Source organism: Pseudomonas sp. NFACC02 (assembly GCF_900110765.1).
GTDB lineage: Bacteria > Pseudomonadota > Gammaproteobacteria > Pseudomonadales > Pseudomonadaceae > Aquipseudomonas.
In genome coordinates, this window is the sequence record NZ_FOEO01000023.1 from 1 (window position 1) to 57,671 (window position 57,671).

A 57,671-nucleotide genomic window follows, 5' to 3' on the forward strand; every position below is an offset into this window, starting at 1 on the left:
GTGAATCGGCGCCACCCGAGAGAATGGATCTGCTCACAATCCCAACGCCATACCCAACAAACCCAACAAACCCAAAGAACCCAACAAGCCCACCCACCGCGAACGTCAAAAACCAAAAAGCGGGCACGATCAACAACAAGCGCCGCGAGCACCAAAATCAGGCACTTACCGACTCTCTCGACAAATCCGACCGGAAACCTTTAGTTAATCTCCCATTTGCCGACAGATTTATAGCACTAAGCCATCGCGCTCACTTGTCAGCCCGTTCGCCATGATGCAACCTTGCGACACGCGATTTAACGATGGGCTCCTTGCCCATGCGCGACCGTACTCTTTAAGCGAGTTCCTTCATGAAAAGCCAACCTGATGCTGCCGCCCGATCGGCAGCCGAGGTCGTGACGCAATTGCCGGTGCCCTCGCGGCTCGGCATGCTGCGTTTCGAACGGCTGAATGAACCCAGCTGGGCGATGCTGTACCTGGACCCCAACTGCGAAAAGCAGTTTGACATGCCGGCCATGGAACTGTGCGCCCTCGTCGGTGCACCCTATGCCAGCCTGATGGAACCGGAGGCCCGCTATCACCTGCACGATGCCGTGCAGATGCAACTGGCCAGTAACTCGCATTACATCATCCGCTACACCCTTCACACCGCTCGCGGCCCGCTGGGCCTGCTAGAGATCGGGGAAGGCTACAAACAGCGCAACCGCCACCTCCTGCGCGGCTACCTGATGGTGGTCGACGAGGTGTTCGACGCCAGCGAACTGGCGTTCAGCCCGGATCTGGAAGTCCAGAACTCACGCCTGCAGATCGCTTTGGAACTGAACCAGCGCGCTCAACACGAACAATTGCAGCACCTTGAGCGGGTTCGCGCGCAGCAGAGCCTGATTTTGCGCCTGGCGCGCCATCGCTACAGCTCCAGCAACTCCCTGCAGGAAGCCGCCGAGCTGATCACCAAGAGCGCTTGCGAGATCTACAACATTGATCGCGCAGCCATCTGGAACCTCAACGGTCAGACCCTTGAGCCGATTGCCGAGTATCGGCGAGACCTCGACGGTTACTTCAAACCCGACCCGATCGACATCAGTCGTTACCCCAGCTACCTGGAAGCGCTGCACACCAGTCGTGCCATCGACGCCAACGACGTGCAGCTCGACCCGCGCACCCGTGAACTGGCTGAAAGCCTCGGGCCGCGTGACATCAACGCGATTCTCGACGCCAGCATACGCATCGATGGCAACGTCGTCGGCGTGCTGTGCCTCGAGCAGACCGGCACTGCGCGCGACTGGCAGTCAGACGAAATTGCCTTCGCCGGTGAGTTGGCCGATCAGTTCGCACAAGCCATCAATAACCACAACCGTCGCACCGCCACCAACGCCCTGCACTTGTTCCAGCGGGCCGTGGAACAGAGCGCCAATGCGTTTCTGCTGGTCAACTGCGACGGCGTGGTCGAGTACGTCAACCCAAGCTTCACCGAGATCACCCAGTACACTGCGGATGAGGTCCACGGCCATCGCCTGTCGGAACTGCCCGCGCTGGAGAATCTCAACTCGCTGTTGCTCGACGCCAATTCCAGCCTGGTGAGCGGCAACAGCTGGCAAGGCGAATTCAAGAGCCGTCGCAAGAACCTTGAACCGTACTGGGGCCAGTTGTCGATTTCCAAGGTCTTTGGCGACAACCGCGAACTGACCCATTACATCGGCATCTACGAAGACATCACCCAGGCGAAGCTCTCCCAGCAGCGAATCGAGCGCCTGGCGTATACCGACAACCTGACCAATCTGGGCAACCGTCCGGCGTTCATTCGCACCCTCGACGAGCACTTCGCCCGGGACATCGAAACGCCCATCAGCCTGCTGCTGGTGGACATCGACAACTTCAAGCGGATCAACGACAGCCTCGGTCACCAGACCGGCGACAAGTTGCTGATCAGCCTCGCGCGGCGACTGCGCAACAGCCTTAGCCCGACCGGGATTCTCGCGCGCTTTGCCAGTAACGAATTCGCCGTGCTGCTGGACGATACCGGTCCAGAAGACGGTCAACGCATCGCCAGCCAGGTACTGACAACGCTGGACAAGCCGATGTTCGTCGATAACCAGTTGATCAGCGTGACCGGCTCCGTCGGCCTGGCCTGCGCGCCGCTGCACGGCCGCGACCCACAGACACTCATGAAGAACGCCGGTCTGGCGCTGCACAAGGCCAAGGCCAACGGCAAGCATCAGGTCCAGGTGTTCACCGAGGCGCTCAACGCCGAGGCCAGCTACAAGCTGTTCGTGGAGAACAACCTGCGCCGCGCCCTGACGCAAAACGAGCTGGAAGTCTTCTATCAGCCCAAGCTGTGCCTGCGCACCGGGCGCCTGTTGGGCATGGAAGCGCTGTTGCGCTGGAACCATCCGGAAAAGGGCATGATCCGGCCGGACCAGTTCATCAGCGTCGCCGAGGAAACCGGCCTGATCATCCCGATCGGCAAATGGGTCGCGCGGCAGTCCTGCCGCATGAGCAAACAACTCACCGCCGCGGGCTACGGCAAGCTGCACGTGGCGATCAACGTCTCGCCCAAACAATTCTCCGACCCGGAGCTGGTGACCTCCCTCGCCAACATTCTGCGCGAAGAACAGCTCGACCCGTCGCTGCTGGAGCTGGAGCTCACTGAAGGCCTGCTGCTGGAAGCGACCGAAGATACACGCCTGCAGCTCGAATCGCTGAAGACCCTTGGCCTGACGCTGGCGATGGACGACTTCGGCACTGGTTACTCGTCCTTCAGTTACTTGAAGAAATTCCCTATCGACGTCATCAAGATCGACCGCAGCTTCATCCGGGACATTCCGGACGATCAGGACGACATGGAAATCACCTCGGCGGTCATCGCCATGGCGCATAACCTCAAACTGACCGTGGTTGCCGAAGGCATCGAGACGGCCGAGCAACTGGCATTCCTGCGTCGTCACCGCTGCGACGTAGGCCAGGGTTATCTGTTCGATAAGCCTATCCCGGGCGAGGACCTGATCAACGCGTTGCGGCGTTATCCACGCGGACCTCAGCCCTGACATCCGGATGTTGCTCCCCTTCCCCGCTCAAGCCGTGTACGGCACACTGGTCGCCTTTCATTTGTAACAACACAATCTGACCCCATATACGTCCTTCACTGACAAACCCCGTCGGTTGTCATGTCCTTGAGAGGTCTACCTCATGGCCCTGCGCTCGGAAATCCTTGTGAACAAAAACGAACTCCCCACTGCCCAGCAAGCGCTGCCGGGCCGCGAAACCCCGATGGCTCTGCCGGAGACGCATTTCGTCAATGCCAACCCGCTGCTGGGCCCGTTCTTTCAAGACGTCGAATTCGCCATTTTCGGCCTGGGTTGCTTCTGGGGCGCCGAGCGTCGTTTCTGGCAACGTGATGGCGTTGTCAGCACAGTCGTTGGCTATGCGGGCGGCTTCACGCCGAACCCGACCTACGAAGAAGTCTGCTCCGGGCTGACCGGCCACGCTGAAGTCGTTCTGGTGGTGTATGAACCGGCGAAGGTCAGCTATCAAGAGCTGCTGGCGATGTTCTGGGAACTGCACAATCCGACGCAGGGCATGCGCCAGGGCAACGACCTCGGCACCCAGTACCGCTCGGTGATTTACGCCACCACGCCAGAGCAACTGCAAGCGGCAAAGGCCAGCGCCGAGGTGTACCAGGCCGAACTGACCAAGGCGGGCCTCGGGGAAATCACCACTGAAATTGACCAGGCGCCGACCGTGTATTTTGCCGAGGCTTATCACCAACAGTACCTGGCGAAGAATCCGCAAGGCTATTGCGGGATCGGCGGCACCGGTGTCTGCATGCCGCCGAGCCTGAATAAGGCTTAAGCCGCAAACCGACTGAACGATCAACACCGATACTCTGTAGGAGCCGGCTTACTGGCGAATGCGTCAGGTCAGACAAAATATTGTCTACTGATTCACCGGTTCGCCAGCAAGCCGGCTCCTACAAGGGTTCGCCGCACGGCACCTCAGACAATCAGCTCTCTGCAATCAGCCAATCCATCTTCCAGTCACCCTGAGTCTGGCCCAGTTTCTCGGCCAGCCACGGCAGCAGTTCACGCAGTTCTTCTTCCAGGCCCCACGGCGGGTTGGCGATGGCCATGCCCGAGCCGTTCAGGCTGTTCGGGGTGTCCAGCGGATGCACCAGCAGCTCCACACGCAACAGCTTCGGGGCGCCCGTCTCGGCCAGTTCCTGATAAAAGCGCTTGAGCGCGCGCTGGTCCTTGACCGGATACCAGATGGCGGCGACGGTCTGACGCATGCGACCGATGGCTTCCTTGAGTGCCACCGAGCAGCGCTTCATCTCGTCGAGTTGCTCGAACGGCGGGTCGATCAGCATCACCGCGCGCTTTTCCTGCACGGGCAGCAAGGCGCGCGGCACATGCCAGCCCTCACCCAGGTGCACCGCCACGCGGCGGTCGTACTTCATGTTGTCTTTGAGCATTGCGCCATCTTCAGGGTGCTTCTCGTTAAGCAGCACGCGGTCCTGCTCGCGGGTCAGACGGCGCGCCAGCTCAGGCGAACCGGGGTAATAGCGCAATTCGCCGGTCTTGCGGTTCATCTGGCGAATCACGTCCAGATAACCGGCAGCCATGGGCGGCACATCTTCGGCATCCCACAAACGGCCAATGCCTTCGATCCACTCTCCGGTGCGCGTAGCCTGATCGCCTTGCAGGTCGTACAGACCAAGGCCCGCATGGGTGTCGAGATAGGCGAGAGGCTGCTCCTTGCGCGACATCAGCGCGATCAAGCGAGTCAGGACGATGTGTTTGAAGACGTCGGCGTGATTGCCGGCGTGGAAGGCGTGACGGTAGTTCATGGCGGCTCCTGGAAGGCTGCGGAGTTTACCAAAACAGCCGCCCTTGCGCAGACCGCTCGTGCCTCGACGCAAGCTGCAAGCCGAATCACAGGCAAAAAAAAGCCCCGGTTAAGCCGTTACAAAACCGGGGTTGAGGGACATGCGCGGACGCGAAGGTGACCAAACCCATCGTCCGCGCACTTTTGAATGACGCCATTATGCCGAATGAACTAAACGGTTACATAGCCAAAACCGACACGCTGTTGTGCATCGCAGACATTGCCGAAGACAGGTATTGCCGAGCGTGCGTGGGGCTACCAGAATCGGCTCAATCCCACTAAAAGGAGCGAGCGTCATGATGCATGCGGACCTGATCGACCAGGACGATCTGCTGGGTCAACTCAGATCGATCGGCTTTGAAATGCCTTCCAGCGCCACCGCCGAACAAGCCTGCGCTCAGGTGGTGTGTGGCCTGAACGACGATCGTGCCCGGGCGTTGCGCCAGTTGGTGGAGAAGATGCTCACCAGCAGCGCGACCATCCTGCCAGCCGTGCGCCAGGCGATCGACCAACAGCTGCTGCCGGCGCTGGCGACGTATAACAAAGCCCGTACACAGGCCTGATTCTTGTAGGAGCGCGCTTGCCCGCGATTGAGGTTTGCCTGCAACCGATACGTTGACTGGCACACCCACGATCGCGGGCAAGCGCGCTCCTACAGATGCGTTAACCCGTTACAACCTCACACTCGCAAACGTCGATTCGTTACGCGCCTGGCTCAGGGCCGACAACGGGCCGGAGAGCGGTGCCAGGACCATGGCCTGAGGAATCGGCATCATCGCCACTTGCTGTGCGGTGTTGGACCCGACACGCTCATCGCGGGGCGGAATGCCGAAGTATTCGCGGTAGCACTTGGAAAAATGCGGTGTGGACACAAAGCCGCAGACGGACGCCACTTCGATGATCGACATCGGCGTTTGCTTGAGCAACTGACGCGCACGAATCAGGCGCAGCTTCAAGTAGTAGCGCGATGGCGAGCAATGCAGGTACTTCTGAAAGAGCCTTTCAAGCTGGCGGCGCGAGACGGAGACGTAGACCGCCAGTTCGTCGAGGTCGATAGGCTCCTCCAGGTTGGCCTCCATCAGCGCGACGATTTCCTGCAGCTTCGGCTGGTTGGTGCCGAGCATGTGCTTGAGCGGCACGCGCTGGTGATCCTGCTCGTTACGAATACGCTCATAGACGAACATCTCCGAGATCGCGGCGGACAGTTCACGGCCATGATCGCGGCTGATGAGGTGCAGCATCATGTCCAGCGGCGCGGTGCCGCCGGAGCTGGTGAAACGGTTACGGTCGAGCGTGAACAGACGCGTGCTCATCGCCACGCGAGGGAAAGCCTCCTGCATCGCGGCCAGACATTCCCAGTGCACGCTGCAATCGAAGCCGTCCAGAAGACCTGCGCAGGCCAGCGCCCAGCTGCCGGTGCACACCGCGCCGAGGCGTCGGGACTGGCGCGCCTGGCTCTGCAGCCAGCTCACGTGTTCGCGGGTAACGGTGCGTTGAATGCCGACGCCGCCGCAGACGATCACGGTGTCCAGCACCGGCGCCTTGTGCATCGAAGCGTCGGGAGTGATTTGCAAGCCGTCACTGGCCCATACCTGGCCGCCGTCGACGGTCAATGTGGTCCAGCGATACAGCTCACGACCGGACAACTGGTTCGCCATGCGTAACGGTTCAACCGCCGACGCGAGAGAGATGAGTGTGAAATTGTCCAGCAGCAGAAAGCCGATGGATTGGGGCGCACGGTTCTGGGGTTGAGCCCCGGCGTTGAACGAAGTCATCACAGTATCTCCTCTCACGTAAAGCAATTGATGGCCCCAGCTAGAGGCTCTTGTTGTATGGCCCTCATCAGTGGAGGACTCTGCTATTGCAACGCAAATGCCATGCCTAAACTTGAATAGACATTCAATAAACCCTGTTTGCGACGTCGCGATGCGTCTATTCGGGAGCGACATGGCTGTTCCGTTAGCGACCTATCGATCCCTGAGCCGCGAAAACAAAGGAACGAATGAGCAATTCGGTAGCACTTGTGGGAAAAGAGGAAATGCCTGACAGACAGGAGTGTCACTCCTTGCACAGGTGACCGGCGGTAGGCCGTTAAACGCCTGTGAGACATGGCTTTGCGCCATGTCTATCCGGGTCACGCGCCAAAAGGCAGCGGCGGGTTTGAAACGTGATTCAAAAGCGAGCAGAAGGTAATCGCATTACCCCTTGGTCTTGATCGGGGTGTCAGCCACGACGACGTCTTCAGACAGATCGCAATCGCGAGCAAGCTCACTCCTACCGGTATTCGGTTATCCGCACATGAGTCGTCTGACGCAAAACCTTTGTGGGAGTGAGCTTGCTCGCGAAAACATCGGAACAAGCGCTGCACAGTCCTGGATCAACACTCCACCGCACTGACCGCCAACCCGCCGCGCGATGTCTCTTTATATTTGTCATGCATGTCGGCACCGGTGTCGCGCATGGTGCGAATCACCCGATCAAGCGAAATGAAGTGAGTGCCGTCACCGCGCAGCGCCATCTGTGCCGCATTGATTGCCTTCACGGCGGCAATCGCATTGCGCTCGATGCAGGGCACTTGAACCAGGCCCCCAACCGGGTCGCAGGTCAGCCCCAGGTTGTGTTCGAGTCCGATTTCAGCCGCGTTGCACAATTGCGCAGGCGTTGCGCCAAGAATGTCCGCCAGTCCGGCCGCGGCCATGGCACAGGCCGAACCCACTTCGCCCTGACAACCCACTTCGGCACCAGAGATCGAGGCATTCTTTTTACACAGGATGCCGATTGACGCGGCAGCCAGGAAATAATCCACCACGTTGGCTTCGCTGACTTCATCGCTGAATTTGACGAAATAATGCAGCACCGCCGGAATGATGCCCGCTGCGCCGTTCGTAGGCGCGGTGACCATGCGCCCACCTGCGGCGTTCTCTTCATTGACCGCGAGCGCAAACAGGTTGACCCACTCCATCGCATTCAAGGTCGAGCCGATCACGTTCGGCTTGCCCAGCTCCTGAAGGCTGCGATGCAGCCGTGCTGCGCGGCGACGCACATTCAGGCCGCCAGGCAGGATGCCTTCGTGTTTCAGGCCGTGCTCCACACAATCCTGCATCGCACGCCACAAACGCATCAGCCCGGCCCGTATTTCCTCTTCGCTGCGCCAGACCTTCTCGTTTGCCATCATCAGTTCCGAGACACGCAGACCATGCTTCTCACACAGCATCAGCAGCTCATCGGCACTGGAGAAGTCATAGGGCAGCACGGTGTTGTCCATGTCCAGCACACCGCTGGCCGCCTGCGCCTCATCAACGACAAACCCGCCGCCCACCGAATAGTAGGTGTCGCGGTGCAGCTCGCCGCTCGCATCGAAGGCGATCAAGGTCATGGCGTTGGGATGAAAGGGCAGGTTTTCGTCGATCAGTTGCATGTCGCGCTGCCAGACGAACGTGATCGGGTGATCGCCGTTGAGCTTCAAGGTGTCGGTTTCACGCAGCTCTGCAATGTGCTGACCGATCAAGGTCGGGTCGATTGCATCAGGCCATTCGCCCATCAAACCCATGATCACGGCGTTGTCGCTGCCGTGCCCGACCCCGGTCGCTGACAGCGATCCGTACAGACGCACTTCGATGCGCAAAACCGACGCCAACTGGTCGCGTTCACGCAAGCCTTGAACGAACAATGCCGCTGCGCGCATCGGTCCCACGGTGTGGGAACTGGAAGGACCGATACCAATCTTGAACAGGTCGAACACGCTGATAGCCATTAACCGCAAACCTCCGTAGAACAGGGTTCCCGGCGCGCCAGGCGGCCGGCGACGGAACTGCTACGCTCAAGCTGCTATCCGTCGAGATGGCGGCATCATCAGCCTTTTATCTTCAACGACGGCGTCTCACACCGACCCACTCTTGTCCACGAACGTCGCGGCTACGCAGAAGCCTCCAGGAGCACACCCTCTAGAAGAAGACCCAGTGTTTTCGACACTTTTTGCCGCTTTGACACTCGAAAACCGTTCGGCGAGCGGGGAAAAAATCTGTAAGCGACGTCACCGACACTGGATACGACCCCCTCTGTACTGGTTACGACGCGCCCTGTAGGCGTTTGTTTTTCCCTGTTACATGATCGTTATCGACTCAATCGCCAGACGCAGTGATAGAGCTGTTTTCCCACTTGACTCGCCGACACCCAAAAACGCGTCAGCCCTGACTGATGACGAGAAGAAAACACCTAAGGAGTCCAACCATGAAAGGTTCACACAAGCTATTGCTGGGCGTTGCGCTGAGTCTGCCCATGCTGGCCCAGGCCGCAGAGCCCGAGGCTTGCAAGACAGTCAATTTTTCCGATGTAGGCTGGACCGATATCACCGCGACTACTGCGACCACCAGCGTTGTCCTTCAGTCACTGGGCTACAAAACCAAGACCACCATGATTTCCGTACCGGTGACCTACAAGTCGCTGGCCGATGGCAAGAATATGGACGTGTTCCTCGGCAACTGGATGCCGACCATGGAAAACGACATCAAGCCATACCGCGACGCCGGCACTGTCGAAGTCGTGCGCACCAACCTCACAGGCGCCAAATACACACTGGCCGTACCGCAAGCGCTGTACGACAAAGGCCTGCATGATTTCGCCGACATCGCCAAATTCAAGAAAGAACTCGATGGCAAGATCTACGGCATCGAGCCCGGCAACGACGGCAACCGCCTGATCCAGAGCATGATCGACAAAGACGCATTCGGCCTGAAGACCGCCGGGTTCAAAGTCGTCGAATCGAGCGAAGCCGGCATGCTCTCCCAAGTGGATCGCGCCTCCAAGCGCGACACCGCCGTGGTGTTCCTGGGCTGGGCACCGCACCCGATGAACAAGCGCTTCAAGATTCAGTACCTGACCGGTGGCGACGACTTCTTCGGCCCCGACTTTGGCGCCGCGACCGTCGCGACCAACACGCGCAAGGGTTACACCCAGGAGTGCAGCAACGTCGGTCAGTTGCTGAAGAATCTGCAGTTCACCGTCGACATGGAAAGCGAGCTGATGGGCAACATCCTGGACGACAAGATGAAGCCTGAAGCCGCCGCGAAGGCGTGGTTGAAGAAGAATCCTCAAGTACTCGACACCTGGCTGGCGGGTGTCACCACAGTGGACGGTAAACCTGGCCTGGAAGCCGCTAAAGCCGAGCTGACGAAGTAACTCGACACGCAGGCGGGTTCGCCCGCCTGTTGTCCTCTTTTCATCCCGCACGCGGACAATCGATATCATGCTGACTGATCATAAAATCCCCCTAGGCCAGTACATCGCAGGCTTTGTCGACTGGCTGACCCAACACGGCGCCAGCACCTTCGACGCCATCGCCTCGTCACTGGAAACCATGATCCACGGACTGACTTCCGGTCTGACGTGGTTCAATCCGTTTGTCCTGATCGGCCTGATTGCTCTGCTCGCACACTTCATCCAGCGCAAGTGGGGCCTGACCGCCTTCGTCATCCTTTCGTTTTTGCTGATCCTGAACCTGGGGTATTGGCAGGAAACCATGGAAACCCTGGCCCAGGTGCTGTTTGCCACCCTGGTCTGTGTGGTGATCGGCGTGCCGCTGGGCATCGTTGCCGCGCACAAGCCGATGTTTTACACCTGCATGCGCCCCGTCCTCGACCTGATGCAGACGGTGCCGACGTTCGTTTACCTGATTCCAACCCTGACCCTGTTCGGGCTGGGCGTGGTACCGGGTCTGATTTCCACGGTGGTGTTCGCGATTGCCGCCCCCATCCGGTTGACCTATCTGGGCATCTGCGATGTCCCGCAAGAACTCCTCGACGCCGGCAAGGCCTTCGGCTGCTCCCGTCGCCAACTGCTTTCCCGAATCGAACTGCCCCACGCCATGCCTAGCATCGCGGCCGGCATCACCCAGTGCATCATGCTGTCGTTGTCGATGGTGGTGATCGCAGCACTGGTGGGTGCGGACGGCTTGGGCAAACCTGTGGTCAACGCACTGAACACTGCTGATATCGCACTGGGCTTCGAAGCAGGCCTTGCGATCGTATTGCTGGCGATCATGCTCGACCGTATCTGCAAACAACCCGACGCAAAAGTGAGGGCCGACGCATGAGCATCATCAAATTCGACCAGGTAGACGTCGTCTTCTCCAAAGACCCGCGCGAGGCTCTCAAGCTGCTGGATCAGGGCCTGGCGCGGCCGGAAATCCTGAAAAAAACCGGTCAGATCGTTGGCGTTGAAAAAGCCAGTCTGGAAATCAACAAAGGCGAAATCTGTGTGCTGATGGGCTTGTCCGGTTCGGGCAAATCCAGCCTGCTGCGCTGCATCAACGGCCTGAACACGGTCAGCCGCGGTTCGCTGTTCGTGGAGCACGAAGGGAAGCAGATCAACATCGCCAACTGCACCCCGGCCGAGCTGAAAATGATGCGCACCAAGCGCATCGCGATGGTGTTCCAGAAGTTCGCCCTGATGCCATGGCTGACCGTTCGCGAGAACATCAGCTTTGGCCTGGAAATGCAGGGGCGCCCCGAAAAAGAACGTCGCCAACTGGTCGACGAAAAACTTGAGCTGGTGGGCTTGGCCCAGTGGCGTAACAAGAAGCCTGACGAACTGTCCGGCGGCATGCAGCAGCGCGTGGGCCTGGCCCGTGCATTGGCGATGGACGCCGACATTCTGCTGATGGACGAACCGTTCTCCGCTCTCGACCCGCTGATCCGCCAGGGTCTGCAGGATGAACTGTTGGCCCTGCAGAAGAAATTGAGCAAAACCATCGTGTTCGTGAGCCATGACCTGGACGAAGCCCTGAAGCTGGGCACCCGCATCGCGATCATGAAAGACGGCCGGATCATCCAGTACAGCGTGCCGGAAGAGATCGTGCTCAACCCTGCGGACGAATACGTGCGGACCTTCGTCGCGCACACCAACCCGCTCAACGTCCTGTGTGGCCGCAGCCTGATGCGCCCGATCACCGATTGCACGCGCATCAACGGCTCCCAGGTGTGCCTGGACCCGGGCGACGATTCATGGATCGATCTGGCAGACGGCAACACGATCAAAGGCCTGCGCCAGCACGGCGCGGCGGTGGACCTGCAGAGCTGGGAACCCGGCCAGGCGGTCGAAAACCTGGGCCGCAGACCGACTGTCGTGCACTCCGACATCGGCATGCGTGAAGCGCTGCAGATTCGTTACCACACCGGCAACAAGCTGGTGCTTCAAGAGAACAACCAACTGGTCGGCATTCTGGGCGACAGCGAGCTGTACCACGCGTTGCTTGGTAAGAATCACGGCTAAACGCACCACCAGACTGTGATCGTTCCCACGCAGAGCGTGGGAACGATCACACAAACGGGTAAGCGCGACACCCGAAACTGTAGGAGCGAGGCTTGTCCCGCGATCTGCCGGGAACCGGCAGCAAATTCAGCGAATGCGGTGTGCCTGACACCCCCAATGCGGATGGATTTGCTGCCGCTGCGCAGCAGATCGCGGGACGAGCCACGCTCCTACAAATGATCGTTTCAAGGCTCTAAAACGCACGAGATCAACAGCTTTCCGCACGCCCATGGTTTTTTGTTGATTGAACGTTCAATTAAAAAGCAATATACTGGAGGCCGTTTTTCAGCCCTTCTCGATCACCCGGCAAGCCACGGAGACGCTCAGATGCCCAAGGTCGGTATGCAACCCATTCGTCGTCAGCAACTGATTCAGGCCACGCTTTCGGCCGTCGATCAGGTCGGGATGGGCGATGCCAGCATCGCGTTGATCGCCAGACTGGCCGGCGTCTCCAACGGTATCATCAGTCACTACTTTCAGGACAAGAACGGCCTGATCGCAGCGACCATGCGCCACCTGATGAACGCACTGATCATCAACGTCGCCGAACGCCGGCAGGCACTGACCGACAGCAGCCCCAGGGCGCATCTGAAAGTCATCATCGAGGGCAACTTCGACGCCAGTCAGGTCAACGGCCCGGCCATGAAAACCTGGCTCGCGTTCTGGGCCACCAGCATGCATTCGCCATCGCTGCACCGATTACAGCGCATCAACGATCACCGCCTGTATTCGAACCTGTGCTGCCAGTTCCGCCGCGTGCTGCCACTGGACGACGCACGCACCGCAGCTCGCGGCCTGGCGGCGCTGATCGATGGACTGTGGTTGCGCGGCGCGCTTTCCGGCGATGCCTTCGATACCCAACAGGCGCAACAGCTCGCCTACGAATACATGGATTTCCAACTGGCAAAAGCGGCGCGCTGCTCCTGATACATACGGCAGGCCGCCCGACAACGACCGGCACAGCACTCAACGCACCCGGTCATCGCCATTCACAGACAACTGCGAGGACTTTATGGCCCGTTTCGAACTGCAAAAACTCTACATTGACGGTGGTTACGTCGACGCCAGCAGCGACGCGACCTTCGAAGCCATCAACCCGGCCAACGGCGAGGTGCTCGCCAAGGTTCAGCGGGCCAGCCAGGCCGACGTCGAACGCGCTGTCGTCAGTGCGGAAAAGGGTCAGAAGATCTGGGCTGCGATGACCGCCATGGAGCGCTCGCGCATCCTGCGTCGGGCCGTCGATATCCTGCGCGAGCGCAACGATGAGCTGGCTGCACTGGAAACCCTGGACACCGGCAAAGCGATCTCCGAAACCAAATACGTCGACATCGTCACCGGCGCCGATGTGCTGGAGTACTACGCAGGCCTGGTTCCGGCTATCGAAGGCGAGCAGATCCCGCTGCGCACCTCTTCTTTCGTTTACACCCGCCGCGAGCCGCTGGGTGTCACGGTCGGCATTGGTGCGTGGAACTACCCGATCCAGATCGCCCTGTGGAAATCCGCGCCGGCCTTGGCTGCGGGCAACGCGATGATCTTCAAGCCGAGCGAAGTCACCTCGCTGACCACCCTGAAACTAGCCGAGATCTACACCGAAGCCGGCCTGCCCGACGGCGTGTTCAACGTCCTGACCGGCAGCGGTCGCGAAGTCGGCACCTGGCTGACCGAGCACCCGCGCATCGAGAAGGTTTCGTTCACCGGCGGCACCGACACCGGCAAGAAAGTCATGGCCAGCGCCTCCAGTTCGTCGCTCAAGGAAGTGACCATGGAGCTGGGCGGCAAGTCGCCGCTGATCATTTTCGACGATGCCGATCTGGATCGTGCCGCCGACATCGCCATGATGGCCAACTTCTACAGTTCCGGTCAGGTCTGCACCAACGGCACCCGCGTGTTCGTGCCAGCCTCGCTGAAGTCGGCGTTCGAAGCGAAGATTCTGGAACGCGTGAACCGTATCCGCGTCGGTAACCCGGAAGATGACAACACCAACTTCGGCCCGCTGGTGAGCTTCGCGCACATGGAAAGCGTGTTGGGCTACATCGCCAAGGGCAAGGAAGAAGGCGCGCGCCTGCTGGTCGGCGGTAACCGTTTGACCGATGGCGAATTCGCCAAAGGCGCATTCGTTGCGCCGACCGTGTTCACCGACTGCAGCGACGACATGACCATCGTCAAAGAAGAGATCTTCGGCCCGGTCATGAGCATCCTCAGTTACGAGTCCGAGGACGAAGTGATCCGCCGCGCCAACGACACCGAAATGGGCCTGGCGGCGGGCATCGTGACCAAAGACCTGAACCGCGCCCACCGCGTGATTCACCAGCTCGAAGCCGGCATCTGCTGGATCAACGCCTGGGGCGAATCCGACGCGAAGATGCCGGTCGGCGGCTACAAGCAATCGGGTGTTGGCCGCGAGAACGGGATCAGCTCGCTGGCGCAGTACACGCGCCTCAAATCGGTACAGGTCGAGCTGGGCGATTACGCGTCGGTGTTCTAAACCCGGCCTTACGCCATGACCCGATCTCTGTAGGAGCAGTTGTAACCTCCGACTGCTCCTACAGGAGATTGAGTCAACAGCCATACCCCTGATCACCTTATGAAGAGGGAGCATTTTAATGTCCCAAGAATACGACTACATCATCATCGGGGCCGGCTCTGCCGGTAACACCCTGGCAGCCCGTCTCACCGAAGACGCGGGCGTCACCGTTCTGTTGCTCGAAGCCGGCGGCCCGGATTACCGCGCCGACTTCCGCACCCAAATGCCGGCCGCGCTGGCGTTCCCGCTTCAGGGTCGTCGCTACAACTGGGCTTACGAAACCGAGCCCGAGCCTTACATGAACAACCGCCGGATGGAGTGCGGTCGTGGCAAAGGCCTGGGCGGTTCGTCGCTGATCAACGGCATGTGCTACATCCGTGGCAACGCGATGGACTATGACGGCTGGGCGAAATTGCCAGGGCTGGAAGACTGGACCTACCTCGACTGCCTGCCGTATTTCCGCAAGGCGGAAACCCGCGATATCGGTCCGAACGACTACCATGGCGGCGAAGGCCCGGTCAGCGTGACCACGCCCAAAGCGGGTAACAATCCGCTGTTCGCCGCGATGGTGGAAGCCGGTGTTCAGGCGGGTTACCCACGCACCGAAGACCTTAACGGCTATCAACAGGAAGGCTTCGGCCCGATGGACCGCACCGTCACACCGTTCGGTCGTCGCGCCAGCACCGCCCGTGGTTATCTGGACGAAGCGAAGAAGCGCTCGACGCTGACCATCGTCACCCATGCACTGACCGATCGCATCCTGTTCGAGGGCAAACGTGCCGTGGGCGTGGCCTACCTGGTCGGCAACAGCGACACGCGCATCGAAGCCCGCGCACGCAAGGAAGTCCTGTTGTGCAGCGGCGCGATTGCCTCGCCTCAGGTCCTGCAGCGTTCCGGCGTCGGCCCTGCCGCGCTGCTGAAGAAGCTCGACATTCCGGTGGTGCACGATCTGCCCGGCGTGGGGGAGAACCTTCAGGACCACCTGGAGATGTACCTGCAGTATGCCTGCAAGGAACCGGTCTCGCTGTACCCCTCCTTGCTCTGGTGGAACCAGCCGGCCATTGGTGCCGAGTGGATGTTTCTGGGCAAGGGCATCGGTGCCAGCAATCAGTTCGAGGCCGGCGGTTTCATTCGCTCACGCGAGGAATTCGAGTGGCCGAACATTCAGTACCACTTCCTGCCGGTGGCGATTAACTACAACGGCAGCAAGGGTGTGAAGGAGCACGGGTTCCAGGCCCACGTGGGCTCGATGCGCTCGCCGAGCCGCGGCCGTGTGCAGCTGAAGTCCAGGAATCCGCGCGACTACCCGAGCATCCTGTTCAATTACATGTCCACCGAACAGGACTGGCAGGAGTTCCGCGACGGCATCCGCCTGACCCGGGAAATCATGCAACAGCCTGCGCTGGACAAGTACCGCGGTCGCGAGATCAGTCCGGGCATCGAAGTGCAGACCGACGAGCAGCTTGACCAGTTCGTCCGCGAGCACGCCGAAACGGCCTATCACCCGTCGTGCTCGTGCAAGATGGGCACCGATGAAATGGCCGTGGTCGACGGTGAAGGTCGTGTGCACGGGATGCAGAACCTGCGCGTGGTCGACGCTTCGATCATGCCGATCATCACCACCGGCAACCTGAATGCGCCGACGATCATGATCGCCGAGAAAATCGCCGACAAGATCCGCGGTCGCGCTCCGCTGCCACGCAGCACCGCACGGTATTACGTGGCTGGCGATGCGCCGGTGCGTGGCAAGCCGATGCGTGAGGTTGGCTCGAGGGCGCAGTAGTCGAGCCGGTTGCCATCGTCCGTGCCGGTGACTGCAAGCCCTGTAGGAGCGCGCTTGCCGGCGAATGCGTCAGCACTTCAGCATTGAGGGTGGCTGGCACGACGCATTCGCCACCGTCGTAACCTCCGGCAGCTCCCACAGGAGGACGCTCAGCAGACAGGCCATCGCAGCTGAGCGAGTCTGGTGTCAGAGAAGATCCAGCGTGTCACGCACTCTGTGTGGGAGCTGCCGGAGGTTACGACGGTGGCGAAGCGGTCGGTAGAGCCGATGCAACCCTTCTTGGCTTCCCGCCCAAAGGCTCAAGCGCGCTATGATTCGAACCGTGCCTGTCCGAATCGCCAAGGAGCCTTCCTGCATGTTCGACTTCTCCGCTCAACTCAAGCAGCGGTTCGCCGCCTTGCAGAGCAGCGCCCGATTTTTCTCCCTGCGCTACGTCAAACAAACCAGTCAGCACCTGACCGTGCGCAAGAACGTCGCCGAACCGCCGCAGCTGAGCACTGACGAAGGTGCGATGCTGACCGTACGCATTGACGGGGTCGAAGCGTACGCGGCCACCAACGACCTCTCGCAACAGGGTTTACAGGCCGCGCTCGAACGGGCCGAAGCTCAGGCCCGCATGCTCGCCCCGCACGCATTGCTCGACCTGCGCGAGCAGGCTGTGGCGACGAGCCGTGCTGACTATCTCTCACCGAACCTGACCAGCGCCTTCCCATCGCTCAGCGATTGTTATGCCCTGCTCGGCAGCGAATCCGCCTCCGTGCCCAAGGACGATCGACTGGTCAATTGGCAAGTCAGTCTGGGGCTGGAAAACGTCGAGCAGATTTACCTGAACAGCGCGGGGGCCGAAATCCGTCAGGCGCAGCGCTTTGTCTTCCCCGGCCTCAGCGTCACCGCCTATGACGGCAAAGACAGCCAGACCCGCAGCCTGGGTCGCGACAACTTCGGCCAGCAAGGCGGCGCGGAAGTCATTACCGCCTGCGGCATCATCGGTGCGGCGGCCCACGTCGCCGATCAGGCGCTGCAACTGATCCTGGCGCCCAACACCCCAAGCGGCCCCCGCGACCTGTTGCTGACGCCCGATCAAATGATCCTGCAAATCCACGAGTCCATCGGCCACCCGCTGGAGCTGGACCGCATTCTCGGTGACGAGCGCAACTACGCCGGCACCAGCTTCGTCAAGGCCAGCGACTTCGGCACCCTGCGCTATGGCTCGGACCTGCTCAACGTGACCTTTGACCCGGACATCCCCGAGCAACTGGCAAGTTACGGCTACGACGACGATGGCACGCCCGCCACCAAGCAATTCCTGATCAAGGAAGGGATTCTGCAGCGGCCGCTGGGTGGCGCGCTGTCGCAATACCGCTCCGGTATGGAAGGCGTCGCCAACAGCCGCGCCTGCAGCTGGAACCGGGCGCCCATCGACCGCATGGCCAACCTCAACATCGAGCCGGGCGACCAGTCGATGGCACAACTGATTGGCGGTATCGAGCACGGCATTTTGATGAGCACCAACCGCTCGTGGTCGATCGACGATGCGCGCAACAAATTTCAGTTCGGCTGCGAGTGGGGTCAGTTGATCGAGAACGGCGAGCTCAAGGGTGTCGTGAAAAACCCGAACTACCGCGCCATTTCCGCGCAATTCTGGCGCAACCTCAGCGCCGTCGGTGACGCAAGCACCTTCAAGGTCCTTGGCACGCCGAACTGCGGCAAGGGCGAGCCCAACCAAGTGGTGCGCGTTGGCCATGCCTCGCCCGCCTGTGTGTTCACCAACGTCGATGTTTTCGGAGGTGATGCCTGATGTCCCATCAAGCTCAATTCAATGCCCTGGTCGATTGGCTGCGCGGCGCTGTCACAGGTCAGGAACGCTTCACGCTGAGCTATAACGCCGAGGCGTCGGACTTCATTCGCTTCAACCACGCCAAGGTGCGCCAGGCCGGTCATGTGCAGCAGGCGAGCGTGTCGTTCAAGCTGATCGAAGACGGCCGCCACGCCGACCTGAACCTGACGCTGTCAGGCGATGAGGCGATGGACCGTCAGCGTTTGAGTGAAGCCCTTGGCCAACTGCGCGAGACACTGACACTGTTGCCGGTCGATCCGTACCTGCTGCTCAACGAAGCCCCCTGGCACAGCAGCAACATCCAGGACGTACCGCTGCCGGATAGCGCTCATGTCGTCGAGCAGATCGCGCAGTCGGGCGAAGGTCTGGACCTGGTCGGCATCTACGCCGCCGGACCGATCTACCGAGGGTTCGCCAGCTCAAGCGGCGCGCTGGGTTGGCATCAGGCCAACAGCTTCAATTTTGACTGGAGCCTGTTCCACGAAAACGGTCAGGCCGTGAAAGCCAATTACGCGGGTCACACGTGGGACGATGAAGCATTCTCCCAGCGTTTCGCCCTCGCCCGCGAGCAGCTTGAGTTCCTGGGGCATCCGGCCCACCCATTGCCGCCGGGCCAATACCGGGCGTACCTGGCGCCGGCGGCATTGGAAGAGGTTATAGGCATGCTGTGCTGGGGCGGCTTCTCGGCGCAGTCGCTGGCGGACAAGACCAGTCCGCTGCAGCGTCTTTATGACGGTCACGCAACGCTGAATCCGCTGGTGGGTCTGGATGAGCAGGTCACGGGCTCATTGTCGCCAGCGTTCTCGGGTGAAGGTTATCCACGCGCCGACCTGTCGCTGGTGGTGGGGGGCATTGCGAAGGATCGCCTGATCGATTCACGCAGCGCGGCCGAGTACGGCCTGATCGCCAACGGCGCCGGGTGGGGTGAATCGCCCAGTGCGCTGAGCATGAACGGCGGCTCGCTGGCGCTGGACGATGTGCTCAAGGAACTGGGCACCGGCCTGTACATCAGCAACCTGTGGTATCTGAATTTCTCCGACCGCACCGCCGGGCGGATCACGGGAATGACGCGCTTTGCGACGTTCTGGGTCGAAGATGGCCAGATCAAGGCGCCGGTGAACACCATGCGCTTCGACGACAGTATTTTCAGCCTGCTCGGCAGCGCGCTCGAACAATTGACTGCGCAAAGGGAACTCATTCTGTCGACAAGTACCTACAGTCAACGTCAGACAGCCTCTAACCTGCTGCCGGGGGCGTTGGTGAGCAAGCTGACGTTGACCCTTTGACAAACGCAGCACACTTGTAGGAGCGCGCGTGGTCTGGGCCGCAATCGCGGGCAAGCGCGCTCCTACAGCAACTGCGAGACCTCCCCAAGTTATACACAACCAGCAAGGACCACGAACTTCACATGCCGACCACCACCCCGCAGCTCGACGCCCGAACCCTGCGCTGGATGCCCTGGGTTATCGCCATTGCCTTTTTCATGCAAAGCCTGGACGGAACGATCCTCAACACCGCATTGCCGTCCATGGCCCGCTCGCTGTCCGAAGACCCGTTGCGCATGCAGTCGGTGATCATTGCCTACATGCTGACGATTGCCTTGCTGATCCCCGCGTCGGGCTGGATTTCCGACCGGTTCGGGATCAAGCGCATTTTCTTTAGTGCCATTCTGCTGTTCAGCTTCGGCTCGCTGCTGTGTGCGGTCGCCAACTCACTCGGCATGCTGGTCGCCGCGCGTGTGGTTCAAGGCCTGGGGGGCGCGCTGATGATGCCGGTGGGCCGGTTGATCGTGCTGCGCGCTTACCCGCGAACGGAGCTGGTGCGCACCCTCAGTTTCATTACCATGCCCGCCCTGCTCGGCCCGCTGATGGGCCCGACGGTGGGCGGCTGGCTGGTGGAATACCTGAGCTGGCACTGGATCTTTCTGATCAATATCCCGGTCGGCATCCTCGGTTGTTTTGCCGTGCGCAAGTTCATCCCGGATCTGCAGGGTGGCGGTCGCACACGTTTCGATCTGGTGGGCTTTGCGTTGTTCGGCGCGTCGATGGTGCTGATCACCATCGCCCTGGAAGGCCTGGGCGAACTGCATCTGCCGCACTTGCGCGTGGTGATGCTGCTGTTCGGCGGAATGGCCTGTCTGGCCGCGTACTGGCTGCGGGCGGGGCACGTAGAGTCGCCGCTGTTTTCGGCATCGCTGTTTCGCACCCGAAGTTTTGCCGTCGGCATCATGGGCAACCTGTTTGCGCGACTGGGCAGCGGTGCGTTGCCCTTTCTCGTGCCGCTGATGCTGCAAGTGGCATTGGGTTACTCGCCCTCGCACGCCGGGATGAGCATGATCCCGCTGGCGCTGGCGGCGATGTTCGCCAAGCCCTTGGCCACGCGAGCCATCGAGCGTCTGGGGTATCGCATTGTGCTGACCGGCAACACGTTGCTGCTCGGGATGCTGCTGGCGAGCATGTCACTGGTCGATGCCGACACGCCGTACTGGTTTCTGTTGATTCATCTGGCCCTGCTCGGGGGCGTGAACTCGCTGCAGTTCTCGGCGATGAATGCCGTCACCCTGATCGATCTGGATGACGCCAGCGCAGCCAGCGGCAACAGCCTGCTGTCGGTGGTGGCTCAGTTGTCGCTGAGCCTGGGTGTCGCCTGCGCGGCCGCATTGCTGGGCGGGTTTACGGACGATGTGTCGACCGGCGAGGTCAGCAGTGTGCTGGGTGCCTTCCAGTTGACGTTCCTGTGCGTGGGCGTGCTGGCGATGCTGGCCGCGTCGATTTTCCTGCAACTGTCGCCGCGTATGCCGCCGGAGAATCCACCGCGCAAGCCGCAGACGGAGCCTGAAATCGAGGCGTGATGCACGTCCGGGGGTGACAATGATCACCTGTGGGGGCGAGCTTGCTCGCGAAGAGGCCGGTACATCCGCCGGAGCTTCGGCGGCTGAGACTTAGCATTCGCGAGCAAGCTCGCTCCCGCAGGTACAGGGTGGCGTGATCGATTATTCGCGCCTGGATTCCACCACCATTTATCGCCCACGCCCCCAAGGCGGGGCCCGCGACCTGATACACTGCGCGACATTTTGTTTTGCAGGCCTCCCTTGTGACTAACACCGCGTTCAATTCACTGCCCCTTTCCGCCGCCATGCTGGCTAACCTGGAGTCCCTTGGTTATGCCGAGATGACGCCGATTCAGGCGCAGAGCCTGCCGGTGATGCTCAAGGGCATGGACCTGATTGCCCAGGCCAAGACCGGCTCCGGCAAGACCGCGGCCTTCGGTATCGGCCTGCTGAACCCGATCAATCCGCGATACTTCGGCTGCCAGGCACTGATCCTGTGCCCGACTCGCGAGTTGGCGGACCAGGTCGCCAAGGAAATCCGTCGTCTGGCCCGCGCCGAAGACAACATCAAGGTCCTGACCCTGTGCGGCGGCGTGTCCTTCGGCCCGCAGATCGGCTCGCTGGAGCACGGCGCGCATATCATCGTGGGCACGCCGGGTCGTATCCAGCAGCACTTGCGCAAAGGTTCGCTGGTGCTGGATGGCCTGAACACACTGGTCCTCGACGAAGCCGACCGCATGCTCGACATGGGTTTCTACGACGCGATCGCGGACATCATCGAGCAGACCCCGGAGCGCCGTCAGACGCTGCTGTTCTCCGCCACTTACCCGGTCGGCATCAAGCAACTGGCCTCGAAGTTCATGCGCGATCCGCAGACCGTGAAGGTCGAAGCGCTGCACGCCGACAGCCAGATCGAGCAGATCTTCTACGAAATTTCACCCGAGCAACGTCTGGAAGCGGTGGTGAAGGTCCTCGACCATTTCCGTCCGCAGTCCTGCGTGGCGTTCTGCTTCACCAAACAACAGGTTCAGGACGTGGTCGATCACCTGACGGCCAAGGGCATGTCGGCCGTGGGCCTGCACGGCGATCTGGAGCAGCGTGATCGCGACCAGGTGCTGGCCATGTTCGCCAACCGCAGCACCTCGGTGCTGGTGGCGACCGACGTCGCCGCCCGTGGCCTGGACATCGATGCGCTGGACATGGTGATCAACGTCGAGCTGGCCCGCGACTCGGAAATTCACATTCACCGCGTGGGCCGTACCGGTCGCGCGGGCGAAACCGGCATTGCGGTCAGCCTTGTTGCGCCGGGCGAAAGCCAACGCGCTCGCGCCGTCGAAGAACTGCAGAAAGCGCCGCTGAACTGGCAGCAGTACGACCAGTTGACGCGCAAGGAAGGCGGCAAGCTGCTGCCACCGATGACAACCCTGTGCATTGGTTCGGGCCGCAAGGACAAACTCCGTCCGGGCGACATCCTTGGCGCGTTGACCGGCGAAGCGGGCGTGCCTGGTACTCAGGTTGGCAAGATCGCGATCTTCGATTACCAGGCGTATGTTGCGGTGGAACGCAGCATTGCCAAACAGGCGCTGGAGCGGCTGAACAACGGCAAGATCAAAGGCAAGTCATTGCGGGTGCGGATTCTTTAATCCATCCAGTACCGCGTCATTGATCGTTCCCACGCTCTGCGTGGGAATGCCGTACCGGACGCTCCGCGTCCCGGCGACGCGGAGCGTCGCACAATGCGTTCCCACGCAGAGCGTGGGCACGATCAAGCCTTCTGACACACCACCGATTCTCCTGAGGACTCCGCTTTGCCCGTTACTGACGTTGTGATCATCGGCGCTGGCGCCGCAGGTTTGATGTGTGCCTTCACCGCGGCCAATCGAGGCCGCAAGGTGATGCTGATCGATCACGCCAACAAGCCGGGCAAGAAAATCCTCATGTCGGGCGGTGGCCGCTGCAACTTCACCAACCTGTACACCGAACCCGCTAATTTCCTTTCGCAGAACCCGCACTTCTGCAAATCGGCGCTGGCCCGCTACACCCAGTGGGATTTCATTGCGCTGGTCGGTAAACACGGCGTGCCGTACCACGAGAAGAAGCTCGGCCAGCTGTTCTGCGACAACAAGTCCAGCGACATCCTCAGCCTGTTGCTCCGCGAGTGCGACGATGCAGGCGTCAGCCTGCACATGGACACGTCCGTCCAGACCATCGAGAAAACCGAGACCGGCTACCTGCTGGACACTACGTTGGGCAACATCAGCTGCGAGTCGCTGGTGATCGCCACGGGCGGCCTGTCGATTCCGACACTGGGTGCCACGGGTTTCGGCTATCAGGTCGGCAAGCAGTTCGGCCACACCCTGCTGCCTACACGCGCAGGCCTTGTGCCGTTCACCATCACCGACCAGCTCAAGGAATTGTGTACCGAACTGACCGGCACCTCGGTGGATTGCCTCGTCAGCTGCAACGACGTCAGCTTCCGCGAGAATATCCTGTTCACCCATCGCGGCCTCAGCGGTCCGGCGATCCTGCAGATTTCTTCGTTCTGGCATCCGGGCGATGCCGTGGACATCAACCTGATGCCCGATCACGACGCCCACGGCTGGCTGACCGAGCAACAAACCGAACGCCCCAACAGCGAACTGAAGACCCTGCTCGGCGAGGTCTTCACCAAGAAGATGGCCAACCTCATCGCAGAACAGTGGTTCGTGTCCAAGCCGATGAAGCAGTACACCCACGCCGAACTGGCCGACATCGCCAATAAACTGTCGAGCTGGCAAGTGGTTCCCGCCGGCACCGAAGGTTACCGCACGGCCGAAGTGACGCTGGGCGGGATCGACACGCGGGAGGTGTCCTCCAAAACCATGGAGTCGCTGAAATCGCCAAAGCTGTACTTCATCGGTGAAGTGCTGGACGTCAGCGGGCATCTGGGCGGCTTCAACTTCCAGTGGGCCTGGGCCTCGGCGTATGCGGCGGCGCAGTACGTCTGAGCCAACGTCGCCATGTGATGCAATGACAAGCCCCTGCAGGAGCAATCCGAGGTTACGAGGGTCGCGAAGAGGCCGGGACATTCAACGCACCTCTGGCGGCCGCAAGACCGCCTTCGCCACGGTCGTAACCTCCGGCAGCTTGTACAGGGTGGGTGACGATGGCGCATTCGGAATAAATTTTGCTAAGCGGATGTACAGCACGCACCGGGCGCTGTACATATCATCCAGCAGAAACCATCGCGAACAAGGCCGTCAGCGTTCATGGCATCGAAATCGTTGCGCAATACCCTCCGCCGCCTCTGGGCGCTGGACAAGTTTTCCTACAGTGTGCGGGTTTTCATTGCCCTGACCGGCAGCATGGCTTTGTGCTGGTACCAGAATGAGATGTCGCTGGTCATCCCGTTGTTCCTCGGGATTATCGCCAGCGCCCTGTCCGAGACGGACGACAGTTGGCAAGGCCGCCTCAACGCATTGGCCGTAACGTTGGTGTGCTTCAGCATCGCGGCATTATCCGTGGAGTTGCTGTTCCCCTACCCCGTTCTGTTCATCTGCGCCTTCGCGCTGGCCGCGTTCTGCCTGACGATGCTTGGCGCGCTGGGCGAGCGTTACGGTGCCATTGCCTATGCGACGCTGATTCTCTCGGTCTACACCATGATCGGCGTGGACCAGCGCGGCGGTGAGGTCACTGACTTCTGGCATGAGCCCATGCTGCTGGTGGCGGGAGCAGCGTGGTACGGCCTGCTGTCCGTGCTGTGGCAGATGCTGTTTTCCAACCAGCCCGTGCAGCAGGCACTGGCGCGGCTGTTCCGCGAACTGGGCTTGTACCTGAAGCTGAAATCGGAACTGTTCGAGCCGATCCGCACCCTGGACGTGGAAGCCCGGCGCCTTGAGCTGGCCAAACAGAATGGCAAGGTCGTGGCCGCGCTTAACGTGACCAAGGAAATCATCCTCAATCGGGTCGGCAGCGGGCGTCCTGGTTCCAAGGTCAGTCGCTACCTGAAACTGTACTTCCTCGCCCAGGACATCCACGAGCGCGCCAGTTCCTCGCATTACCCCTACAACTCGCTGGCCGAGGCGTTCTTCCACAGCGACGTACTGTTCCGCTGTCAGCGTCTGCTGCGCCAACAGGGCAAAGCCTGCCGCGACCTGTCGGTGTCGATCCAGTTGCGCCAGCCGTTCATCTATGACGACAGCTTCGCCCATGCGCTGGATGACTTACGCGCCTCGCTCGAACACCTGAGGATTCAGAGCAACCCCGCCTGGCGCGGTTTGCTGCGTTCACTGCGTGCACTGGCCAATAACCTGGCAACGCTGGACCGGCTGCTCAGCGATGCCAGTAACCCGGACGCGCTCGCCGATGCCACCGACAGCAGCTTGCTGGACCGTTCTCCGCGCAACCTCAAAGACGTCGTCACCCGTATCCGCCTGCAGCTGACCCCCACTTCACTGTTATTCAGGCACGCCCTGCGTCTGCCGCTGGCGCTGGTGGTCGGCTACATCATGCTTCACCTGATTCACGCGTCTCAGGGTTACTGGATCATCCTGACCACGGTCTTTGTCTGTCAGCCGAGCTACGGCGCCACCCGACGCAAACTCGGCCAAAGGATCATCGGCACGGCCATCGGCCTGACCGCTGGCTGGATTCTGTTCGACCTGATCACCACGCCCGTCCTGCAATCGATGTGCGCGGTGCTGGCCGGCGTGGTGTTCTTCGTCAACCGCACCACGCGCTACACCCTGTCGACGGCTGCGATCACCGTGATGATCCTGTTCTGCTTCAATCAGGTCGGAAACGGATACGGCCTGTTCCTGCCACGCCTGATGGATACCTTACTGGGCAGCCTGATTGCCGGCCTGGCCGTGCTGTTGTTCCTGCCCGACTGGCAAGGGCGTCGCCTGAACAAAGTGCTGGCCAACACGTTGTCCTGCAACAGCATTTACCTGCGCCAGATCATGCAGCAATACGCACAAGGCAAAAGCGACGACCTGGCCTATCGGCTTGCCCGGCGCAATGCCCACAACGCCGATGCCGCATTGTCGACCACACTGGCGAACATGCTGATGGAGCCAGGACACTTCAGGAAGGAAGCGGATGTGGGCTTCCGCTTTCTGGTGCTGTCGCACACGCTGCTCAGCTACCTGTCAGGCCTTGGCGCGCATCGGGAAACCCAGTTACCGAGCGATGCGCGCGAGCATTTGATTGAAGGCGCCGGTGCGCATCTGGCGTCGAGCATCGATGAGATCGCCCAGAGCCTGGCAACGCGGCAACCCGTAGCCGTGCACAGCGATGAGGAGGAAGCCCTGGCTGCGGACCTGGAGCAGATGCCCGAAGAGATCGACGAGGCACAGCGACTGGTACAGACCCAGTTGGCCTTGATCTGTCGCCAGCTCGGGCCATTGCGCACGCTGGCCGCGCACCTGATCAAGGCGCCGGAGAAAACCTCAGACATTACAGACCGTGCAGCTTGAACAACCTGTCATAGCTGCCGTCGGCTTTCATGGCAGCGATAGCGCTATTGAAGTCCGCGACGATTTTTTCGTGATCGGGATTCTTCAGGCTGACCAGAATATGCAGCCCGTTTTCACTCAGTGATCCGGGCAGGAATTCGACGTTGTCGCGCACCTCATCAGGCTCTCGTGCCAGCGCGAAACGTGCCGCGTACTCGTCTTCAACGGTCAATTGCACGCGCCCCGCCGCCAACATGCGCACGGCGGTCGAGAAGCTTGCGACCGGGACCTTTTTCAAATCGGCATCGCCGTCGAACGCTGGCGAGTACGCGTAACTGCGCACCACGGCGATTGAATACGGATGTAGCTGGGCCAGGTCCTGAAACCCGATGCTTGAGCTTTTGCGCTTGAGAAAGCGCAGACGGTTGACCAGGTAATCGCCGGAAAACTGACCGATGCGCGTACGCTCTTCGCTGTACCAGGCATTGATCAGGATGTCGTAGCGCCCCTCGCTGACGCCATGAACAGCCCGCGCCCACGGCACTTGCTCGTATTCGGTGGTGTAACCGGCACGGCCGAATGCCGTGCGTACCAAGTCCGTAGAGAGCCCGCCGTTAAGTAACGAAACATCCGAATAAGGCGCCCACGCGTCCCCCGCCATACGCAGCTTCTGCGCCAGAGCATCCTGCGCGACCAGCAGCAACCCCAATAGAACCATGGCTCGAAGCAAATGCGACATGCTCAAGATCCTTAGGCAGACAGCCAGTCTGCAATTGTTTCAGCGGTCAAAAAACGACGCTGTGACGTCCCTGATGCGAGCGACGGGCAACGTGCATGGCCCGGATAAGGCGATGAAGGGCGATAGCAAGTGGCCTTCATTGAAGCCGTGTTCTGCGTTTTCCACAACTCTTAAGAAGGCGAAGTTTGTGCGGTCGTTCAAAAAAGTTGCACAAGACTGCAACGGTTTCTGCAACCACGAACGAATGGCCACCACACGGTGACGTTGGGCTGACAGCAATATGCGTTTAGTATCCGGCATGGACTTCTTTTCGTGAGCTGGCGACATGTCAATCAACTGGATTTGCAAACACCATACCGCCCTGAGCAAAGAGCAGCTGTACGCGATCTTGAAGCTGCGCGCGCAGGTGTTCGTGGTGGAACAGAAATGCTGGTATCAGGACGTCGACGGCCAGGATTTACTGGGCGACACCCGGCATTTGATGGCGTGGCTAAACGAAGAACTGGTGGCGTATCTGCGCCTGCTGGACCCGATCCAGCAGAACGGTGACGTGACCATCGGCCGCGTGGTGACTGCTCCGTCAATGCGCAACAAGGGCATGGGCCATGAATTGATGGTACAGGCGCTGGAGCATGCCGAGCGCAACTGGCCGGATCAACCGATTTATCTGTCAGCGCAGGCGCATCTCCAGGGTTACTACAGCCGTTATGGTTTTAATCCGGTGGGCGAGGTGTATGTCGAAGACGGCATCCCGCACATCGGCATGCGCCGGGATCTGGATTGAGTCCCGGACATCTGAAGTCCTCGTAGGAGACGTCGGAGGTCACGAAGGCAGCGAATGCGGTGTGTGATTCACCGTAGCGGTGTCAGACGTATTGCCGTCCTCGAAACGTCGCCCGCAGCACGCCAGCGCCTACAGATGCCAGATCCCCGTCGTACTGGCTCAGGGATATCCCAGCACCGACTTGACCTGCTCAAGGTTGCGCACAATCCATTGCCTGTCGATCGCGCCCCAATCGCGAATCCGGTAGCTGCCTGCGTGGTTACGCCCGCCGTCCAGTTGCTCGAACTCACAGACGATATCCAGATCGGCCAACGCCACGAGGGTGTCCTGTGCAGTGCGACGCGGCATGCCGGTAACGTCGGTCAACGCGGGTACGCTGCTGGCGATTCCACTGTCGATCAGGTACGCCACGTACAGGCGACGGTAAAAGCTGCTTTTGGTCTTGCTGACGTCCATCGTCAGGTCCTTGTCGAAGAAAAGGTGGTGGCTAGCCCTGTTGCATGTCCCGCCACGTCAGGTAGATGCGCAGGTCGAATTCCAACTGGTGGTAACCCGGCTGCATGTGTTCGCACAGCTTGTAGAACGCCTTGTTGTGCTCGGTCTCCTTGAAGTGCGCGAGCTCATGAACCACGATCATTTTGAGGAACTCGGGGGCTGCCTCCTTGAACAATGACGCGACGCGGATTTCCTTCTTCGCCTTGAGCTTGCCACCCTGCACACGCGACACCGTGGTGTGCAGGCCCAATGCGCGATGCGTCAGGTCCAGGCGGTTGTCGAAGAGCACCTTGTCGATCCCCGGCGCGTTGCGCAGGTATTCCTGCTTGAGCGAGAGCGCATACGCGTACAGCGCCTTGTCGCTCTGCACGTCATGACGCCCCGGGTAGCGTTGCTCCAGATAGGCGCCGAGTTTGTCCTGAGCAATCAGTTGCCGGACCTGATCCTGCAATGAGGCCGGATAGGCCTGCAGGTATTTGAGCGGCGTTGTCGCAGTAACGGTCATGTTCAGATCGAAGGAGTGAAAGGGCGCCAGTCTACCGCGTCAGTGCTTTTCAAGCAGCGGGTGCGTCGTTGGCAGAATGATCGGCTCGACAAAGCGCACGGCCTCGTCCGGCGTCATCGGATGCGCCAGCAGGAAACCCTGAATGATCTCGCAGCCATTGACCACCAGCCATTGATACTGCTCAAGGGTTTCCACGCCCTCGGCGATGACGTCGATGTTCAGCGTTCGGCACAGGTCCATGATCGTGCGCGCCACGGCAAGGTCACGCGGAGAGCTCATCATGCCGCTGATGAAGTGGCGGTCGATCTTCAGCGTATCCAGGTCGAGGTTTCGCAGATGGGCCAGCGAGCTGTCACCGGCGCCGAAGTCATCCAGCGAAACGCGTACGCCGATTTCGTGCAGACTTTGCAGTTGCTTGCGACTGTGCACCAGATTGTGGACCAGCGAAGGCTCAGTGATTTCAACCTCCAGCTGGCGCGGTTGCAAGCCGTGAATGCTCATGGCGCGCTGCAGTTCGGCGGCCAGATTGGGCATGCTGAATTGTGCCGGGCTGACACTCACACTCATCACCAGATCGGCCGGAAAGATCCCCTCCCACCGTTGCAGTTGCGCAGCGCCTTGCTCAAAGATCCAGCCGCCGAGCTTGTTGATCAGCCGGGTTTCCTCCAGCAGCGGAATGAACAGGCTGGAAGGCACATCGCCTGCGTCCGGATGATTCCATCGCAACAGCGCTTCGAAGCCGCGGGTTCGCCCCGTGACCACGTTGATCTGGGGCTGGTAAACGATGGAGAAGTCTTTGCCTTCGATCGCCGTGCGCACGCTCTCTTCGAGCATCAACCGGGAACGGGCCCGGCCATTCATGTACTGGTCATAGAAACGGTATTGATGACGGCCAGCGCGCTTGGCTTCATACATGGCGATGTCCGCCGCACGCAACAAGCCGTCCAGGTTAGTGCCGCAGTCCGGGTACACCGCGATCCCGACACTGGCCCCCAATGTCGCCTCGATACCATCGACATGGCGCCGTGCAGACACGCGATCAATCAGTTTTTCCGCGACTTTGGCGGCGTGCTCGGGAAAGTCGAGCCCGTCGATCACGACCACGAACTCGTCGCCGCCCATGCGCGCCAGCACGTCATAAGGACGCAGGGATTCCTTCAATTGCTCGGCCACCCAGACCAGCACCTGATCACCGGCATCATGGCCCAGCGAGTCGTTCACGTGCTTGAAGCCGTCCAGATCGAGGTACAAGACCACCAGGTACTTACCGACATGCTCGTTGCGCACCAACATGCCTTCTACGGTCTGGTAGAAGCCGCGACGATTGAGCAGACCGGTCAGCGAATCGGTCACGGCCTGTTGTTCGAGCTGACTGTAGAGATCGCGCACCACCGACATGTCGAGCACGCTCAACACCATCGCTTTCTGTTCTTCCGGCAAAGGGGCACAGGACAATGCCACCGGCAACTGGCGCCCCTCGGGTGTGCGCATGACCGCATCGTGGACCCGGTAAGTGTCGGCGCGTCGGTAGTGATGATAGAACCCCGAGTCGGTCCATTCGGTCACGACCGGCTCCTGCAGATAGCAGCCCAGCCCGGTGCCTCGCAGCTCGCCATCGGTCATGCCCAGCAATCGGCAGATCGCCGGATTGGCAAAGCTGATGATGCCGTCCTCGTTGACCACCAGAATGCCTTCCGCAACATTGGCCAGGACCGAGGCGTTGAACGCTCGCGCGGACTCCAGCTCGCGGCTGAGCTTCTGCAAGGCACGCCGGTTGTGCTGATGCTCCAGCAGGGCCTGGACCTTGGGCTTGAGGATGTTGGGATCGAACGGTTTGAACAGGTAGTCCACCGCGCCGCTGGCATAGCCTTTATGCACAGCGTCACGTGATTGTTCGTTGGCGGTCAGAAAGATGATCGGCGTCAGGCGGGTTCGCTGACTGCCACGCATCAGGCGAGCGACTTCAAAGCCGTCCATGTCGGGCATCTGCACATCGAGCAGAACGAGGTCGACGTCAACATCAAGAAGCAGACCCAACGCCTCCATGCCGGAACTGGCCGTGACGATTTCCCAGTCCTGCCGCTGCAGGACGGCACGCATCGTAACCAGATTTTCTGGGTAGTCGTCGACGACCAACAAGACTGACTTGCCATTGGATGGCTGGGACTGCGCGCATTCCATGCTGCTACTCATTCACTTCTACTGCCTTGTGAAGGGCTCCGCCCATGATCCGATTGGGGTTTACTCTAGACCTGAATGAAAAAAAAAGAAGCTGGGCCACCGTTTTGCCATCCTAAATCAGGATCCAACCCGACTAACGGTCGCCGCCCCTGAGCCGTGCTCCCCCTCTGACGCGCAGCAAAAATCGCGGCACATTGCCCTCATCCGCTCGACGGATTCCCGTTAACAAACCGGGGCGTGAAACGTATAAGGAGTACCCCTCAAACCCTTGCGCCAGACACGTTTACTGGCAATGAGACATATCGGACGAAAGACATAATGATTGATTTGGGAACCTGGAATCTGAGCATTCCCGTGGGCTCGCCACCCGCCACCATCGAAACGAAACAACTGGTTCAGGGTTACGACGACAAATACTTCACCTCTGGCTCATCGAACATCACCTTCTGGGCGCCAGTGACCGGCGCGAAGACCGCCAACGCGATCTACCCCCGCACCGAGTTGCGCGAAACCTGGTCCAACGGCACGCTCCATAACTGGACCTATACCGATGCCGACAACTTTCTGAACGCCAAACTCAAGGTCATTCAGGTGCCGTCCTCCGGGCGGGTGGTGATCGGTCAGATCCATGTGTACGAAAGCACTCAGCCGCTGTTGAAACTCGAATATCAGTACCAGGATGCTACCAAGGACGGGGTCATCGTCGCCAAGGTGCGATTCCATCCCGACGACAAGAAGCCGCGCATCTTCACCATCGCTGAAGGCATCTCTCTCAACGAAACCTTCAATTACGTCATCCATCTCAACAAGGCCGGACTGCTCACCGTGAAGGCGCGCGACAGGATCTGGGGCGACCGCATCAGTGCCACCTGGAGCAAGCAGCAGCTGTACTTCAAGGCCGGGGTCTATACCCAGGACCACACCGGGTACACCAGCGAAGGCGGCAAGGTGATGTTCTTCAATCTGGATATCGACCACAACAAATCCTGACCCGACGCCTTCCCACACGCAAAAAGCCCGCGCTTCCAGAAACGCGGGCTTTTTTAAGGCCGACGATTTACGCCGCGCGGTACTCTTTCTCCGCTGCGTCGAATCGCGCCTGCATGCCGGCCGTAGGGCCTTTCCCCAGCAGGCTGAACAGGACGATGGCAATGCTGGCGAAAATGAAGCCCGGAATGATTTCGTACAGCCCCAGCAGTTCGAAATGCTTCCAGAGCACGACCGTGAGGGCGCCGACGACAATGCCGGCCAATGCGCCGTTGCGGGTCATGCCTTTCCAGATCACCGAGATGAGCACCACGGGACCGAACGCAGCACCAAAGCCTGCCCATGCGTAGCTGACCAGCCCCAGCACGCGGTTCTCAGGGTTGGCAGCGAGGGCGATGGCGATCAATGCCACCAGCAACACCATCGCACGACCGACCCACACCAGTTCGCGCTGCGAAGCATGCTTGCGCAGGAAAGCTTTGTAGAAGTCTTCGGTCAGCGCGCTCGAGCACACCAGCAACTGACAGCTCAACGTGCTCATGACCGCCGCCAGAATCGCCGAGAGCAGCACGCCGGCGATCCATGGATTGAACAAGAGCTTGGCGAGTTCGATGAACACACGCTCATGGTTATCGGTCACGGGACCGGCCACATCAGGGTGCGCCGAGAAGTAGGCGATGCCGAAGAAGCCCACGGCGACCGTTCCGCCCAGGCACAGGATCATCCATGTCATGGAAATACGGCGAGCCTTGGCGATCGACTTGACCGAATCTGCGGCCATGAAACGCGCCAGGATATGCGGTTGGCCAAAGTAACCCAGCCCCCAGCCCATCAAGGAAATCACTCCGATGAAGGTGGTGTTCTTGAGCATGTCGAAGCTGGTCGGATCTTTCGCCTCGATGGCCAGGAACGTGGTGTCGACGCCGCCGGTGGCCAGCAGCACGATGATGGGCGTGAGGATCAGGGCAAAGATCATCAGCGTGGCCTGCACCGTATCGGTCCAGCTCACGGCGAGGAAGCCGCCGATGAAGGTGTAGGCGATGGTGGCGGCAGCGCCAGCCCATAGCGCCGTTTCGTAGGACATGCCGAAGGTGCTTTCGAAAAGACGCGCACCGGCAACGATGCCCGAAGCGCAATAGATCGTGAAGAACACCAGAATCACAATGGCCGAAATCACCCGCAGCAGGCCGCTGGTGTCTTCGAATCGACTGGCGAAGTAATCCGGCAGGGTCAATGCATCGCCGTTGTGTTCGGTCTGGACGCGCAAGCGACCGGCGACGAACAGCCAGTTCAGATAGGCGCCGACGATCAGCCCGATGGCGATCCAGCTTTCCGACAGGCCCGACATGTAAATAGCGCCGGGCAGGCCCATGAGCAACCAGCCACTCATGTCGGAAGCGCCCGCTGACAACGCCGTCACGACGCTGCCCAGGCTCCGTCCGCCAAGAATGTAATCCGACAGGTTGTTGGTGGAGCGATAGGCCATGAGGCCGATCAGGACCATGGCCGCGATGTAGATCACAAACGTGATCAAGGTTGGATTGCTGACGCTCATTTTTGTGTCCGTGCGTTGTTTTTATGGCAGGAGCAACGGGTTGCACCAGGGGCGGGCATGCTAGTCAACATCGCAACCGGGGCGCAACCCGAAGATGAGAATTGATGTCGACTTTTGCACATGAAATCCAGTAACCGGTTTTTTCATGCCCGTTTTTCGCGCACCGCAATGCGCCGCACAACCCGCAAGCACCAAGGCCGTGCGCTAGTTTTCGCCCCCTTTCTGCGTCGGCGAAGATCACTTTGGAAATATCTGGAAAAAACAGGTTGCACCCGGTTGCACCCTTACTTTCGCACAGCTACTCTTGCCGACAGCTATAGCCACACACATCGTGGCTCTCAAGAGGACAAGACATGGCGACCACCACCCTGGGTGTCAAACTCGACGACCCGACCCGCGAGCGATTGAAAGCGGCTGCGCAGTCCATTGACCGGACCCCGCACTGGCTCATCAAGCAGGCGATTTTCAATTACCTGGAAAAACTCGAGGGTGGTGCAACGCTGAGCGAACTCAACGGTCAAGGCAGCAAGGACGCCGACGACCAGGGTGAGCTGCCTGTGGATAACGCCCATCAGGCGTTTCTCGAATTTGCGGAAAGCATCCTGCCGCAATCCGTATTGCGCGCAGCCATCACGTCGGCCTATCGCCGCCCCGAGCCAGAAGTCGTGCCGATGTTGCTGGAACAGGCACGCCTGCCAGCCCCGATGGCAGACGCTACGCATAAGCTGGCGGCCTCGATAGCCGAAAAGCTGCGCAACCAGAAGAGCGCGGGTGGCCGTGCCGGTGTCGTGCAGGGCTTGCTGCAAGAGTTCTCGTTGTCGTCGCAGGAAGGTGTGGCCCTGATGTGTCTGGCCGAAGCGCTGTTGCGCATCCCGGACAAAGGCACTCGCGATGCACTGATCCGCGACAAGATCAGCACGGGTAACTGGCAGCCGCACCTGGGCAACAGTCCGTCGTTGTTCGTCAACGCCGCCACATGGGGTCTGCTGCTGACCGGCAAGCTGGTCAGCACCCACAATGAAGCCGGCCTGACGTCAACGCTGAGCCGGATCATCGGCAAGTCCGGCGAGCCGATGATCCGCAAAGGCGTCGACATGGCCATGCGCCTGATGGGCGAGCAGTTCGTGACCGGCGAAACCATCGGTGAAGCGCTGGCCAATGCCAGCAGGTTCGAAGCGAAAGGCTTCCGTTACTCCTACGACATGCTCGGCGAGGCGGCGCTGACCGAACACGACGCGCAGAAGTACCTGGCCTCGTACGAGCAGGCGATCCACTCCATTGGCAAGGCGTCGCACGGTCGAGGCATTTACGAAGGTCCCGGGATCTCCATCAAGCTGTCGGCACTGCACCCGCGCTACAGCCGTGCGCAGTACGAGCGTGTGATGGAAGAGCTGTACCCGCGCCTGCTGTCGCTGACCCTGCTCGCCAAGCAATACGACATCGGCCTGAACATCGACGCCGAAGAAGCCGACCGCCTGGAGCTGTCGCTGGACCTGCTTGAACGCCTCTGCTTCGAACCCCAACTGACCGGCTGGAACGGTATCGGTTTCGTGATTCAGGCTTACCAGAAACGCTGCCCGTACGTGATCGACTACGTGATCGATCTGGCCCGCCGCAGCCGCCACCGTCTGATGATCCGTCTGGTGAAAGGCGCGTACTGGGACAGTGAAATCAAGCGCGCCCAGGTCGAAGGTCTGGAAGGCTATCCGGTCTATACCCGCAAGGTGTACACCGATGTTTCCTACATTGCCTGCGCGCGCAAGCTGCTGTCGGTGCCGGAAGTCATCTACCCGCAGTTCGCGACTCACAACGCCCACACCCTCTCGGCGATCTACCACATTGCCGGTCAGAACTACTACCCCGGCCAGTACGAGTTCCAGTGCCTGCACGGAATGGGCGAACCGCTCTACGAGCAGGTGGTCGGCAAGGTCGCCGACGGCAAGCTGAACCGGCCGTGCCGTGTTTACGCCCCGGTAGGGACTCACGAAACGCTGCTGGCTTATCTGGTTCGTCGCCTGCTGGAAAACGGCGCCAACACCTCATTCGTCAACCGGATTGCCGACCAGGCGATCTCGATTCAGGAACTGGTCGCCGATCCCGTGGCGAGCATCGAACGCATGGCCACGCAGGAAGGCGGTTTTGGTCTGCCGCACCCACGCATTCCGCTGCCACGCGAGCTGTATGGCCGCGAACGCGCCAACTCGGCCGGCATCGACATGGCCAACGAACATCGGCTGGCCTCGCTGTCCTCGGCACTGCTCGCCACCGCGCACAATGACTGGAAAGCCGGCCCGATGCTGGGCAGTCCGGTCAGCGCTGGCGCCGAAGCGCCTGTCCTGAACCCGTCCGACCTGCGTGACGTGGTGGGCCATGTTCAGGAAGCCAGCGTGGAGGACGTCGACAACGCCTTGCTCAGCGCCCTCAGCGCAGGCCCTATCTGGCAAGCCACACCGCCCGCCGAACGCGCCGCTATCCTTGAGCGCGCCGCCGACCTGATGGAAGCCGACATCCAGCCGTTGATGGGCCTGCTGGCCCGCGAAGCTGGCAAGACCTACGCCAACGCCATCGCCGAAGTGCGCGAGGCGGTGGACTTCCTGCGTTACTACGCCGTTCAGGCACGCAACGATTTCAGCAACGACGCACACCGTCCGTTGGGCCCTGTGGTCTGCATCAGCCCATGGAACTTCCCGCTGGCAATTTTCACGGGGCAGGTCGCCGCAGCGCTGGCCGCCGGTAACCCCGTGCTGGCCAAGCCTGCCGAGCAAACGCCGCTGGTGGCCGCACAGGCCGTGCGCATCCTGCTCGAAGCCGGCATTCCGGAAGGTGTCGTGCAACTGCTGCCGGGCCGTGGTGAAACCGTTGGCGCGCGGCTGGTGGGTGATGAGCGCGTCAAAGGTGTGATGTTCACAGGGTCCACCGAAGTCGCTCGTCTGTTGCAACGCAACATTGCCGGTCGCCTCGATGCGCAGGGCCGCCCGATTCCGCTGATTGCCGAAACCGGTGGCCAGAATGCAATGATCGTCGATTCGTCGGCGCTGACCGAACAAGTGGTCATCGACGTGGTGTCTTCGGCTTTCGACAGCGCCGGTCAGCGTTGCTCGGCGTTGCGCGTGCTCTGCTTGCAGGAGGACTCCGCCGATCGCGTCATCGAAATGCTCAAAGGTGCCATGGCCGAAAACCGCCTGGGCAACCCGGAACGCCTGTCGGTGGACATCGGGCCGGTCATCGACGCCGAAGCCAAGGCCGGCATCGAGAAACACATCCAGGCCATGCGCGACAAAGGCCGTAACGTCTATCAGGTCGCCATTGCGGACAGCGACGAAATCAAGCGCGGCACTTATGTGATGCCAACCCTGATCGAGCTGGAAAGCTTCGATGAGCTGCAACGCGAAATCTTTGGCCCGGTCCTGCACGTCGTGCGCTACAAGCGCAAAGAGCTGGATCAACTGATCGCACAGATCAACGCCTCGGGTTACGGCCTGACGCTGGGTGTACACACCCGCATCGACGAAACCATCGCCAAGGTGATCGACTCGGTCAACGCGGGCAACATGTACGTCAACCGCAACATCGTCGGTGCCGTGGTGGGTGTACAACCGTTTGGTGGCGAAGGCCTGTCGGGTACGGGTCCGAAAGCCGGCGGCCCGCTGTACCTTTACCGCCTGCTGTCGACCCGCCCGGTCGATGCCGTGCAGAAGTCGTTCGCCCGTCGCGATGCCGAGGCTGCGCCGGATACCCGTATGCGTGAGACCCTGCTCAAGCCGCTGACCGCGCTGAAAGCCTGGGCGGCCAGCCAGCAACTGACGGAACTCGACGCGCTGTGTATACAGTTCGCCGAGCAATCGCAAAGCGGCGTCACTCGCTTGCTGGCGGGCCCGACGGGCGAGCGCAACAGCTACAGCATCCTGCCCCGCGAGCACGTGCTGTGCCTGGCCGACGACGAAACTGACCTGCTGACCCAACTGGCGGCTGTAATGGCCGTCGGCAGCACGGCCGTCGTGCCGGAAAACGAGCTGAGCAAACCGCTGTACAAACGCCTGCCGAAAGACGTTCAGGCCCGCATCCAGGTGGTGAGCGACTGGAGCAAGGACGAGGTCCTCATTGACGCCGTCCTGCACCACGGCGACTCCGATCAGCTGCGCGCCATCTGCGAGCAAGTCGCACAACGCAGCGGTGCCATCGTCGGCGTGCACGGGTTGTCCAAAGGCGAAACCGGCATCGCGCTGGAGCGTCTGGTGATCGAACGTGCATTGAGCGTCAACACCGCAGCGGCAGGCGGTAACGCAAGCTTGATGACGATCGGGTAATTCCGGGGCGCCAGATTCATCGAGCTGGCGAAACGTAATACCCACGGAGGAGCGCTTGCCCGCGATGCGTCAGCGCAGACACCACATCGGTGCCTGCCTGATCTCAATCGCGGGCAAGCGCACGCCTAAAGAGCAGTGGCGCAACTTCACGTCCTGAATTGCTGATTCCTTTAGAGGTTTTCCATCACAGACGGCTTCCAGCTCATTAGCCTTGATCAGCGCCGTCTGTGAAGGAAGGTTCCAAGCATCATCAGGCGCATCCGGTGTAATCCAGGGAACGGCGCCATATATCCCACGCATAAATAGAACGTAGGCTTTCGATCTTTATATCCGCACGCTATTAAACGCTGACTCGAACAGTTAGCGGACAGCACTACTGTCATTTCTGACAGTAGATTCATTTTAAAATCTTTGATCAGATCGAGCAGAGCCTACGCAAATCGGAAGATTTCGGATGCCCGGCAACAGCACCAAAAAGATCAAATTTAATTCTCACAGGAAAGATTAAAATGAACGCTTCTAATAAAACAGCTGAATTTGATGACACATTCGGCGAGCGTGGAAAGCAACTGATTTATACACCCGGAAATTTTTACAACTTCCTCCCAGGGCTCTACCCTTCCGCTGACGGCACGATACTTATCTATGGAAAGTATCTCCGAGAGGCTTTTACGCCAGGCTTTTCCGGCGTTGGGCGCCTGCTGAAAAACGGGGAAACAGATACTACGTTTGGAGACACACTGGATGGTTTCACACACGTACCTGAGGCAAGTTCCCCCCTTTGGGCTACCGACATCGCCAAGACGACACGTTTTCTCTTTCTCGTCACCCCCACCGGCGATAAGGTCATGCTCTCCCGCTTCGACCTGAACGGCAAGTCACCAGCGCTTTTCACCATTGATACCATGGGGTCGTCGCCCAGCATTCTGGGGCTGGCGGACGACAAGCTGCTGGTCCCTGGAACGAGCCAGGAAGGCGGCGTCCTCCATCGCAGACTGCCCGATGGCAGCAACGATTCGACATTTGGCACAGACGGGCAACAGCTGTTTTTAGAGGGTCGTTTTGTTGAGTCGTGGTGCGCTACGAGCAACAAAGAACGTTCTTTGATTTACGTGTCGGGGATGGCGGACAACAAAGGGTTCATCACCTGCATGACGCCTGACGGAAAAGTCAGATCCGAATTTGCTGACGAAGGCACCTACAGGGTCGAAACCCCGAACGGGAGTGGTAATCGTTGCCGTAAAGTTGTCGTCACGGATGACGGTGGTGTGCTGGGACTTATCAGCGTGGACGGGATGGAACCAGGTTTTCTTATAAAACTGACCCCCGAGGGCGTAATAGATGAAAACTTCAATGACGGGAACCCCCTAACCTTGGCTGGCACTGTCGGCGAAGACCTCGCTCTTCAAACAAATGGGCTCATTCTTGTGGCGCACTTCTCCGCACCCATCTGTGGAATATCGCGTTATCTTGAAAATGGCTCAAGCGATACTGGCTTCGGCCAGAACGGTCATCTTGAGTTTGAAAAGGATGTGTTAAGTAGCATCAAACGGTTGGCCATCGATCCCGACGGTAATTTGCTCGTGGGAGGGACTGAAGGATCGATCACCGCGATACTTCGGCTTTTGATCGGATGACACTTAACTAAACAGCATCCGCTGTCTTGACTGCACGGCCGGCCGCTCTCGCAGGTCGTCCGTGCTGCCGGGGATTTTCTGCCCCGGGCTAAACCGACCGCCCCACCTGTTCTAGCTCTCCATCACCCAGATTGATCATTCTTCTAACCGATCCCCGCACCGCTCTAGACTCTCAGCTATTCATAACGAAAGGTACGCCGCCATGTCCGAGACGCTGCTCAGTTCCCGCAATCTGGCTTTCGAGCTGTACGAAGTGCTGGATGCCGAAGCGTTGACGCAACGTGAGCGTTTTGCCGAGCACAGCCGCGAAACCTTCAACGCGGCGATTACCACCGCGCGGACCATCGCCGAAAAACATTTCGCGCCGCACAACCGCAAGAACGACGAGAACGAGCCCCGTTACGAGAACGGCGAGGCGGTGTTGATTCCGGAAGTGAAGCCCGCGGTGGATGCGTTTCTTGAGGCCGGTTTTTTGAACGCAGCACGCGATTTTGACGCGGGTGGCATGCAACTGCCAACGCTGTTGTCTCAGGCTTGCTTCGCGCATTTTCAGTCGGCCAACGCGGCATCGACGTCCTACCCGTTTCTCACCATGGGCGCAGCGAATCTCATTGACAACTTCGGCAGCGATGACCAGAAAAAGCGCTTTCTGCAACCGATGATCGAAGGACGCTTCTTCGGCACCATGGCACTGACCGAGCCCCATGCCGGTTCGTCGCTGTCGGACATTCGCACGCGCGCCGAACCTGCCGAAGACGGCACTTACCGGCTGCGCGGCAACAAGATTTTTATCTCCGGCGGCGATCACCCGCTGTCGGAAAACATCGTTCATCTGGTGTTGGCAAAGCTTCCTGACGCACCGCCGGGAGTGAAAGGCATTTCACTGTTTATCGTGCCGAAGTTTCTGGTCAACGACGACGGAAGTCCTGGCCCGCGCAACGACGTGCTGCTGGCCGGACTGTTTCACAAGATGGGCTGGCGCGGTACGACGTCCACTGCACTGAATTTTGGAGATAAAGGTCACTGTGTCGGCTATCTGGTCGGCAAGCCGCATCAGGGCCTGAGCTACATGTTCCAGATGATGAACGAAGCCCGGATTGGCGTCGGCATGGGCGCGGTCATGCTTGGTTACGCCGGTTACCTCTATTCACTGGATTACGCACGCGAGCGTCCGCAGGGTCGGCTCCCGGACAGCAAGAATCCCGAGAGCGCGCCGGTCCCGATCATTGAGCATGCCGACGTGAAACGCATGCTGCTGACCCAGAAAGCGTACGTCGAGGGTGCATTCGATCTGGGGTTGTATGCCGCGCGCCTGTTCGACGACACCCAGACCGGCGAAACCGACGAACAACGCAAGCTCGCCCATGAACTGCTCGACCTGCTGACGCCCATCGTCAAATCCTGGCCATCGGAGTTCTGCCTCAAGGCCAACGAACTGGCGATCCAGATTCTCGGCGGTCACGGGTATACCCGCGAATACCCGGTGGAGCAGTACTACCGTGACAACCGCCTCAATCCGATTCATGAAGGCACCCACGGCATTCAGTCGCTGGACCTGCTGGGGCGCAAACTGGCGCAAAACGGCGGCGCAGGCCTCAAGCAGTTGGTCTGGTTAATTGCCGACACCTGTGAGCGAGCACAGGCGCATGACTCGCTGTCCACCCTGCGCCAGCCGCTGGAGCAACTCGTCGCTCGCCTCCAGTCGGTCACCCTGGAATTGCTGACCGACCTCGCTCAAGGCAAAGTCACTGCAACCCTGTCCAACTCAGCGCTGTACCTAAAGGCCTTTGGGCACACCGTCATCGGCTGGCGCTGGCTGGAACAAGCCATCCGCGCGCAGGAAGGATTGAAAACCGGCAACACGGCGGACGCAGATTTCTACAAAGGCAAACTCCAGGCAGCGCGGTACTTCCTGACGTGGGAGGTCCCGGCATGTCATCACGAGCTGGCGATTTTGCAGGCCCGTGATGACCTGTGCCTGTCGATGCAGGACGACTGGTTTTAACCGAACGGGTCAGGGTTTCGGGGGAAAGAAGGTGTCCACCAGCACCTTCGCATCATCGCCCAGTTTTTCGGCGTACGCCTCGCGATTGAAGACCACGCCCGTGCGCATATCGTGGGCCGGACCGGTCACCTGCTCCGCCGGTATCTCCCGAAGCTGCACGTTCATGAAGCGGTAGTCGCTACCGGCCACTTCCTGGATGCGCTGAATCTGAAAGTAGTGGCCCGGCATGAACAGTGACTCCACCTCGTTCGGGTTTTCGGAGAACGGGCTGATGGGTAAGGCATTGAGGTACTCACCCGCAGGCAGCTCGAACACCACCGATGTATCGTCGAACGTGATTGCGCCGGTATGACTGGATGAAGCCGCGCCGCCCTGGCTGCTGGCGAATACCCTGGCGATATAGGGGTTCTCGCTGAACGAGGTGAAATCGGTGTTCACCAGCACATCCCCCTGCTTCAACGTGCCTTTGCGAAAGACCTTGCCCGACGTGCCCCGTTCCCCGCTTCCGCCTCGGTAAAGCGGCACATCATTGTTTGGCTGAATCTCGGCAAGGTCTTCGAGCAGACGCTCGACATTCTCGATCTGGCGCGGCCCCTTGCGCTCTCCCGAGCGCAGAAAAACGTTGTACGCATCATCTTCGTCGGTGTAACGGGCAATCGCTCCGCCAAAGTACATAGGGTCGGTGGTCTTGAAGACCCGGTGCTTTTCATCCCAGGCGTCATAAACAACGTCTTCACCCTCCGAGTCGGTCACCACCTCCTCGTCGGACTCCAGCTCGTAGACGTGGGTCACCGACTTCTGACGCTCGTTGCCCAATCTCGACAGGCGACGTTCCTCGGCCAGATTGAACTGCATGTGCGTGTCCCAGAACGCAGACGATGTCGTGGCATAGGGCTTTTTCGTTTTAGCGCCAGAGCCCTCTGAGGCCTCGACACCGTCTTCCATCGGCGGCTGCCCGCCCACGAGTTTAGGCGCCTTGATCAACTCCCACTGGTCGAGCGCGTTCAGACGCACCGGCAGCGCGCCGTTGAAGGCGTAAGGATTATGGGGATCGACCACCGCCCAGGTTTTCAGATCCTCCAGGTAACGAACGCGATAAGGCAGGTCACCCAGGGTGATCCAGGTTTCGCCGTTTTCCAGCACATGCACGCCGCGGGCAAGGCCCGTATCGCTGTTTGCGGGCACCTGATCGAGGAGCTCGTTGCCTTCCAGGCCTGCCAGCGACGGGGCCTCGGTTTCAGCCGTATCACCGACCACCGGCACGGCTTCGGCGGCGCGGCCAATGTCGGCGAGCAATGGCAGGTTGAGGAACAGATACACCGTATTGACGATGGCTCCCATCACTCCCGATTTACGCAACTGCCGGGTGCGTCCATTGATGGCCTGATCAATGCTCAGGCCCACATTGATGACACTGGCCCCCACCAGGCTGAGCGCGATTGGCCATGCCAACGGCGCCACCCCGTTGGCGATACGAATGAAAGCCCCCAGGTAACCGATCCACATCTGTTTGCGCAGGCTGGCGCTGCTGGTCAGCTGCGCATTGAGGTCCTGGGTCATTTCATGGCGAGCCTTGTCACGGAGCTGCTCGAAGACGGGTTTCGGTCCAGCCGGCCGCGAATCACCGATCAAGGTCTGTTCCGCAGACCACGGCTGTGCGGCGCGCCTGGAAACACGTGCGCTGACCAACGCTTGCTGTTCGGCGTCGTGGGCAAAGTGGGAAACCAGCGCCGCGCGGGTTTGAGCCTCGCCGAGCTGCGCCTGGACCCATCGATAAAGCGCCTGCTCGTCGGCAAAACAATGAAACACCGGCTGCGCGTCGGGCTTGAAGAGCAGTTGCCGACCACGGCTGTCCTGAATGAGCAGCATGTCCCGCGAATCATGACCGGCAAGCTGGAAGACCTGCATCGTTACGCCAGCCGCAAAACCCACATTGTCCTGCAGCATTTGCCAGGTCACGTGAGGGTCGGTCGCGCCAGTGACCGCAATGAGCACGGTCTGGAAATCTTCCACGGACAGCTGTTTTTTGCTCAAGGCCAGTCCGGCCAAGGACAGCAGGTTGATCTTGGCGAAGGTGCAGAAGTCCTGTTCGTGGGCATGCCAGAACGCGTCGACCTTTTGTTTGCACGCTCCGGCGAAATCCAGCTTCCAGAAATCCTGAAGCACGGCACTGGGCAGCATTGGCACTTCGTTGTGCTCGTTGTAGAAACGCTGGTCGGCGCCTGCCGTGTAGAAGCCGCTGTAGGTGTTCAGCTCATCGGCAGACACGTTGTCGTCGGCACTGAAGCGATGCATCACCAGCTCGACCAGTGTCATGGACTCGGTCGGCGCCCCAACGTGCTCCCAACCCGTAAAGGTCGAGCCACTGTTGTTTGCCTGGGTGAAGCGATGCCAATAGACCTTCGTGGGGTTCAGCAACTTGCCGGTGTGCTTGAGCACAATCTGGCGTGCGGCCCGAAAAGCCAGTGAGTAGAGGTCCGGGTACGAGGCCATCAGCGCGGCGGCGCGCTGTTGAAGCGAACGAACATCGAATGGAGTGGCGGGAGCGTTGATCGAGTTCGACGTCCCAAGGTTTGTTGACTGCATGACTTCCTGTCCTTGCTGTTAGGGAAGTCATGCACGTAATCAGGATGAGAGAGCGGGAGGCGGTAACTATTTATTTATGCATTCTTGCCTCAGCATCAAATCGCAGAGGACGCGTGCTCAGGGAAAAACCTGTCGACCAGCGTCTTGCCAGGCGGACCCAGCAGCTCCGCATACCGGGTTCGACTGAAGGCCTCGCCAGTGCGCATGTCCAATAGCTTTCGTCCGGCAATCGGTGCCGGAACTTCCTTGATTCGAACCCTCATGAACCGGTAGAAAGCGCCTCGCACCTCATCAAGCTGCTCTATCTGAAAATAGCGGCCGGGAAGAAAGATGGATTCGGCCTCCCCCGGGTTCGAAGAAAACGGCGCGATAGGAATGGCGCCGAGGTATTGCCTGGCGGGCAGTTCGAAAACCACTGAGCTGTCGTCGAAGGTCACCGGCGCCGTGATCGAGACGGCGTTGCCGCCCGCCTGACTACTGGCAAAGGAGCGCGCCTGGTAAGGGTTTTCGCTGAATGAGGTGATGTCGGTGTTGGTGAGCACATCACCCACCTCAACACGGCCACTGCGAAAGAACTGGCCCGAGGTGCTTCGCTCACCACTGCCACCACGATAAAGCGTGACGTCATTGTTAAAGCCCAACGTGCCGACATCATCGACAAATCGCTGGATGTCCTCGATTTGCTCCTCCATCGTCGCCAGGCCGGGGTGCTCCGCGTCTTCGTAGACCGTGCCGGTGCGCAAGTACTGGTTATAGACCCCGCCATCGACGGTGTAGCGACGAATATTTTCGACGTGGAAGGTTGCATCGTGGGTCTTGAATACCCGGTGTTTGGCGCCCCACAGGTCAATGTGTACGTCCTCGCCCTCCGAGTCAGTGACCACTTCTTCGTCCGGATCCATCCGATAAATGTCCACGACCGCCTCTTGGCGGGCTATCGCCGCTTCGGCCAGACGCTTTTCCTCGTAGACGTTGATCAGCATGTAGTGATCCCAGAAGGTGGAACCGGTGACGCCGAAGGCCGTGGAGGTGGGCTGCACGGAGGAACTCAATGGAACGTCGAAGGGTGCGCCGCCCGCCAGGCCTGTCCTGGCGGCTTGCTCCCATTCACCCTGTGCATTCAGGAAAACGAGGGGCCCCGAGGAAAAAGCGAACGGGTTCTGCGGGTCCACCACCTTCCACCCCGAGAGTGATTCATCGAACGTCACCCGGTACGGCAAGCCGCGCAGCGTGATCCATGTTTCGCCATTTGCAAGCTGTTGAATGCCCCGCCATCTCCCTGGCGTCGTCTGAGGCGCAACCCCTTCGAGCGTGAGATGGTTACCGTTCAGGTTGGCCAGAGGGTCCACAATCGGTTCGTGGCTGACCGGCATGGATGCAGCCGATACTTCGTTCGCCAAGCGTCCACCCGCACGGGCGGTTCCGGCCAACAGCGGTAAGTTGAAGGCCAGATAAATGGCATTGGCGATCGCCCCCAACACCCCCGCCTTGCGCTGAGCGAGCGTCTTGCCCTTGAACGCCTGATCGATGTTCAGCCCGATATTGACGGCACTGGCGCCGATCACGGTCAACGCAACGGGCCACCCCAGCAGGGCAAGGTTGCCCGTGACCTGAACGAAGGCATCGAGGTAACCCATCCAGATTTTCTTGCGCAGTTCGGTGTTGCCGGTCAACAGCAAGCGGGCATCCTCCGCCATTTCCTCTTTGGCGATATCACGCCAATACGCGAAGGGATCGCCGGGGATCGGGTCCTGGATCTGGTTGAGCAGTCCCTGCGCGTCTTTCCACTCATGGGTGAGCAACCGGTCGATGCATTGATCGAAAGCGGCGACCCGCGCCGGCTGATCCATGGATGAACGCAGAAAATGACCGCGTGCCGAGTCGCGGGTGGCCGTGGCTGCAAAGCACCCTTTGACCCAATCGAACAACTCGCGCGCGCTGGCAAAACGATGAAACGACGCAGGTTTGCCAGGCATATAAAGCGTCTGGGCACCGTGCTCGTCCACCACCCGCAGGATATCGCGAGCCTTGAAGCCGCCGATATCCAGCCAGTGGAAGGAGCTTTTGGCCGTCGAGCGGACGTTTGCCTCCAGCAAGGCGCGGGTCGGACTGTCGACGCCCTGGCCCAAAACCCCTTCGATCAACCCCTCGAAATCCGCCCGGGATATCCGCTTGTCGCGCAATGACCGTCCCGCTGCGGCGAGGTATTCGGCTTTGGCAAGCACACAAAATGTCGAGTCATGGTCGCGCCAGAACCGTTCACGTTTGAGCTGATACCCGGCACTGAAGTCCAACGCCCAGAAATCGCTCAAAACATCTCGGGCGAGCATAGGCACTTCATTGGTTTCATTGAACACCCGGTGATCCGCGCGGGCCGTGTAGAAGCCTTCGTAAACCGAAAGCTCGTCAGTCGATACTTGATCCTGTGGAATGAAGCGGCGCATGAGCAGCTCGAGCATGGTCATCGACTCGACCGGCTTGCCCACATGCTCCCACCCGCTGAAGGTGCGCGGACTGCTGGACGCGCCGCTGAACCGGTGCCAGTAAACAGCTTCGGGGTCGAGGTGCTTGCCGGTGCGCTTGAAGAGGATGTGCTGCGCGGCACGACGCGCCATCTCATGCAGATCCGGGTAGTCGGCGACATAGCTGCGCGCCGTTTCCCGCAATACCTGTTGATCATTCCGGTGGAGCTGAAATGTTGCAGAAGTCATTGGCTTCCTGAGTCCTTGAAAGAGGGAAGCCCTTACGTGAGCACAGGCGCTGCGGCCTGCGGCCATAGATAGTTATGCCAGGCGTAAACGGGCACAGACCGATTGAGGTTAACCTCCACACGCGCCATGTATTAATTGGCAAAGCTTTGACAGCCTGCCAATTCAACAGGTTAAATCCCTTGGCACGCCGACTGCATGGTCAGTCCGCCAGTGCTTTCAATTTCTGCTTTTGTCTGGAGTACCGCCCTTGGATGCCACGACCATCAACAGCCTGTTCCTGATCGGCGCGTTGCTGGTGGGTGCAAGTATTCTCGTCAGCTCGCTGTCCTCACGCCTTGGCATCCCGATTCTGGTGATCATCCTGGCGGTCGGCATGGTCGCGGGCGTCGACGGCGGCGGCATCATCTTCGACAACTACCCCACGGCTTATCTGGTCGGCAACCTGGCGCTGGCCGTGATCCTGCTCGACGGCGGCCTGCGAACGCGGGTCGCGAGTTTCCGCGTGGCGCTCTGGCCTGCGCTGTCGCTGGCCACGGTCGGCGTGCTGATCACCACCGGGCTGACCGGCATGGTCGCGGCCTGGCTGTTCGACCTGAACATCATTCAGGGCTTGTTGATCGGCGCCATCGTGGGCTCCACGGACGCTGCAGCGGTTTTCTCGCTCCTCGGTGGCAAGGGCCTGAACGAACGGGTGACCGCCAGTCTTGAAATTGAATCCGGCAGCAACGATCCGATGGCGGTGTTCCTCACCGTCACCCTGATCGACATGCTGTCCAGCGGTCAGACCGGTCTGCACTGGAGCCTGTTGGGGCATCTGATTCAGGAATTCGGCATTGGCGGCATCATCGGCCTGGGCGGCGGCTGGTTGATGCTGCAACTGGTCAACCGGATCAATCTGGCGAACGGTTTGTATCCGATCCTGGTGATCGCGGGTGGTCTGGCGGTGTTCGCCCTGACCAACGCGATCCACGGCAGCGGTTTCCTGGCGGTGTATCTGTGCGGCCTGGTGCTGGGTAACAAGCCGATCCGCAGCCGTCACGGCATCCTCCACATGCTCGATGGCATGGCATGGCTGGCGCAGATCGGCATGTTCCTGGTGCTGGGCCTGCTGGTCACGCCGCACGACCTGCTGCCCATTGCGCTGCCTGCTCTGGGTCTGGCGCTGTGGATGATTCTGGTGGCGCGCCCTCTGTCAGTGCTGGCAGGCCTGCTGCCGTTCCGGGTATTCCACGGCCGGGAAAAGGCGTTCATTGCCTGGGTCGGCCTGCGCGGCGCGGTCCCGATCATTCTGGCGGTGTTCCCATTGATGGCGGGCCTGCCGCACGCTCAGCTGTACTTCAACCTGGCATTCTTCATCGTGCTCGTCTCCCTGCTGGTTCAGGGCACAAGCCTGCCGTGGGTCGCCAAATGGCTGAAGGTCACCGTTCCGCCTGATCCCGCTCCGATCTCCCGGGCGGCGCTGGAGGTTCACGTGACCAGCGAGTGGGAGCTGTTCGTTTACCGACTCGGCGCGGAAAAATGGTGCATCGGTGCCGCGCTTCGCGAGCTGAAAATGCCGGAAGGCACGCGCATCGCTGCACTTTTTCGGGGTCAGCAACTGCTCCATCCGTCGGGTAGTACGGTTCTGGAGACGGGTGACCTGCTCTGCGTCATTGGTCATGAACATAACCTTCCGGCGCTCGGAAAGCTGTTCAGCCAAGCCCCACAACGGGGTCAGGATTTGCGCTTCTTCGGCGACTTCGTCCTCGAGGGAGACGCTCAGCTCGGGGCTGTCGCGGCGTTGTACGGTCTGAAACTCGACGGCCTGGATCCGGACATGCCGCTCAGCCAGTTCATCATTCAGAAGAATCGCGGGGCGCCCATCGTCGGCGACCAGATCGAATGGAATGGAACTATTTGGACAGTTGCAGTGATGGACGGGAACAAGATCCTCAAAGTGGGCGTCAGATTCCCCGAAGGAAGCCGCCCGGGCCCCGGACTCTTCCTCTAAACTGCTCTCCTTTCCCGATCGCTCGACCCGGTGTCTATGTTCACGCTGCGTACTTTTTTTGCCTCGGCCCTGCTTGGGCTATGCCTGTCGTCAAACCCGGCGCTTGCCGCCGACACGCCGCCACCCTCCAGCGAAGCCGTTCAGCAGAGCCTGGACAAGATCGCCGACCGGAAACTGTCGCCTGACGATCAGAAGGCCATGCAACAGGTGCTGGAGCAGACGCTCGCCTTCCTCGCCAGTCAGAAGGACAACCAGAAGAAGCTGGAAGACCTGAAGAAGCAACTGGCCGACGCGCCCCGGCAAACCACCGAAAATCAGAAAGAGCTCACGCGCCTCAAGGGCATTCGTCAGATACCTGTGGCCCAGCGCTACGCCAGCATGAGCGTTCCGCAGCTTGAACAGATGCTCAGCGACCGCAGCGCCCAACAGGCCGACCTGCAGAAAGCCTTGAACGATGCCAACAGCCTGACGATCACCGCTCAGACCCGCCCCGAGCGTGCCCAGGCGGAAATCAGCAGCAGCCAGACACGCATCCAGACCATCAACACCATCCTCAAGACGGGCAAGGAGGCAGGCAAGGCGATCAACGCCGACCAGCGCAATCAGCTGAACGCCGAACTGGCCTCGCTCAACGCGTTGATCGCGCTGCGTCGTCAGGAACTGGCAGGCAACAGCCAGTTGCAGGACCTGGGTGGCAGCCAGCGCGACTTGCTCACCGAAAAGGTCGCCCGTCAGGACCAGGAAATTCAGGATCTGCAGACCCTGATCAACGACAAACGCCGCGCGCAATCCCAGGAAACCGTGACGCAGCTGTCGCTCGAAGCGCAGAAAGCCGGCGGAAGCAGCCTGCTAGCGACGGAAAGCGCGGCGAACCTCAAGCTCTCCGATTACCTGCTGCGCGGCACCGACCGGCTCAACGAGCTGACGCAGCAGAACCTGAAGACCAAAACCCAGCTGGACGCCATTACCCAGACCGATCAGGCGCTGGACGAGCAGATCAACGTGTTGAGCGGCAGCCTGCTGCTCTCCAAGATTCTCTACAAACAGAAGCAGTCCTTGCCCAAGCTCAAACTGGACAGCGGCCTGGCTGACGAAATCGCCGACATTCGTCTCTATCAGTTCGAGGTCAATCAGCAACGCGAGCAGATGAGCAACCCGAGCGACTATGTCGACACGCTGCTCGCCACACAGAAGCCGGAAGACATCACCCCCGCGCTGCGCAAGGCCCTGCTGGATCTGGCCACCACCCGGACTGACCTGCTGGAACGCTTGAACCGCGAATTGAGCGCGCTCCTCAACGAATCCATCACCCTGCAGCTGAACCAGAAGCAACTGGTCAGCACTGCGCTCAGCCTGCGCCAGACACTCGACGAGCAGATGTTCTGGATTCCGAGCAACAAGCCTCTGGACCTGGAATGGTTCGAGCGCGTTCAGCCGCGGCTGATGAAACAGATCACGACTCTGCCCTGGACATCCAGCCTCAGCGAACTGGCTGACGGCCTGACCCAGCGCCCGCTGATTTTCCTGCCGTTGTTGCTGGTGATCGGCGCCCTGATGTGGAAGCGCAAGGCGCTGTACGACAAGCTCAACCGTCTGCACGCCGACATTGGTCATTTCAAGCGTGACAGGCAGTGGCAGACGCCATTGGCGATCTTCATCAACATTCTGCTGGCGATGCCGCTGTCACTCGCACTGGCCTCGTGTGCACTGGCCTTGCAGATCGATGCGCGCGAACAGAACGTCAACCTGGGCGCGGCCCTGTTGCAACTCTCGCTGGCCTGGCTGGTGTTCTACACCGCCTACCGGATTCTCGCGCCGGGCGGCGTGGCGCAACTGCACTTCCGCTGGGAAAAACCACAGGTGGAATTCCTGCGTGGCTGGATTCGCCGCCTGGGTCTGGTGGTGCTGGCGCTGGTGACCGTGGTGGCCGTTGCCGAGCACGAGCCTTCCGCGCTGGCGGACGACGTCATCGGCATCGCCGTGGTCCTGACCTGTTATGCGCTGATGACGTGGTTGCTTGCCCGATTGCTGCTGACCAGCCCCACCCACCAGAACGCCTCGCTGTTCAGACGCGCCGTGGGCCTTGCCTTCACCGCTCTGCCCGTCGCGCTGTTCATCGCAGTGTGCTTCGGCTACTACTACACCGCGCTGAAACTCAGCGACCGGCTGATCGACACCCTCTACCTGCTCATGCTGTGGCTGGTCATCGAAGCCGCCTTCGTTCGCGGCCTTGGCGTCGCGGCACGGCGGCTGGCCTACCAGCGGGCAATGGCCAAACGTCAGGCCGCCAAAGAGGCGGGCGACGGCGAAACACCGGTGGAAGAGCCGACACTGGACATCGAGCAGGTCAACCAGCAGTCGCTGCGACTGATTCGTCTGGCATTGCTGGCCGGGTTCGTCGGGGCACTCTACTTCGTCTGGGCCGACCTGATCACCGTCTTCTCTTACCTGGACAACATCACCCTCTATGAGTACACGAGTGGCACCGGCGCCAACATGAGCATGGTGCCGATCAGCCTCGGCGACCTCATCGGCGCGCTGGTGATCATCGGCATCACCTTCGTGCTGGCGGGTAACCTGCCCGGTCTGCTGGAAGTGCTGGTGCTGTCCAAGCTGAACCTCAAACAGGGCAGCTCTTACGCCACAACGACGTTGCTGTCCTACATCATTGCGGGCGTCGGCTTCGTTTCCACCCTCTCGGCGCTGGGCGTCAGTTGGGACAAGCTGCAATGGCTGGTCGCCGCGCTGTCGGTCGGTCTGGGTTTCGGCATGCAGGAGATCTTCGCCAACTTCATCTCCGGCATCATGATCCTGTTCGAACGCCCGGTGCGGATCGGCGACACCATCACCATTGGCAATCTGTCGGGGACGGTCAGCAAGATCCGCATTCGTGCGACCACCATCACCGACTTCGACCGCAAGGACATCATTGTCCCGAACAAGACCTTCATCACCGGGCAACTGATCAACTGGTCGCTGACCGACACCATCACCCGCGTCACGCTGAAACTGGGCGTGGACTACGGCTCCGACCTGGACCTGGTGCGCGACCTGCTGCTCAAGGCCGCACACGAAAACCCGCGCGTGCTCAAGGAGCCTGCGCCGATCGTGTACTTTCTGAATTTTGGCGAAAGCACACTGGATCACGAACTGCGCATGCACGTGCGTGACCTCGGCGACCGCAACCCGGTGCTCGACGAGATAAACCGCTTCATCAACAAGGAATTCAAGAAGCAGCACATCAATATTTCATTCCGGCAGATGGAGGTCTACCTCAAGAACATGCAGGGACAGGAGTACAAGATGGTGCCGGTCGAGCCAGAGACGAAAACCATCCCCGCACCGGCGGCCGCGCCGACAGCCATGCCGTCCGCCCCCAAGGATGTGCCTGAACCGCCGGACGTGAAGCTCGACTGACCCGGAAAATCCCAGCAGAATGGTCGGACATTCTGCTGGAGGCATCCCTTGAAAGCCCTCGACGAGCTGACCTTCGATAACCGCTTCGCCCGCCTGGGCGACGTGTTTTCCACGTCCGTGCTGCCCGAGCCCATTGCCGAACCACGCCTGGTGGTCGCAAGCGATGCGGCCCTCGCGTTGCTGGACCTGGACCCTGCGCAGGCCGAAGAGCCGGTATTCGCCGAACTGTTCAGCGGCCACAAGCTATGGGCCGAGGCCGACCCTCGCGCCATGGTCTATTCCGGCCATCAGTTCGGGTCCTATAACCCACGCCTGGGCGACGGCCGCGGCTTGCTGCTCGGCGAGGTGTACAACGACGCAGGCGAACACTGGGACCTGCACCTGAAGGGCGCCGGTCAGACGCCTTACTCCCGCATGGGCGACGGTCGCGCGGTGTTGCGCTCCTCCATCCGCGAATTTCTCGCGTCCGAAGCGCTGCACGCGCTGGGTATCCCGACCAGTCGCGCCGGCTGCGTGATCGGCTCGACGACCCCGGTGTGGCGGGAGACGCAGGAGCGCGCGGCGATGGTATTGCGGCTTGCGCAGAGCCACGTTCGCTTCGGCAGCCTCGAGTACTTCTTCTACACCAAACAACACGATGAGTTGAAAGTGCTGGCCGACCACGTCATGTCGCTGCACTACGCCGAATGCCTGGAACAGCCGGGACCCTATCTGGCGATGTTCCGCACGATCGTCGAACGCCAGGCCGAACTGATCGCCAAATGGCAGGCTTACGGTTTCTGCCACGGTGTGATGAACACCGACAACATGTCGATTCTGGGCATCACGTTCGACTTCGGTCCGTTCGCCTTTCTCGACGACTTCGACCAGCATTTCATCTGCAACCACTCGGACCACGAAGGGCGTTACTCCTTCAGCAATCAGGTGCCGATTGGTCAGTGGAACCTTAGCGCGCTCGCTCAAGCATTGACGCCGTTCATCAGCGTCGAAGCGCTGCGTGAAGCACTGGGCATGTTCTTGCCGCTGTACCAGGCGCACTACCTGGACCTGATGCGTCGCCGCCTTGGCCTGACAACGGCCGAAGAAGAAGACGCCGACCTCATCGCCCGCCTGCTGCAACTGATGCAGAACAGCGGCGTCGACTACAGCCTGTTCTTCCGCCGCCTCGGCGACGAATCCGCCGACATCGCCGTCAGCCGCCTGCGCGACGACTTCGTCGACATGCTCGGCTTCGACGCATGGGCCCAGACGTACAAAGCCCGCATCGCCCGCGAACCGGCGACAATCCAGGAAGACCGTCGCGCCCGCATGCACGCCGTCAACCCGCTCTACATCCTGCGCAACTACCTCGCCCAACGCGCCATCGAAGCCGCCGAGCAAGGCGACTACAGCGAAGTCCGTCGATTGCATCAAGTGCTGTGCAACCCGTTCGAAGAACAGCCCGGAATGGACAGCTATGCACAGCGTCCGCCGGATTGGGGCAAGCATCTGGAGATCAGTTGTTCGTCGTAGGCAACTCCCTTCCGGCAAAACACGGATTCGACGCAGCCAGTCAGTGGGGGCGGCTTTAAGCGCCCCACCGTCTGCAAACCTTACTGCTACGGATTTTTAGCCGTCGGTTGCTCGGTCTTCGCCGCGGTTGGCGCCGACGCTTGTACCGCAGCCTGAACCACTGGTTGCGCCTTGGGTTTCGGCTGATTGTCTTTGACGAACGCCTCGGCCGTCGTCTTGGGAACAGGGGAAGTGCGCGGGCTGAATTTCTTTCTGAGTACGGGACTGTCCGGATCGACCTTGCTTTTCTGGGTGTCGACGATTCCGGCGAGGATGTCGTAGAGCGTCAGTTTGCGATCACCGCCCTGCCGGGTCACGACACCCGGGAAATCCGGCAGAACCGGATCGGATTTGATCCTTGCTTTAAGCAGGGTCTCGGTGTCCTTTGGGTAGTCCACTGCTTTTTCGATCGCAGGCAGGGATTTGAAGTAACTGAGCGCCTCATTGTAGAACTTCGTGGCCTTGCCGGTGCGGGCTTGCTCGAGGATACCGGCGGGAATGGCAGTCTTGCGCCAGGCCTGGTCCATTTTCTGCACGCCCTGGTACGCCGCGCGTCGTTCGTTCAGGGTGAACGCGCCGCTGTCGTCGTAAACAATCACGTTGAGCTGCTCGCGAGACAGCTTCTCAAACGGGCTCTTCGCATCCGAATGGCCTGCCAGCGTCAGGGTGACGAACTCACTGGCCTGTCGCGCCCGGTCCAGCAGCTCAGGGTCGCCCGTCCTGGGCACTTCCATCGCCCGGGTGAAGCTGTTGGCCTTGGGCGATTCAACCAGAAACTCATTGATACGAGCGAGGCCATACTTGCCTAACTCGGCATGTGTCATCACTGCATCACGCGCCGCCGCACGTGCCGTGCTTTCATTCAGCTGACTGGCGAGCGTTGAGAAGGTCGCTTTGTCGGCAGGCGACTGGGTGGTTTTATCCACAATGGCCGGATCACCCTGTTTTTCGGAAGAGGTCGACGCTGCTACCTTGCTCGACATGATGGCGGAAATAGCGGTTTGCAACTGAGTGATCATCGGCGTTTCCCTGGCAATGAAGGGTCAGGGGCGGATGTTCCGGACGGTGGATCGGAGGCCCCTTGAGGGGGAGGCTATCGATGGGGATCCAGGGTGGATAGCTGGGCGAACGGGGGAGTTCTTTCGTTCATCAAAATGGCATTTAGCTCACGGATCAGCCATCAGCGCTAAGCTCGAAGGCCGCCAATCGAATAATTCTGAGCCTCGCCGAGCAGAAAAAAAGTTAATCGTCGTTGCGCTGGGTGGCCGAAAGACAAAGCAATGCGCACCAGGCATTCCGGTCAGTCACGCATGTCGATGACGCTGAGGACCTAGCCACCATGCGAAGAGGCACCACCGTTGTGGGAAATCCCTTTTTAACGCGGTAATTTCCGTCGTTGGCACTTGGAAATTTGTCCGATAAAGCATTAACGCGCTCATCTCGTGCGGTTTTGGATACACCGGCTTGATAAAGCGCGGGCCAACCTCCACCTAGCGACTGTCCGCCGTTCTTTATTCAGGTAGCCACCATGTCCGACGCTCTGTTGATTCCCTGCCCTCATTGCAACGGGCTCAATCGCATCCCCGCAGACCGGCTCGGCGATCAGCCCAAATGCGGGCGCTGCAAGCAGCCTGTTTTGCTGACCAAGCCGTTCAACCTCACTCAAGGCGATTACGCCAGCCAGATCAAAGGCGATCTGCCGCTGTTGGTGGATGTCTGGGCGGACTGGTGCGGGCCGTGCAAGTCCTTCGCGCCCACGTTCGAGCAGGCGGCCACGCAGCTGAGCGGTCGCGTGCGTCTGGCCAAGCTGGACAGTGAAGCCAATCAGCAACTTTCGGCCCAGTTGGGCATTCGCTCAATTCCCAGCCTGATCCTGTTCAAGAACGGCCGCGAGATCGCGCGCCAGAGCGGGGCCCTGCCGCTTCAGCAACTGACCGCCTGGCTTGCCAGCCAAGGGATTTGACAGCCGCTTCGCCAGAGCTTGAAGCACACGACAGCTAGCGATGTAGGCCATTTCTGAAAGCGCTTTTCAGCACGACAATCGTCGACGTCAACGTCTAGGGTTTTCCATTCCCACCGCAACCCTGGAGCAGCAAGCGATGACACAGGCGATCAGAGAAGGCGACGCGACGACAACGGGCGGCACCGTGTTGAAGGCATCGGGAACATTGACCTGGGAGGGCCGCCGTGTCGCTCGTATGGGCGACCCGGTGTGGTGTCCCGAATGTGAGCAGGTCGGGTTCATCGCACAGGGCAACCCGACCTTCATCGACCAGTTGATCGCTGTGGCCACGCACAGACAGGTCGTGAAATGTGGCTGCGCCGACGGGATCAATCGACTGATCGCCAGCCAGGATCAACTGGTGGCCGATATGGACGCGGCCATTGCCATTCCGAAGGATGAGGCCCGTAAGGCGCGCAAACGGGCAGAACAGCTTGGAAAGCTTCGGCGTGAAGCAGAACGCCTGGCCGCTGCCGTCACTGCGCCGTCCTGGTTTCCAGCAATTGATGCAATTCCACGAACTGCTGGCTTAGCTTGTGCCGAGGGTCCAGATGGATCAGCGGCATATTGGCCTGATGCGATTCGCGCATCTTCACCGAGCTGTTGAGGTAAACCGGCAGCACCGGCAGGCCCTCGGCGATCAGTTCGTCGAGGATCTGTTGCGGCAGGCTGGCCCGTGACTGGAACTGGTTGACGATGATCCCTTCCACCTCCAGTTCTTCGTTATGGTCCTCCTTCAGTTCGTCGATTTCCTTAAGCAGACCATAGAGGGCTTGCCGCGAAAAGCTGTCGCAATCGAACGGAATCAATACCCGGTCTGCCGCGATCAACGCCGACACGGCATAGAAATTCAACGCTGGCGGTGTGTCCAGATAGATACGGTCGTAATCCTCATCGAGTTCTTCCAGCAATTTACGCAGCTTGTTGATCTTGTGCTTGGCTTCGAGCTTGGGCTGCAGATCGGCCAGTTCGGCAGTCGCCGTCACCACATGAAGATTCTCGAAGGGCGTCTCGTAGATATCGACCTGGTTTTTCTTCGAGAACGGCCCGGCAGACAAGGTGTGCTTGAAAAAGTCCGCAATGCCCATGGGAATGTCCTCGCCGGTCAGCCCCGTCAGGTACTGCGTCGAGTTGGCCTGAGCATCGAGGTCGATCAAGAGCGTCCGGTGGCCCTCGTGGGCACTCACAGCCGCCAGATTGCAGGCGATGCTTGACTTGCCAACACCACCTTTCTGATTGAACACCACACGCCGCATGTGAAAACTCCCTGTCGTGATACTGATAGACGGCTTGCGATGCCATCTTGTGATAGGTCCCGAGTCTAGGCGTAGAGCGTGACAAGGGCGAGGACATTCAAGCCGATAAGCCCGTAAGACCCAAGCGATCCTGCGCACCTTAATGAAATTTTCCGCTCACCCATTTGCCCAATGCTCGCCTCACGAGGATGATGCGCTTTTGAGGGCATTCAGCGCCTGAACCGCACCGTCACTGAAAGAATCGACTCAGCCGCCTGAAGGTTTCCGCCTTGGCCGGCGCCACTGGAAGGTAATACCCCATGATCCGCGTCATCGTGCTTGCTTGTGCCCTGTTCCTGAGTGCGTGCGCCGTTCACGCGCCAGTG

Annotated in this window: 39 protein-coding genes and 1 pseudogene (1 of these 40 running past the window's edge); 28 read left to right on the forward strand and 12 right to left on the reverse strand. The window is 60.2% G+C overall.

Annotated features, from left to right (window positions below; all coding sequences use genetic code 11):
• The 3 genes from BMY73_RS28420 to msrA form a co-directional block, all read left to right on the forward strand.
• Nucleotides 1–275 (forward strand): hypothetical protein (locus tag BMY73_RS28420; RefSeq protein ID WP_218190160.1); only part of this gene is annotated, 275 nt, incomplete at its 5' end.
• Nucleotides 276–350: 75 nt separating this feature from the next.
• On the forward strand, nt 351–3,044 hold the full coding sequence (locus BMY73_RS18040; protein WP_092408761.1) for a putative bifunctional diguanylate cyclase/phosphodiesterase: 2,694 nt from the start codon (nt 351–353) through the stop codon (nt 3,042–3,044).
• 142 nt (nt 3,045–3,186) lie between these two features.
• Complete coding sequence (gene msrA / locus BMY73_RS18045; protein WP_092408763.1) at nt 3,187–3,849, forward strand: peptide-methionine (S)-S-oxide reductase MsrA; 663 nt, start codon at nt 3,187–3,189, stop codon at nt 3,847–3,849.
• A 151-nt stretch (nt 3,850–4,000) separates the two neighbouring features.
• On the opposite strand, the gene BMY73_RS18050 is transcribed toward msrA, so the two are convergent.
• Nucleotides 4,001–4,843, reverse strand: coding sequence for a 23S rRNA (adenine(2030)-N(6))-methyltransferase RlmJ (locus tag BMY73_RS18050; protein ID WP_092408765.1), 843 nt, complete (start codon nt 4,841–4,843; stop codon nt 4,001–4,003).
• Between the two features lie 334 nt (nt 4,844–5,177).
• On the opposite strand from BMY73_RS18050, the gene BMY73_RS18055 reads away from it, so the two are divergent.
• On the forward strand, nt 5,178–5,444 hold the full coding sequence (locus BMY73_RS18055; RefSeq protein ID WP_092408767.1) for a hypothetical protein: 267 nt from the start codon (nt 5,178–5,180) through the stop codon (nt 5,442–5,444).
• Nucleotides 5,445–5,552: 108 nt separating this feature from the next.
• Here BMY73_RS18055 and BMY73_RS18060 read toward each other — a convergent pair whose 3' ends face one another.
• Entirely contained in the window at nt 5,553–6,656 is a 1,104-nt protein-coding gene (locus BMY73_RS18060; RefSeq protein WP_062379145.1) for a choline metabolism transcriptional regulator GbdR, read from the reverse strand.
• Nucleotides 6,657–7,258: 602 nt separating this feature from the next.
• Nucleotides 7,259–8,635, reverse strand: a complete 1,377-nt coding sequence (locus BMY73_RS18065; RefSeq protein ID WP_092408769.1) for an L-serine ammonia-lyase — start codon at nt 8,633–8,635, stop codon at nt 7,259–7,261.
• Between the two features lie 476 nt (nt 8,636–9,111).
• Between BMY73_RS18065 and BMY73_RS18070 the strand changes: the two genes are divergently transcribed.
• From BMY73_RS18070 to yccS, 13 genes are all read left to right on the forward strand, one after another.
• Nucleotides 9,112–10,059, forward strand: a complete 948-nt coding sequence (locus BMY73_RS18070; protein ID WP_062379147.1) for a choline ABC transporter substrate-binding protein — start codon at nt 9,112–9,114, stop codon at nt 10,057–10,059.
• 64 nt (nt 10,060–10,123) lie between these two features.
• Complete coding sequence (choW, locus tag BMY73_RS18075) at nt 10,124–10,972, forward strand: choline ABC transporter permease subunit (protein WP_175500207.1); 849 nt, start codon at nt 10,124–10,126, stop codon at nt 10,970–10,972.
• Nucleotides 10,969–12,150, forward strand: coding sequence for a choline ABC transporter ATP-binding protein (gene choV / locus BMY73_RS18080; RefSeq protein WP_092408771.1), 1,182 nt, complete (start codon nt 10,969–10,971; stop codon nt 12,148–12,150). Before choW ends, choV begins: the two co-directional genes overlap by 4 nt.
• Nucleotides 12,151–12,242: 92 nt before the next feature.
• Nucleotides 12,243–12,386 (forward strand): hypothetical protein, encoded by a 144-nt coding sequence (locus BMY73_RS28350; RefSeq protein ID WP_175500206.1) that lies wholly within the window; start codon nt 12,243–12,245, stop codon nt 12,384–12,386.
• 130 nt (nt 12,387–12,516) lie between these two features.
• Nucleotides 12,517–13,116, forward strand: a complete 600-nt coding sequence (gene betI, locus BMY73_RS18085) for a transcriptional regulator BetI (protein WP_092408773.1) — start codon at nt 12,517–12,519, stop codon at nt 13,114–13,116.
• An 85-nt stretch (nt 13,117–13,201) separates the two neighbouring features.
• Entirely contained in the window at nt 13,202–14,674 is a 1,473-nt protein-coding gene (gene betB / locus BMY73_RS18090; protein WP_092408775.1) for a betaine-aldehyde dehydrogenase, read from the forward strand.
• 118 nt (nt 14,675–14,792) lie between these two features.
• Nucleotides 14,793–16,496, forward strand: a complete 1,704-nt coding sequence (gene betA / locus BMY73_RS18095) for a choline dehydrogenase (RefSeq protein WP_092408777.1) — start codon at nt 14,793–14,795, stop codon at nt 16,494–16,496.
• A 355-nt stretch (nt 16,497–16,851) separates the two neighbouring features.
• Nucleotides 16,852–18,294 (forward strand): TldD/PmbA family protein, encoded by a 1,443-nt coding sequence (locus tag BMY73_RS18100; protein ID WP_092408779.1) that lies wholly within the window; start codon nt 16,852–16,854, stop codon nt 18,292–18,294.
• Nucleotides 18,294–19,619 (forward strand): TldD/PmbA family protein, encoded by a 1,326-nt coding sequence (locus BMY73_RS18105; RefSeq protein ID WP_092408781.1) that lies wholly within the window; start codon nt 18,294–18,296, stop codon nt 19,617–19,619. Before BMY73_RS18100 ends, BMY73_RS18105 begins: the two co-directional genes overlap by 1 nt.
• A gap of 122 nt (nt 19,620–19,741) precedes the next feature.
• The gene (gene mdtD / locus BMY73_RS18110; RefSeq protein ID WP_092408783.1) at nt 19,742–21,184 is read left to right on the forward strand and encodes a multidrug transporter subunit MdtD; all 1,443 of its coding nucleotides are present in this window, start codon (nt 19,742–19,744) and stop codon (nt 21,182–21,184) included.
• A 242-nt stretch (nt 21,185–21,426) separates the two neighbouring features.
• Nucleotides 21,427–22,806, forward strand: a complete 1,380-nt coding sequence (gene dbpA, locus BMY73_RS18115) for an ATP-dependent RNA helicase DbpA (RefSeq protein WP_082060726.1) — start codon at nt 21,427–21,429, stop codon at nt 22,804–22,806.
• A 165-nt stretch (nt 22,807–22,971) separates the two neighbouring features.
• On the forward strand, nt 22,972–24,150 hold the full coding sequence (locus tag BMY73_RS18120) for a BaiN/RdsA family NAD(P)/FAD-dependent oxidoreductase (protein WP_092408785.1): 1,179 nt from the start codon (nt 22,972–22,974) through the stop codon (nt 24,148–24,150).
• A gap of 261 nt (nt 24,151–24,411) precedes the next feature.
• Nucleotides 24,412–26,619: a YccS family putative transporter gene (yccS, locus tag BMY73_RS18125; RefSeq protein ID WP_092408787.1), complete on the forward strand. Its 2,208-nt coding sequence runs from the start codon at nt 24,412–24,414 to the stop codon at nt 26,617–26,619.
• Here yccS and BMY73_RS18130 read toward each other — a convergent pair.
• The gene (locus BMY73_RS18130; protein WP_062379163.1) at nt 26,600–27,337 is read right to left on the reverse strand and encodes a substrate-binding periplasmic protein; all 738 of its coding nucleotides are present in this window, start codon (nt 27,335–27,337) and stop codon (nt 26,600–26,602) included. The genes yccS and BMY73_RS18130 overlap by 20 nt on opposite strands.
• A 325-nt stretch (nt 27,338–27,662) precedes the next feature.
• Between BMY73_RS18130 and BMY73_RS18140 the strand changes: the two genes are divergently transcribed.
• Complete coding sequence (locus tag BMY73_RS18140; RefSeq protein ID WP_092408791.1) at nt 27,663–28,121, forward strand: GNAT family N-acetyltransferase; 459 nt, start codon at nt 27,663–27,665, stop codon at nt 28,119–28,121.
• 159 nt (nt 28,122–28,280) lie between these two features.
• Here BMY73_RS18140 and BMY73_RS18145 read toward each other — a convergent pair whose 3' ends face one another.
• Genes BMY73_RS18145 through BMY73_RS18155 form a run of 3 tightly spaced genes read right to left on the reverse strand, consistent with a single transcriptional unit; the run spans nt 28,281 to nt 31,314 of the window.
• Nucleotides 28,281–28,577 (reverse strand): winged helix-turn-helix domain-containing protein, encoded by a 297-nt coding sequence (locus tag BMY73_RS18145; RefSeq protein WP_062379168.1) that lies wholly within the window; start codon nt 28,575–28,577, stop codon nt 28,281–28,283.
• 31 nt (nt 28,578–28,608) lie between these two features.
• Nucleotides 28,609–29,121 (reverse strand): YgjP-like metallopeptidase domain-containing protein, encoded by a 513-nt coding sequence (locus tag BMY73_RS18150; protein ID WP_062379169.1) that lies wholly within the window; start codon nt 29,119–29,121, stop codon nt 28,609–28,611.
• A gap of 39 nt (nt 29,122–29,160) precedes the next feature.
• Complete coding sequence (locus tag BMY73_RS18155) at nt 29,161–31,314, reverse strand: two-component system response regulator (RefSeq protein WP_371914986.1); 2,154 nt, start codon at nt 31,312–31,314, stop codon at nt 29,161–29,163.
• 306 nt (nt 31,315–31,620) lie between these two features.
• Between BMY73_RS18155 and BMY73_RS18160 the strand changes: the two genes are divergently transcribed.
• Nucleotides 31,621–32,292: a polysaccharide lyase family 7 protein gene (locus BMY73_RS18160; protein WP_062379172.1), complete on the forward strand. Its 672-nt coding sequence runs from the start codon at nt 31,621–31,623 to the stop codon at nt 32,290–32,292.
• A 67-nt stretch (nt 32,293–32,359) separates the two neighbouring features.
• Here the strand turns inward: BMY73_RS18160 and putP are convergent, their stop codons facing one another.
• Complete coding sequence (gene putP, locus BMY73_RS18165; RefSeq protein WP_062379174.1) at nt 32,360–33,844, reverse strand: sodium/proline symporter PutP; 1,485 nt, start codon at nt 33,842–33,844, stop codon at nt 32,360–32,362.
• 353 nt (nt 33,845–34,197) lie between these two features.
• Here putP and putA point away from each other — a divergent pair, with 353 nt between their 5' ends.
• The 3 genes from putA to BMY73_RS18180 all read left to right on the forward strand — a co-directional run bounded on the left by putA (nt 34,198) and on the right by BMY73_RS18180 (nt 41,793).
• A complete protein-coding gene (gene putA / locus BMY73_RS18170; protein WP_092408795.1) occupies nt 34,198–38,151 on the forward strand; it encodes a trifunctional transcriptional regulator/proline dehydrogenase/L-glutamate gamma-semialdehyde dehydrogenase in 3,954 nt (1,317 codons plus the stop codon).
• 509 nt (nt 38,152–38,660) lie between these two features.
• Complete coding sequence (locus BMY73_RS18175; RefSeq protein WP_092408797.1) at nt 38,661–39,788, forward strand: hypothetical protein; 1,128 nt, start codon at nt 38,661–38,663, stop codon at nt 39,786–39,788.
• A gap of 202 nt (nt 39,789–39,990) precedes the next feature.
• Complete coding sequence (locus tag BMY73_RS18180) at nt 39,991–41,793, forward strand: acyl-CoA dehydrogenase (RefSeq protein ID WP_092408799.1); 1,803 nt, start codon at nt 39,991–39,993, stop codon at nt 41,791–41,793.
• Nucleotides 41,794–41,802: 9 nt separating this feature from the next.
• On the opposite strand, the gene BMY73_RS18185 is transcribed toward BMY73_RS18180, so the two are convergent.
• Nucleotides 41,803–44,379 (reverse strand): dermonecrotic toxin domain-containing protein, encoded by a 2,577-nt coding sequence (locus tag BMY73_RS18185; protein ID WP_092408801.1) that lies wholly within the window; start codon nt 44,377–44,379, stop codon nt 41,803–41,805.
• A 95-nt stretch (nt 44,380–44,474) separates the two neighbouring features.
• Nucleotides 44,475–47,090: a dermonecrotic toxin domain-containing protein gene (locus BMY73_RS18190; protein ID WP_092408803.1), complete on the reverse strand. Its 2,616-nt coding sequence runs from the start codon at nt 47,088–47,090 to the stop codon at nt 44,475–44,477.
• Nucleotides 47,091–47,337: 247 nt separating this feature from the next.
• On the opposite strand from BMY73_RS18190, the gene BMY73_RS18195 reads away from it, so the two are divergent.
• The 3 genes from BMY73_RS18195 to selO are packed head-to-tail and all read left to right on the forward strand — an operon-like array spanning nt 47,338 to nt 54,009.
• The gene (locus tag BMY73_RS18195; RefSeq protein WP_062379184.1) at nt 47,338–49,080 is read left to right on the forward strand and encodes a potassium/proton antiporter; all 1,743 of its coding nucleotides are present in this window, start codon (nt 47,338–47,340) and stop codon (nt 49,078–49,080) included.
• Nucleotides 49,081–49,116: 36 nt separating this feature from the next.
• Nucleotides 49,117–52,497 (forward strand): mechanosensitive channel MscK, encoded by a 3,381-nt coding sequence (mscK, locus tag BMY73_RS18200; RefSeq protein WP_092408805.1) that lies wholly within the window; start codon nt 49,117–49,119, stop codon nt 52,495–52,497.
• Nucleotides 52,498–52,545: 48 nt separating this feature from the next.
• Nucleotides 52,546–54,009 carry a protein adenylyltransferase SelO gene (gene selO, locus BMY73_RS18205; protein ID WP_092408807.1) on the forward strand — a complete coding sequence of 488 codons (1,464 nt, stop codon included), beginning with the start codon at nt 52,546–52,548 and terminating at the stop codon, nt 54,007–54,009.
• A gap of 86 nt (nt 54,010–54,095) precedes the next feature.
• Here selO and BMY73_RS18210 read toward each other — a convergent pair whose 3' ends face one another.
• Nucleotides 54,096–55,067: a hypothetical protein gene (locus BMY73_RS18210; protein WP_092408809.1), complete on the reverse strand. Its 972-nt coding sequence runs from the start codon at nt 55,065–55,067 to the stop codon at nt 54,096–54,098.
• 509 nt (nt 55,068–55,576) lie between these two features.
• Between BMY73_RS18210 and trxC the strand changes: the two genes are divergently transcribed.
• Nucleotides 55,577–56,011, forward strand: a complete 435-nt coding sequence (gene trxC, locus BMY73_RS18215) for a thioredoxin TrxC (RefSeq protein WP_092408811.1) — start codon at nt 55,577–55,579, stop codon at nt 56,009–56,011.
• Between the two features lie 136 nt (nt 56,012–56,147).
• A pseudogene (locus BMY73_RS28905) lies at nt 56,148–56,486 on the forward strand (PAAR domain-containing protein); the annotation flags it as partial.
• Between the two features lie 40 nt (nt 56,487–56,526).
• Here the strand turns inward: BMY73_RS28905 and BMY73_RS18225 are convergent.
• Nucleotides 56,527–57,306 carry a ParA family protein gene (locus tag BMY73_RS18225; RefSeq protein WP_062379197.1) on the reverse strand — a complete coding sequence of 260 codons (780 nt, stop codon included), beginning with the start codon at nt 57,304–57,306 and terminating at the stop codon, nt 56,527–56,529.
• Between the two features lie 299 nt (nt 57,307–57,605).
• On the opposite strand from BMY73_RS18225, the gene BMY73_RS18230 reads away from it, so the two are divergent.
• Nucleotides 57,606–57,671 carry the beginning of a hypothetical protein gene (locus tag BMY73_RS18230; protein ID WP_092408813.1) on the forward strand. Its footprint extends 420 nt past the window's final position, so 66 of the gene's 486 nt are visible here — the first part of the coding sequence; its start codon is at nt 57,606–57,608; its stop codon lies beyond the right edge, outside the window.

What these genes read in the sequence shown, in the direction of transcription:
- BMY73_RS18070 (WP_062379147.1), top strand. Translation starts at nt 9,112, where the DNA reads ATGAAAGGTTCACACAAGCTATTGCTGGGCGTTGCGCTGAGTCTGCCC.
- BMY73_RS18175 (WP_092408797.1), top strand. Translation starts at nt 38,661, where the DNA reads ATGAACGCTTCTAATAAAACAGCTGAATTTGATGACACATTCGGCGAG.
- BMY73_RS18140 (WP_092408791.1), top strand. Translation starts at nt 27,663, where the DNA reads ATGTCAATCAACTGGATTTGCAAACACCATACCGCCCTGAGCAAAGAG.
- betI (WP_092408773.1), top strand. Translation starts at nt 12,517, where the DNA reads ATGCCCAAGGTCGGTATGCAACCCATTCGTCGTCAGCAACTGATTCAG.
- BMY73_RS18100 (WP_092408779.1), top strand. Translation starts at nt 16,852, where the DNA reads ATGTTCGACTTCTCCGCTCAACTCAAGCAGCGGTTCGCCGCCTTGCAG.
- yccS (WP_092408787.1), top strand. Translation starts at nt 24,412, where the DNA reads ATGGCATCGAAATCGTTGCGCAATACCCTCCGCCGCCTCTGGGCGCTG.
- BMY73_RS18155 (WP_371914986.1), bottom strand. Translation starts at nt 31,314, where the DNA reads ATGAGTAGCAGCATGGAATGCGCGCAGTCCCAGCCATCCAATGGCAAG.
- mscK (WP_092408805.1), top strand. Translation starts at nt 49,117, where the DNA reads ATGTTCACGCTGCGTACTTTTTTTGCCTCGGCCCTGCTTGGGCTATGC.
- BMY73_RS18130 (WP_062379163.1), bottom strand. Translation starts at nt 27,337, where the DNA reads ATGTCGCATTTGCTTCGAGCCATGGTTCTATTGGGGTTGCTGCTGGTC.
- BMY73_RS18190 (WP_092408803.1), bottom strand. Translation starts at nt 47,090, where the DNA reads ATGACTTCTGCAACATTTCAGCTCCACCGGAATGATCAACAGGTATTG.
- BMY73_RS18160 (WP_062379172.1), top strand. Translation starts at nt 31,621, where the DNA reads ATGATTGATTTGGGAACCTGGAATCTGAGCATTCCCGTGGGCTCGCCA.
- BMY73_RS18055 (WP_092408767.1), top strand. Translation starts at nt 5,178, where the DNA reads ATGATGCATGCGGACCTGATCGACCAGGACGATCTGCTGGGTCAACTC.
- BMY73_RS18150 (WP_062379169.1), bottom strand. Translation starts at nt 29,121, where the DNA reads ATGACCGTTACTGCGACAACGCCGCTCAAATACCTGCAGGCCTATCCG.
- msrA (WP_092408763.1), top strand. Translation starts at nt 3,187, where the DNA reads ATGGCCCTGCGCTCGGAAATCCTTGTGAACAAAAACGAACTCCCCACT.
- BMY73_RS18050 (WP_092408765.1), bottom strand. Translation starts at nt 4,843, where the DNA reads ATGAACTACCGTCACGCCTTCCACGCCGGCAATCACGCCGACGTCTTC.
- BMY73_RS18225 (WP_062379197.1), bottom strand. Translation starts at nt 57,306, where the DNA reads ATGCGGCGTGTGGTGTTCAATCAGAAAGGTGGTGTTGGCAAGTCAAGC.
- BMY73_RS18105 (WP_092408781.1), top strand. Translation starts at nt 18,294, where the DNA reads ATGTCCCATCAAGCTCAATTCAATGCCCTGGTCGATTGGCTGCGCGGC.
- mdtD (WP_092408783.1), top strand. Translation starts at nt 19,742, where the DNA reads ATGCCGACCACCACCCCGCAGCTCGACGCCCGAACCCTGCGCTGGATG.
- putP (WP_062379174.1), bottom strand. Translation starts at nt 33,844, where the DNA reads ATGAGCGTCAGCAATCCAACCTTGATCACGTTTGTGATCTACATCGCG.
- betB (WP_092408775.1), top strand. Translation starts at nt 13,202, where the DNA reads ATGGCCCGTTTCGAACTGCAAAAACTCTACATTGACGGTGGTTACGTC.
- betA (WP_092408777.1), top strand. Translation starts at nt 14,793, where the DNA reads ATGTCCCAAGAATACGACTACATCATCATCGGGGCCGGCTCTGCCGGT.
- choV (WP_092408771.1), top strand. Translation starts at nt 10,969, where the DNA reads ATGAGCATCATCAAATTCGACCAGGTAGACGTCGTCTTCTCCAAAGAC.
- BMY73_RS18210 (WP_092408809.1), bottom strand. Translation starts at nt 55,067, where the DNA reads ATGATCACTCAGTTGCAAACCGCTATTTCCGCCATCATGTCGAGCAAG.
- BMY73_RS18180 (WP_092408799.1), top strand. Translation starts at nt 39,991, where the DNA reads ATGTCCGAGACGCTGCTCAGTTCCCGCAATCTGGCTTTCGAGCTGTAC.
- BMY73_RS18145 (WP_062379168.1), bottom strand. Translation starts at nt 28,577, where the DNA reads ATGGACGTCAGCAAGACCAAAAGCAGCTTTTACCGTCGCCTGTACGTG.
- putA (WP_092408795.1), top strand. Translation starts at nt 34,198, where the DNA reads ATGGCGACCACCACCCTGGGTGTCAAACTCGACGACCCGACCCGCGAG.
- BMY73_RS18060 (WP_062379145.1), bottom strand. Translation starts at nt 6,656, where the DNA reads ATGACTTCGTTCAACGCCGGGGCTCAACCCCAGAACCGTGCGCCCCAA.
- BMY73_RS18185 (WP_092408801.1), bottom strand. Translation starts at nt 44,379, where the DNA reads ATGCAGTCAACAAACCTTGGGACGTCGAACTCGATCAACGCTCCCGCC.
- BMY73_RS18065 (WP_092408769.1), bottom strand. Translation starts at nt 8,635, where the DNA reads ATGGCTATCAGCGTGTTCGACCTGTTCAAGATTGGTATCGGTCCTTCC.
- trxC (WP_092408811.1), top strand. Translation starts at nt 55,577, where the DNA reads ATGTCCGACGCTCTGTTGATTCCCTGCCCTCATTGCAACGGGCTCAAT.
- BMY73_RS18040 (WP_092408761.1), top strand. Translation starts at nt 351, where the DNA reads ATGAAAAGCCAACCTGATGCTGCCGCCCGATCGGCAGCCGAGGTCGTG.